The organism is Bacillus sp. SRB3LM, from assembly GCF_015712745.1.
Taxonomy (GTDB): domain Bacteria; phylum Bacillota; class Bacilli; order Bacillales; family Bacillaceae_G; genus Bacillus_A; species Bacillus_A thuringiensis_K.
The window spans coordinates 1-57,671 of the sequence record NZ_VWVQ01000076.1; the positions used below are offsets into that span (position 1 = coordinate 1).

Below are 57,671 nucleotides of genomic sequence, written 5' to 3' on the forward strand. Positions count from 1 at the left end.
TACTTGCTAATGGTACAATTATATTCATGGAGGGATATTATGGTAAGTTTTTATGTAACACTGTTTCTTATATTTGGTACTGCGATATTTTTATTTTTCTTGTCTGGTTCATCAAAAATTAAGGCTAAAAATCTATCATTGATAATGATCTGTTTAAGGATAAATCTACTCACAAGTCCAATGGCTTTATTTATAGGTGTGATGGCAACAGACTCTCCATATAGCACTACGCTTGATTTTTTTGGAGGATGTCTCTTTATTCAGGGAATAACGCTCCTCCTCCTACTTGCAGCTTTTTTGAAGTTTGCAATAGCAAAGAAAACAAAACAAGTATAGTATAAACTCTATATTTCTTTTAATAATTTAGGGTTATATCTTTTCTGCGTTAGCTGCTTTTAACCACGCTTCGTAAAATGCTGTAACTGATGCATAACGTTCTGCACGATTTTTATTTACAGCACGATACGCTACCTCATATAATTCCTTACTTGCTTCCCATTTTATAAAAGAACGATCTTTTTCACCGCCTAAAAGTGAGAAAGCCATTGCTCCCATATTAAATACATTTGTTCTTTCATCGATTGTTGCGTTTAGTTCAAATTCCTCTGGTGACATAAAACGGGAGGAACCCCATAGCCGGCCCATTCTATTTATGTAAGGTTTCTTACTGTATAAATCTATATCACAAATTTTTGTTTCGTTTGTATTAAAATTATATAAAATACTACCGTCATAAAAATCTATTGCTACATAGTTTTTCTTTTCTACATAAGTATGGAAAGAAAAAATGGAATGTAAGGAATGAATTCGTTCTATAGCAGATAAATGTCTAAATTTATAAAATGGTGAGTTTGGATTTTTATATTTTTCAGGAGGTGGGAAACTCCAATGCGAATGAAGACATTCACCATCAAACCAATCGAAAATTAATACATATCCAGATTGGACTGGAAAATGATCAATTAGTCTTATGAGCGATTCATGCTTTAAATCTTCATAGATAGTAACTGAATTTTTTAGCCTTTTAATAGCATCACCCGTTGTTCCTTCATATGCAATTGTTTGTGCTCCTGCGTATTTGATAAATTTCTTATGCCCATCTTTTTCTACACCAAAACTTATATTCCCTGAATCTTGCTGGTCAAAAACTGCAAATACGGTCCCTAATTTAATAAGCCAATCAAAATTATGATATTCTTTTAATTGGAATGTTACGTTATTTAACTGAATTTCGACTGAATTATCTTTCATAGATTACCTCACATTTAATATAATTAAGTTGTACATTCCACTATTCGACATATTTTATGGAAATCCTATGCTAACAACATAAAATTTTATAAATATAATGATAAATACTTATAGAGAGGTGAATACAATGGATCAACAAATTGTTATTAAACCATATCAAAAAGGCTGGGTCGAAGAGTATATAAAAGAAAAAGAAAAATTCTGTTCCTTGTTAGGACAAGAAATAATTGCTGTTGAACATATAGGAAGCTCAGCAGTAGAAGGATTAGGAGCTAAACCTCTTATTGATATGATGATTGGCGTAACAGACTTACAAATTACTGAAAACTGGATTGAAGTTCTATCGGAAATTGGATATGAGTATGTTCCAAAAGATGCAACGAATTGGCGTTTTTTTAGAAAGGGAAAATGGAGAGCGGGTACTCATCATTTGCATATTTATATTTATAATAGTGATGAGTGGAGAAACAATATTTTATTTCGTGACTTTCTAATAAGCCATGAATGGGCACGTAAAGAATATAGAGAATTAAAAGAGAGGCTTGCTATTACATATGCTTTTGATCGTGTTTCATATACAAAGGCAAAAGCGCCGTTTATTCGAAAAATATTAGAATTGGCTAGAACTCAATGAATTTATAGATTTCTATCTAACTAGTTTTGAAACCCCTTCCTATACTTTTTATAGGGAGGGGGATTTTTTCATGTCAAAATATATAATTTCTAATTATTGGAGGCAAACTATTTTATTTATTTTGATATTTCTAGTACATTGGAAATATTAAGGGGGAATTAAGCAATGAAAGCTATTGTACATCAATATGAAAAAGGATTAGAGGGATTAGAATATAAATTTCTACCTGAGATAAGTCCTAATGCAGGTGAAGTAAAAGTCAAGTTAAAAGCTGCAGGATTAAATCATAGGGATTTATTTATTATAAATAATAGAAAAGAAATGGATCTACCATTAGTAATAGGGTCAGATGGATCAGGAATTGTTACAGAAATAGGAGAAGGAGTTTCAAATATTACACTACATACAGAAGTTATTATTAATCCTAGTATTGGATGGGAACATGCTACTAAAGTACCAGAGTTACCGGAAGTGCTAGGTGGACCGAAAGGTGGAACGTTTGCTGAATATGTAATTGTACCGGTTGAAAATGTAGTAGAAAAGCCGGCATATCTTACTTGGGAAGAATCAGGTGTTTTATCTTTATCCGCACTAACTGCATATAGAGCACTTTTTACAAAGGGTAGATTGAAGTGCGGTGAACATGTTTTAATTCCGGGAATAGGCGGTGGTGTTGCTACATTTGCCATGTTATTCGCGAAAGCAATTGGTGCTAAAGTGAGTGTTACCTCAAGGGTAGAGAATAAAAGGGAACATGCTGAAAAATATGGTGCAGATATTTCTTTTAATAGTACCGGAAATTGGGAAGAGAGCTTACAAGGTGAAAAAGTAGATTTAATAATAGATAGTATAGGCCCGGCAACTTTCTTGAAATATTTTGATGTATTAAAACCAAATGGAAGAATCGTGAATTTTGGTGCAAGCTCAGGAGATACAATTGAATTACCATTACGCGCATTATTTTATAATCAAATTGATATTATGGGAACATCCATGGGTAGCCGTGAGGAATTTAATGAGATGATAAAGTTTATTGAAAAATATCAAATTAAACCAATTATTGATAAGGTTTACTCGTTAGAAGAAGCAATTCGAGCACTAAGCCGTATGGAACATGGGGAACAATTCGGAAATATTGTACTTCAAATGAATTAAAAAATATGATTTTACAATTAGTATATTTAAATGAATATGTTATGTATTTCAAACATGAAAAAAATACGAACTGCCTTATTATAAAGGCTTACCGGTTTTATACATAAATAGCGTATAAAATTTGTTTTATAATTGTCATATGAGTAATAGTAAAATGAGAATTAGATGAAAAAAGTTTAAGTCCATTTTCATAATGGTATTGTATACTGTGTAAATCAAGAACACTTGTATGTAAGGAGAGAGTTTAATGAATTACACAGTATTTCAGTGGTTTAATAATTTTGCTGATTCATCCAAACTATTAGATACGTTAATGGTTTCTATTACAAATAGCGCTGCATACGTAGCCGTTTTATTTATGTTTATCTTATGGTTTAATAATGGAAAGAAAGAGAAGGCAATTAGAAAACAATATACAGTTTTATATACGACGCTTTCGGTTATTATTGCATTAGTAGTAAATGTTCTTATACACGCGGTATATTACCATCCGCGCCCGTTCGTATCACATGATGTACACCAATTAGTACCACACGCAGCAGATTCATCATTCGTTAGTGATCATTCTGTACTTGTATTTTCAATCGCCTTCGTATTTATTCTTAGAGGAGAAAAACTGAAATATATCGCGCTATTATGGGCAGTACTAGTCGGTATATCACGTATGTACGTAGGTGTTCATTATCCTTTAGATATACTTGGTGCAGCATTCTTAACACTTATTACGAGCGCTTTAGTAATGCAAAGTACACGTATGTTTGAACCAATAGCGAAACTTGTATTCAAAATGTATGCATTAGTAGCGAGACGAATTCCTTTCTTAGCAAAATATAACCATATCGCATAATTTTCCTATAAAAAGTTCCCCTTTGGACATCCAGAGGGGAATTTTTTATAGGAAATACGAAAAGAGTTTAGAGTGCTCTGTAATCAAGTTGTACTAATTAATATTCTGAAATTTCACGCACCATATTTACAATATATAAAATAATGACGCAAAATAACAACAGTTAGTTTTGCATTGTTTTAAAGGAATTAAAAAGAAAACTTCGAAACATATAGTATCGCAAACAAAAACTACAAATTTTAAAACGGATCTTCGTACGAATCCATTCCAAAAGAGAGGAGATAAGTATGCAAAAACTCCAAACGAATAAAGGCGCTCGATATATGATGATTGCTTTTATTGTTTTGTTTCTTATTATGATTTTGCGTATATTCTATATTCAGGCAGTAGGAGTCGTGCATAATGTGAATGTAAAGGATCTCGCGAATGAACAACATAATAAAAAAGGTGTTTTAGAAGCGAATCGTGGCACTATCTATGATCAAACCGGAAAGGTGTTAGTACAAGATTCTACAACGTATCGAGTTGTTGTGAATTTAAAAGGAAAAGATAAAGTGAAAAATAAAGATGAAACCGCACAACAATTAGCCGATGCGCTTGAAATTGATAAAGAAGAAGTATTAAAAAACTTTCATGAAGGGCGTACGCAAGTTGAAATTGGGAAAATTGGTCGGAACTTATCTAGGGAAAAGAAGGAAAAAATTAATGATTTAAAAATACCAGGTGTATCTTTTATGTCGGAAAAAGCAAGAGTGTATCCGAATGAAGACTTTGCATCCTATATACTTGGTTTTGCTAGACCAGATGATAAAGGGAATACGGAAGGGAAGTTTGGGCTTGAAAAGAGTTTGGATAAATATTTGCGCTCGACAAACGGGAATATAGAATATGTGGGTACACGAAGGGGAATTCCGCTTACAAATGATATAGGTAAAGTAGAACCAGCTAAAAATGGGAATAACGTATATTTAACGCTTGATAAACAAATTAATAGTTTTTTAGAAGAAGCGATGAACAAAGCGCAAGAACATTATGATCCTTCTATGTTAATTGGCATTATTGCTGATCCAAAAACAGGAAAGGTTTTAGCGATGTCTAGTAAACCTAGTTACAATCCTAATGTAGGTGATATCGAATACTTTTTAAATGACCCGATTGCAAATGCATATGAACCAGGTTCAACAATGAAAGTTTTTACGTTAGCAGCTGCCATTAATGAAGGTGTATATAACGGAAAAGAATATTTTCAATCTGGAAAATATTCCGTTGGTTCCTCTGATATAAAAGACCATAATGGTGGATTTGGATGGGGATCAATTACATTTGATGAAGGTTTTGAAAGGTCATCAAACGTAGCTTTTTCTATTTTAGAAGATCAGTTACTGAAACCAAATAAATTTAAGCAATATATGAATAAATTTGGTTTCAATCAAAAAACAGGGATAGATTTACCTGGAGAAAGTAAAAATACTTTATTATTAAATACACAAATTCAACAGGTTACAACTTCTTTCGGTCAAGGTTCTACAGTAACTCCGATTCAATTAATCCAAGCGGCTACTGCTATAGCAAATGACGGGAAAATAATGCAACCATATATCGTTGATAAAGTTGTAAATCCAACAAACAAAGAAGTTATTATGGAAAATCAACCGAAAGAAATTGGGAATCCGATAAAAAAAGAAACAGCGGACAAGGTTAGAAGTTTAATGGAGCGTGTTATAACATCTTCAAAAGGAACTGGTACAATGTATAAAGTGGATGGTTATCCAATTGGAGGTAAGACAGGAACAGCACAAATCCCGAATCCTGAAAACGGCCGATATATGGAAGGGAAAGAGAATTACATTTTCTCCTTTTTAGGAATGGCTCCAATTGATGATCCGGAGTTAATCGTATACTTAGCTATTAAGCAGCCAAAGTTAAAAGGAGATGAGTATGGAGCTCAGCCTCTTGCTGAAATATTTAAACCTGTTATAAAAAACAGCCTTGAATATTTAAAGGTGAAACCGTATACCGAAAAACAAATAGCTGATGCAGCGAAACAATCTCAATTAAAAGTACAAAATTATGTAAATCAATCGATGGGTACAGCAGAGAAAAGTGTAGAAAAAGAGAAGCTACAGCCGGTAATTTTAGGAGAAGGAAAAATAATAAAACAATATCCACAGTCTGGCGAGGTAATGAGTGAAGGTGATCGTATATTTTTATTAGGGAATAACGCACAAATGCCAAATGTAAAAGGTTGGTCCATGCGTGATGTTATGTATTTCTCTAAGCTTTTGAAATTAGATTTGAAAACTTCTGGTACAGGTTATGTAACGAGCCAAAGTATTGAAAAAGGACAAGATTTACAAGAAGGAGATACACTAGAACTAGAATTAGAACCGCCGTTACAACCGTTAACAGAGGCGAATACGAATTAATTCAAACTTGTTGAAGAACCTATATCCAATAGGTTCTTTTTTTAAAATTTATGAGTAATTTCACGCACCGTATTTTTTAAGAAAATAATAAATAAGATTTTTAACAGTTACTAAAACAAAAAAACTTACATATATTGAAATTAGAACGATTGTTCAATTTTTTTATATTAAACGACAGAAGGAGTCTACATTGAGTAAAAGACGATATGATAGCGATTTAGCCAAAGAAATAATAGCAGAGAAAGCGATAGAGTTATTTTCCTTAAAAGGGTATACAAGGACCTCAATTGATAACATTGCGAAATCCTCTGGTTATAGTAAAGGACATATATATTATCATTATAAAAATAAAGAAGAATTATTTGTTTATTTAGCTAAAGACAGTATGAGAAACTGGCACGAAAAATGGAAAATAGTAGAAAAACAGCATGCAAATGCTACTGGGAAATTATATGGAATGGCTAAATTTGTACTTTATAATTACAAAACGCCGTTATTAAGGGCAGGGCAAGAGCTTGCCTCTGATCCGAGCACGAATCCTTCTACAGTAAGACAGCTTTATGGTTTAGCTGCTATCCCTTTAAAGGCATATCATAAAATTTTGGATGAAGGTATACAAAGTGGCGAATTTTATATAGAAAATGTTGAGGACTCCAGTCTTTTATTAGCTTCATGGCTTGGTGGTTTATGTCAATTCATTCATTCAATTGAAACAGAGAAATTAGAAGCTTTATTTGATAAAACCATTACAATTTTTTTACTCTCTATTACAAACAAACATGTGTAGCGTTACAAGCGAATTAGAACGATTGTTCAAATTCTTACACTCGTCCGTTTTCATTATATGTATAAACAACAGGAGGTTATTTATATGGATGAGCAAAGAGTCGCAATTATAACTGGCGGCGCTTCTGGTATTGGTAAAGCTTTAGCCATTCAATTAGCAAATAAAGATATATTTGTAATTATCGCTGATATTAATGAAGTCTGTGGCCAGAACCTTGTGAATAATATAAAAAATAAGAATCAACTAGCTAGGTTCGAATATTTAGATGTTACTAACGCTGAATCCGTAGAAAAACTTATTATAAAAATAGTTAATGAGTTTGGTAGAATTGATTATATGTTTAATAACGCAGGAATTGCTATGTATGGAGAAGTATACGATATGTCTTTGGGTGATTGGAAACATATTATTGAAATAAATTTATTAGGAGTAATTTACGGAACACAATTGGCTTACCAATTCATGAAAAAACAAGGATTTGGTCATATCATTAATACTGCTTCTGCAACTGGTTTAGGACCAGCTCCCCTTTGTACCGCGTATGCAACAACCAAACATGCTATCGTAGGTTTAACAACTTCATTACATTATGAGGCGGAAGAATACGGTGTAAATGTAAGTGTGCTTTGTCCAACTTTTGTAGATACACCCATATTTGAAAAATCAATTGCAATTAATATGAATAAGAATCAAATTATAAAACAACTAAAAACAAATAAGCCAATTTCAGCTGACAAGTTTGCTGAAATTGCACTGAAAGCTATTCATAAAAATAAATTAGTAATTTGTCCAATGCCATTAAAAAAAACGATGGACGTATTCTTTACTTTATTTCCTTATCTTCATAAAAAGCTAATGCGTTTCGTATGTCGAATTGGTCGTAAAGCAAAAATGACGAAAATATAAATATCTGATTATTTTTTATTTACAGTTAAAAATAATTGTGATAATATGGGAAAAATCAAATGCAGTGAAGAGAAGAGTAAATAAAATGAATTTTTCACAGAGAGCTCCATTTAGCTGAAAAGGAGTAAAAATTCTTTATTGAACCAAGCCTCTGAGCAGCGCATCGGAACCTATTATTAGGGGATGGTGTGACGGGAGCTCCCGTTATAGAGCTATGGTATAAGCATGAGTTAGAATGCAGTACCTGATAAGGTTAATATGGTGACATATTAACAAACTAGGGTGGCACCGCGATGATAAATCTCGTCCCTAAGATTAAAAGTCTTGGGGGTGGGATTTTTTTATTGTTGTAAAACAATTTGGAAAGCGGGGGCCAAAAAATGAAAAACTTACTTAAAGATTGGAAATATCCTTTATTACTATTGTCCGGAGTTGGTATTGCGAATTTAGGGGCATGGATTTACTTAATAGCACTGAATGTACTTGTCTATCATATGGGCGGCTCAGCCTTAGCTGTTGCTGCTTTATATGTAATAAAACCATTAGCCACTTTATTTACAAACGCTTGGTCTGGGAGTATGATTGATCGTTTAAATAAACGGAAATTAATGATTCACCTCGATATATATCGTGCGTTATTTATCGCTATTTTACCTTTACTTCCGTCACTTTGGATTGTTTATGTATTTGTATTCTTTATAAGTATGGCCAGTGCAATTTATGAGCCAACTGCTATGACGTATATGACGAAATTAATTCCGGTAGAACAAAGACAACGTTTCAACTCATTACGTAGTTTAATAGGATCTGGTGCATTTTTAATTGGTCCGGCGATAGCAGGGATTTTATTAATTGCGAGTACACTAGAGTTTGCTATATATATAAATGCTATAGCATTTCTCTTATCAGGATTCATTACATTACTTTTACCTAATCTTGATACGAAAAAAGATTCGGATACAACTAGTAATACATTATCCCTTACAGTATTAATAAAAGATTGGAACACTGTTATAAATTTTAGTAGAAAACATGTGTATGTCGTATGTGTGTATTTCTTATTTCAAAGTATGTTCGTATTAGCGACTGCTACTGATTCACTTGAACTATCGTTTGCGAAAGAGGTATTACTACTAACAGATAGTGAATACGGTTTTCTAGTTAGTATAGCTGGTGCAGGATTTATTTTAGGTGCCATAACAAATACAATTTTATCAAAGAAATTAGCACCTTCATTTCTAATTGGAATAGGATCATTATTTATTGCGATTGGTTATTTAATTTATGCTTTTTCAAATGTATTTTTAATAGCTGCTATTGGATTCTTTATTTTATCTTTTTCAATGGTATATGCAAATACAGGATTTTATACATTTTACCAAAATAATATCCCTGTTCATATGATGGGACGGATTGGGAGTATATATGGACTTGTTATTGCGATAGTAACAATCTTTATTACAATATTATCTGGTGTTGCGACTCAGTTCATTTCTATACAACTTGTAATTATTGTAGGTTCATTGATTATGTTATTTATTACTGTCGTCTTGTGTGTGTTTACTTTATTCCCATCACAATCTAAGTTGTATTCTACTGAATCAATAAAGTGAAACTTTAATCAGGGGGGGCATCCCCCACTGATTATCAGCCCTCACCAATCGGGCTTTTACGGCAGCAGGGTCCCCACTTAACTTCTTTGCTTTCGCTGAATTTTGAGATGGGGGTCTTACTGCCCACAAATAGCGGGATAAATTCGAAATGAACTTTGTGTTCTCATTAACAATTTATCGTATTTAATAAAAGGGTTCTTTCCCCTTTATATGGAAGAATCAATAAGGGGAAAGAACAATACCGAAAGATAAGGGTGGTTGTCGTGATAAAAACAAAAGATGAAATTGATAAAATTGTAAAAGAAATACAAAAGAAAATAAATTTCTCAGGGGTAGTTTTAGTGCAAAAAGAAAAAGACTTAGTCTATGAAAAAGCTTTGGGTTACGCAAACCAAAGTGAATGTATAAACAATACGATACAAACAAGATTTGGCATTGCCTCAGGATGTAAAATTTTCACTGCAATTGGCATCTGTCAACTTGTTGAAAAAGGTTTTATTTCTTTTCATACAAAATTAAAAGATTGTCTAGAGATAAAATTTTCAAACTTCGATGAAGATATTACAATACATCAACTACTAACGCATAGCGCTGGTATACCAGATTATTTTGATGAAAGTATTATGGATAACTTCGAAGATCTTTGGAAACAAACACCTATGTATCTATTAAAGAGCTTAAAAGACTTTTTACCATTATTCCAAAAAAGTAATATGATGTTTGCACCTGGAACTAAGTTTCACTACAACAATGCAGGTTTTATCATACTTGGATTAATAATAGAAGAACAGACGGGACTTAAATTTACGGAGTATATAGAAAAGAACATTTTTAATTCGATTGGCATGAATGATTCTGGCTATTTTTCGTTAGATAGATTACCAAGACATACAGCTCTAGGATATATAAAGGACGAAACCAACCAAAATTGGAGAACAAACGCCTACTCTATACCGATAAAAGGAGGAGCTGATGGAGGTGCATATGTTACTGCACCAGACATGCTGAAATTTTGGGCGGCCCTATTTAATAATGAAATTTTAGGAAAGGAATATACAAAATTACTTTTAACTCCCCACATTCAAGTAAATGATAAACAGTCGTACGGATATGGAATATGGATTGAAACACAAGAAAACAACATTTTTAAATACCATGTTATGGGTTATGACCCAGGCGTGAGTTTTCGCTCGGCTGTATATCCAGACTTAGGCATTACATTGGTTATTGTTTCAAATAAATGTTCAGGGCCTGAAAAATTATTGACAGAAATCGAAAGAGCTTTTTAATTATATGGATATAAAAGAAGAGATACGAAAACAATTTAAACGGGTTTATGACTGTTTCTGTTTTGAAAAGTATTTTAGTTAATGAGTAACCCTTTATTTAGTAAATAAAGGGTTTTTGTAATTCTGCACAATTACATATGATTATATGGATTTTTAAATTAAAAAACATTACTATATAGTTGTAAATTATAACTATTAATTTATATGAAAGGATGTGTTAGTAATTTGTATATGATCAACGGTAGTTTGTTTATTATTTTAGGGGTTATTTGTTATTTAATTGTACGTGGAATATTAATTGTTACCAAAAATAAAAAACATGTGATTTGGTGGAAAGAAATAATAAGTTTTTTATTCGTGGTCTACATTTGCATGGTTGTTGCAGTAACTTTATTCCCTTTACCAATCGGTTTTCCTTCTAATCTTGAAAATTTGAATCGCTCGGTCAATATAATACCATTTGCATCAATTATTAAAGACATCAATCAAATTGGTAGTGCTTATGATGGAGATGCCCTATTTATGATTGGTCTAATTGTAAGAAATGTAGGCGGAAATATTTTATTATTAATGCCTTTAGGATTTTTAGCACCAATCCTATGGGATAAATATAAGAAATTCAAAAATACAATTTTATTAGGATTTTCTATATCAGCTAGTATTGAATTGTTACAATTAATTCAGTCTTTTATTTAGTGGAGTGGGACGTATTACTGATATTGATGATGTGATCTGTAATGTTCTAGGTTCTATTTTTGGATATTGTATTTATAAAATACTTTTAAAACTATCTACTAAATTCAATATTCGAAAGTCAGAAAAAAATGATGGTAGTAATCTGGAATTTATTAATAAATGACATTGAAAATAAATTCATCCTGTGTTTAACGACACTGTGAACGGTAATACTAATTAACATTGAACTTTTACAACAAGGGATGATAATATGATATACATTTACACAGATTTTGGTGGAACACATACTACCTCACTAGCTGCAGCGTATCATTTAAATAAACTACCAACGGATCGCAAATTAACGAAAGAAGAAATTTTGAATGTAGATTACTTTAATAAATTGAAAACAGAAGATATGGGAAAAATTATTTTTCATGGGATCGATGAACATGGTCATCCTGTATATACGATTGGATGCGGCGCATCAAAAGTTGTTGTACCTGCGATGAAGCATTTAGGAGAAATCTTGCAAAAACATTATCAAAGTCATGAAAAAATTATTTTTTCTAATACATCACCAACCGTACCTTTACCAATGACTTTCGGTGGTCTGTTTTCTAGAAGGTTCCATATCGACTTTATTGGTGTACCGTTACTCGTATGGGGAGCAAAAATTTGCTGTGATAATATACAAAGGCTTGTTAGTTATACTAAAGAAGCTGGCCGATTAACGAATGATTATGTTGTAATTTTAGATAATGAAACCTTTAAATAGTATATGATAAGAAGAAAATCGAGCAAATTCCTTGATTTTCTTTTTTATTTGTGAAATAGACAAGAAATAGTCACAATTAATATGCATCTACTATAGCCAAAACAATAAAGTCCTGTTACTATTACAGGGATATTCTCTTTTCGTAACATAAATATATAGAAAAGTCAGAAAAGAGGAATTGAATTAAGGGAGGAACAACATGAAGCGTGTTGCTTGGATTACTGATAGTACAACTGCGAGTTTTAAAACAGAAGGAGATAACTTTGTTATCCCAATTGAAGTTATTATTGATGGTGTGTCGTACAAAGATTGTGAAGAAGGTGTGCGTGAGCGCGTTTATAACGCTTTGAACGAAGGTAAAACTGTCACTACATCACAGCCTAACATAGGGGAAATGGTAGAGTTATTTTCGAAATGCAAAGAAGAATATGAAGAGGGATTTGCAGTTGCTATTAGCGGAAAAGTAAGTGGAACCTATCAAAATATGAAGTTAGCTGCAGAAATGGCAGGTTTTCCGTTGACGGTATTAGACAGTGAAACAACAAGTTATCCAATGGATGAACTAATTAGAAAAGCGAAATCGTTATACAATGATGGTATGACTTTACAAGATATACACAAAACATTAGTAGATGAAAAAAGAAGACCTTTTCATGTATTTCCAAAGAGTTTAAAAGGTCTATATGCAAGTGGCCGTGTAAAGGGTATTCAATTTTTACTTGGAAGTTTATTAAGTGTCAACTTAATATTAGAAGTAAAAGGTGGAGAGCTTTTACTTGAAAAGAAAGTTCGTAAAATCCAAAAATGTCGAGAATATATTAAAAATGAACTTGAAAAAGAATTACCAAAAGTACTTCACATGTTCCATGCTAACGATAAAGCTGGAGCTGAAGAATGGATTGCAGATATTAGACAAGCATTCCCTGAAATGAATTTCAAATTATATCCATTACCAATTTCATTTGCGGTTCATGCAGGTGAAGGTACAATTGCAATTAGTTATTAAAGTAAAACCCGTGAATAATTCACGGGTTTTTTCATAGTGTCGGGAAAGACCTTATTATACTATAAGGTCTTTTGTACCTCTTAAAATGGCTTGAATAGCATTTATTTGAGATCATTAGGTAGTTAGAGATTGATGACTATCTTTAACGAAAAAAGTTGAAGTCATATTTTTTAATGTCAATAAATCAGAATCTTCTTTCTTTTATTTCTACAGTTACAATCTATTTACATATAATATTATTAGGATTATATTGACACTGAAAGAGAAAACAATAGATGGAAGGGGATGTTTTTTATGTTTAAAAAAGCAGCACTAGGGATTTCATCGTTAGCAATCACAGCGTTCGTCGGATTAGGAATGGCAACAGAAGCTTCAGCTGGACCAGCAGCACCACTTACTTCACTAAACGTCGTACAAGTAGAGTCTGAGCTAGGCGGGGTAGAAACAATTAATCAGAACAGCTTCAGCACATCGCGTAACCACGGGGGAAAATATTTATATATTACAACGAAAGAAATGGGCTATGGCCAAAACCCATTTGCTAAAATGAATGGTTCTAATGTAAAAAGCATTGATTCCACTATAATTGGGGGAAGACCAATCGTTGGCTGGTATTATAAATGGGATGCTTCTGGACACCAACAAGGAACCTTTGAGTACCAAAAGACATCTATAAATGCACCATTTAATACAATGCGTACGTCAATTTATATCCAATAATTTTGAAAGCGTTCGCACATATAGAATAGTAAAAAAGGTACTTTTAGGAGTACCTTTTTTTGATTTGAATCACGTTCATCTATATTTATAATCCCGATTCCACAGCAAGAATGCTTCCCATAAAACAGATTGTATTTTTTATTTTGAATAAAATTTTAGCAAATAAGTTAAATTTAGAAATTCATTCAAAAGGGTATAGTGTTGAACATAATTAAATAATATCGAAATAGCGCAGGATGATGATCCTGCGCTTATCTATCGTAATTCAGCTGTTTTTCTAATGACAATTTTATCAATTTCATCTTCTTCATCACCGATAAATAACCCGCGTTCTTTTAAATATGCCTCAAAATATAAATCTGCTTCAGCGCGTTCGTCATATGGCTTTACAGAGAGAACGAAACCTAATTTGTTTTGTTCTTCTAAATGAGAAGTGGAGATGTAAGCCGGTACATTATGGCGTAAAAACAGTTCTTTAACCGGAATAATCATATCTTTCATTAATTTCGTTAGCATACCCATTTCAAACTCGAAATTAAAGCGATCTATACTAGATAAATCAGCGAATACTACACCGATAAAACCTGTATTAAATACTTCTTGATATTCTACATCTTTGTCATGGCCGCCGTAAAAATTCTTTTCGATCAAATAATTTACAAAATAAGCAACGCCATCACTTTGTTCAAATGGTTTCGTTGAAAGAACAAAGCCAATTTTCTTTTGTTTATGTAAATACACACATGACATGTATGCTGAAATGTTATGTTCTTTAAACAAAGCGCTTGTTGCTCCAGAGAGACCATCTAATACGTGATGAACAATTTGAAGTTTTTTACGAGCGAAATAATAGGATTTCTTTTGTAACTCCAATGTATCAATAAAGACAGAGCCGATAAAGCCTGTATTTGAAATAATAGGTGCTTGCTTTTTTCTTCCTCTGCGCTTTAATGAAGCCATTGTTAAAATCATCCCTTCATGTACGTTTAAAATAAAAAAGAACGTTTGTTCGTATATTTATATTTTACTATTAAAACGCTATAAAGTAAAGGGTTTTTAATGAAAATATAACAAAAAAGACACCTTATAAAAGGTGTCTTAAACACTGTAGGGAATAGGATTTACCCTAACTATTTATATTATGATACAGAAACAATCTCTTCTGTATCTTCTACATCTAAATGACAGTCCATAGTACGAACATCTTGATCTTCATGACTTCCGAAATAAATAGTAATTTTCATATGTATCGCTCCTTTATTCTAGGAATACCTAAAATAATTACTAGTAATGTTAATATTTATTATATACCACTTTTTTCATTCCGACAACGTTATATCATTTTTAATTATTTTAAACTATAGAGCACAATTTAAAGAGGTACTTTTTATAGAAAAAGGTAAATTTCTAATATGTTATATTTAATATAGAAGAATTCGAGTATTACTTTTTATGAAAAGGAGAACTATTGATGAATTATAAACAACTACTAATAGATAACTTTGCATATAAAACTTCATATGTTGCGCAATTTGTGACCGGAACGAGTATAAAAGAAACGAAAGATTATATTGCTGTTGATTGCGGATTACCTGCCGATACATTTAATATCATCACTCTACTAAACAATAATTTAACGGTAGGGATAGAGAAATTATATAAGGAGGTAGACTACTATAATCAAAAGAAATTTCCAATGAGTGTTTGGTTATGGGATGAGGAGCAAGAGCGGGATATAAAAAGCGAGTTAATTAAAATCGGTTTAAAAGAAGCGGAGCAAAATATCGCGATGGTAGCAGATTTAAAAACAATTTCTCCAACAATAAACATGCCAGTAAGTTTTACAATTCAACAAGCATCATCACCTGGACTAATAAAAAAAATTGGAAAAACGTTAGCTAATCTATTTGGCACATCAGAGGAAGGTATACATGTACAAGCATTCTATAATCAAATTTCTACTCTTGATTTATGGAACAGTGAGAATATGAAACTATTTTTAGGATTTTATGAAGGCGAAGTCGTAACTGTTGGTTCATTGATATGTTCAAAAGATAGTATTGGTATTTATGACATAGCAACGAAAGAAGAAATGAGAGGACGAGGATTCGGATCTATTATGTTCAATTTCCTTCTGCAAGAAGCACAAAAATTTAAAAATACGTATTGTGTATTACAAGCTTCACCCGATGGAATCAATATTTATAAAAAATCGGGATTTCAAGCTATCGGCAAAATGACTGTATTCGAAAATCGACATTTAATTAAGTAAATCATTTAAGTTAAATCGTCTTTATATAGGAGCTTATAAATCGTTATGAAAAAGATATATCTCGTTACAATAATTTGTGCCTTTATAGTAATAAGTATCTTTGTTTTTCAGAAAACAAATGAATATAAGTATAATAAGGCTATTAACCAATCAAATCATATAAAAAATATCGCACATAGAGGCGCTTCTGCGTATGCACCTGAACATACAATAGCAGCATATCAATTAGGACAACAAATGAATGGAGATTATATAGAAATTGATCTCCAAATGACAAAAGATGGACATTTAGTGGCTATGCATGATGAAACATTAAACCGTACAACGAATGGTACTGGGCTGGTGAAAGAGCATACATTAGAAGAAATAAAGCAACTGAATGCTGGCTCTTTTTTCAATGGAAAATATGCGAACTTAGCAAAGAAAGAATTTGAAAATGTTAAAGTCCCAACATTAACAGAAATTCTTGAAACGTTTGGGCATAACGCGAACTATTATATCGAAACAAAATCACCTGATGAATATCCAGGAATGGAAGGAAAATTATTAGAAATTATTAATCACTACGAAATACATGATAAAGTTATTATTCAATCGTTTAGTGAAGAAAGTCTACAAAAGATTCATAGCTTAAATAGTAATATATCCATAGTACAATTATTACCTTATAAAAAAGTAGTTCAATTAACAAAATTAGAGATAGAAAAGTATAAAATGTACTGCATAGGTCTTGGTATGAATTACAAATATATTGATTCAGATTATGTAAAAAAAATAAAGAAAAGCGGATTAGAAGTTCATCCATTTACAGTAGATAATGAAAATGATATGAAAAAGTTGCTTGCATGGGGAGTCGATGGAATGTTTACTAATTATCCAGATCATTTACATTCAATATTGGATTTGAAAAATCATGAATAAGTAGTGTTATTCATAAAGGGAAAATTTACACAACCTGTATACTAGGATTATCAATGCAAGAAGGCAGGTAGCATATAAAAAGAAAATACCAAAAACCGCAACTGGAAGACTTAGGTTGTGGTTTTTTTATTGCTTCCATTTCAGTTTACAAAGTTTGAAGCTAGAAGTGAAAACCTTTTTAGATGAATTGGCTTCTTATGTATTTGTACTTCGTGTCGTTCTAGGTATATGTACAACCCATGAGATGAATTTTGCATAGGATAATAGAAAAGGAGATGTTGCATATTGAAATACCACAATAGAAATGTAAGTAATCTGAATAAATTAGCGGATAATACGAAAGCTGCAGCTTTTAAGTGGTATCAGTACTGCATTAACAATGGTATTGAAGTGTTAATTTATGAAACAATCCGTACGGTCGAGCAACAACGTGAATATGTTCGTAAAGGAGCATCACAAACGATGCGCTCATATCACTTAGTAGGACAGGCATTAGATTTTGTTCCAATTCAGTCGAATGGTACAGAAGATTGGAATGGCTATAATAAAGAACCGTGGGCATCAGCAATTCGTTATGCTAAACAAATTGGCTTTGAATGGGGCGGTGACTGGAAAGGATTCGTGGATAGCCCGCATTTGCAATATAACTACAAAGGATATGGAACGGATACTTTTGGGAAAGGTGCTCAAAACGTAGTGACTTCTCCTCCATCGAATGATAGTGTAGGGGTTGCGTATATTAACGGTAGTAATGTAAATTTACGAAAAGGACCTGGTACTGGATACGGCGTTATTCGTCAATTAGGGAAAGGAGAGTCCTACAAAGTATTTGGAAAATCAAATGGCTGGTTAAATTTAGGTGGCGATCAGTGGATTTATAACGATCCATCATATATTCGTTATACGGGAGGAAATGTACCAACATCTTCACAATCATCAAACGATGGTGTAGGTGTAGTTACTATAATCGCTGATGTATTGCGTGTTCGTACCGGCCCAGGAACAAATTACGGCATTGTGAAAAACGTGTATCAAGGTGAAAAATATCAATCGTTTGGATATAAAGATGGTTGGTATAATGTTGGTGGAAATCAATGGGTTTCTGGTGAATATGTTACGTTTATAAAGTAAATATAAGAGCCGTCCTGTTGGGCGGCATTTTATTTTAAATATTCATAGGGCGAGCACTCATAATATCATTCGTGATACATAGAGTATAATTTTTCATTCTAATAATCAGAAAGTAATCAAAATGTAATTAATTTCAACTACGCTTTTTATATTTTTTTGATACACTGGCTACGAGGGGAATACCAATTAAGGTGGGTAAAAACCAAAACCATATTGGCGGAAGTAAATTTATAATAGGAATATGGATGCCGACATTTACTAAAAGTGCGGTGACTGCACCTATATAAGAACCTAACATACCTCTGATGTGGTGATGGAGCCAATTTTTCCAACGTTTTTTTCGTGCAAGGTATCCATAAATCGCAAATGAATAAGAGAAGATTGCTACATAAAATAAATATGCGACTTTATCCCAGTTGATAATGGATAATATTATTGCCGTAAGGGTAATGACAACATAGGATGCATGATATATTTCGCCCCATTCGGTATGTTTTCCTTTCTTCTTTTGGGTAACCATCGCTACAATACCAGTGATTAAGCATATTGTTCCAAATAGGATGTGTATGGTTAAAAGAATGTTAAAAATGCTCATAATAATTCCTCCTTTTTTATTTTTATAGTATTGCAGTATAGGAGAAAAGTTGAAAAATATAGTTAGTTCGGCTTAATATATTGAAATAAAGGTACTCCTAGAACAAAATCCAATGATTGAAATGTTTTCTTAAATTTAGTGAGATGATTATTACGTTAAGTGAAGGAGAGACTTCTATGTTTACATCTATTACATCTATTACATATTTACAATCGGGCAATGACAAGCAACAAAAAATATATGATGTTTTGAATAACCTAAACATCATGGAGGATTTAGCTTTATATAATCCCGTTCTTTGTGGGACAATCCCGATAAGAATTGATACTCCTCAATCTGACTTAGATATTGTAATGGAAGTATATAACTTTGATGTTTTTGAGCAGGAAATGAGATCTTTATATGGTTCTTATGGAGGGTTCAACATTAAAAAGAAAAAAATTAAAGGTACTGAATTGATAAAGGTGAATTTTGAATTCGAAGGTTTTGAATTTGAATTATTTGCTCAACCTAAGCCAGTGCGTAATCAAAATGCATATAGACATATGATAGTGGAGCACATGTTATTAATGCAGCATCCCCATATAAGGGGAGAAGTTATTCGCTTAAAGGAACAAGGTTTAAAAACAGAACCTGCATTTGCTCAAGTATTAAATATTGACGGAGATCCTTATGAAAAACTTATTTTATTAGGGCAGGAAATGAAATTGTGGTAAATAAGATACGTAAAAAAATCCTCCAAAAACAAAAGAGGATTTTTTTATGCCGTTAACTTTCGAATTAATTCACTGAGCAATTTAACCCCGTAAGTCATTTGTTCTGGAGAAGCATATCCATATGATAAACGAATGTACTGATCTGATTCTTCTTCATAAATACGTCCCGGGTTTAAAAGAATTCCTTTTGATAGTGCCTCTGAAAATAGTTTTTTCATCGGAATGTTATGCACAACCTTTAGCCATATAAAAAATCCACCACTAGGAATATCCCACGATGCAACATCTGCACAATACTTATTTAAAGCTAGTATCATTATTTGTCTTCGTTCTTTCAGGTGAATTCTTACGTTTGCTACATGGTCTTCATAAAAACCTTTATTTATCCATTCAGCAGCTACTCTTTGAGATAAAGAGCTGGATCCATAGTCTGTTTGCATTTTTATATCTGACAATCTATCAATAACAGGTTCTGGTCCGATTATCCATCCAATTCTAAGTCCTGGGGTAAGTGTTTTAGAGAGACTACCAATATATAATACATGTCCATGTTTATCCATTGACTTTAAAGGAGCTGGTGGTGATTTATCAAGCCATAACTCTCGGTAAATATCATCCTCGATGATAGGCAATTGCTCTTTTTTACATATTTTTAATATTTCTTTTCTTCGCTCTTTGGACATCAATATCCCCGTTGGATTTTGAAAACAAGGGATTGAATATAAAATATTATTTTTTTGACTATACTTAATTCGTTTTAATAAGTCGTTAGGTAAAATACCTTGATTATCCATTGATATACCGGATAAATTTATATTTGCTGATTGAAAAACATGAAGTGAATATAAGTAAGAAGGTTGTTCAAGTAAAACAGTTGATTTTCTATGTAAAAGACCAATTGATATTAATTGTAATGCTTGGAGTGCACCAGAGACTATTAATATAGAACCCGGTGATGCATGTATTCCAAATGATTTTACGTATTTGCTTATTGCTTCACGTAACGGATAAAAACCTTTTTGTTCTTCGTATCCGAAATAATCTAATTCCTCACTGACGTTTTTTATTATAGATTGCATAGTTTCAAGCGGGAAAAGATGAGGTGCAAGTTCACCTTTACTAAGATGAATAAGCGTTTTATTTGCTTCCACTTCATTTATTTCTCGCACCATTAACTTACTTGGTTTATGAATACCGGCCTTTACATATTCACTCCAATCGGGCGGGGGATTAGTTGCTAATAATGACCATGTATTATTTGTTACAATTGTTCCTGCTCCGATTTGTCCTTGAATTAAACCATCTGCCATAAGTTCATCTAGCGCAGTTATTACAGTACTTCGATTTACATGAAATAATTTTGCTAACTGCCGCTGACTAGGGATTTTACTTCCAATTGGCCATTCTCGGTTTTCAATTTTTTCTTTTATATAGTCTATTATCTGCCAATATTTAGGCACTTTTTTATCGGTTGTCATATAAAAAACTCCCTCGTTTATTTAAAAGATTCAAAGTGGTTGGTTTTTCCGATAAATAACTGGTTGAAGACATTGTATCAACTATTAAATATGATGAAAAGAAATAATTGGTAATTTAAAAATGGTTGGTTTTTTAGGGAAGGAGAGAAAACATGCATAATAAAAAATGGGATTTACGCATTATATGTGCTCACGCTTTTACAATTCTTATATGGGAAACTGCTTTTCCAGCAATTCGTATGGGGCTTGAATCTTATACGCCTGAACACCTTACTTTACTACGTTTATTAATCGCCTCATTTATACTTTTGTTATTTTCATTTATATACAAACTACGACTACCGGATTTAAAGGATATCCCAGCATTTTTTATATTTGGTGCTTTAGGGTTTACTATTTATCACATCGCATTAAACTACGGCGAAAAAACAGTAAATGCTGGATCTGCAAGTTTAATTATTTCAGTCACTCCAATAGTGACGGCAATTCTTGCTTCTGTTTTTTTGAATGAAAAAATGAAATTAAATGGCTGGATCGGTGGTGTAATGAGTTTTGCAGGAATTGTCTTAATTTCACTTAGCCAAGGCGACGCTATTCAATTAAATAGCGGGGGATTATTTATATTATTAGCGGCGATTTCAGAAAGTCTATTTTTCGTTTTCCAAACATCTTACTTAAAAAAATATGGCTTCTTACCATTTACCATATATACAATTTTGTCTAGTACTGTATGTATGCTTATTTTCTTACCCGGAGTTTATCAAGAAATACTAGCAGCCCATCTTGAAGTTAACTTGAGCGTTATATATTTAGGTGTCTTTCCAACAGTACTCCCGTATATTACATTGGCCTATATTATATCTCGTACTGGTGCTTCTGAAGCAACAAGTTCTCTATATTTAACGCCAATAACTGCGTGTTTCATTGCTTGGATATGGTTAGGAGAAGTGCCAACTTTAGTTTCAATAATTGGCGGAGGAATTACTATACTTGGAATTGTGATTGCTCATATACCAGTATTAAGAAAAGAAAAACATAGGAATTTAGCAAATAATCAATCCGTATAATGTAATTCAATAATGATTTTATAATACTTTTTTATATAGTTTCTTTCTTATGGTGATAAATATAATATTTTGTATTTCAGTTAAATATTGTATGTTACATTTTATGTAGTAAGCATTTTAAAAGGAGATGACAACATAATGAATGGAAAAAGAAAAATTTTCACATGTATTTCTATTATAGGAATCGGACTAGCTAGTTTTTCTAATTCTAGTTTCGCAGCAAATGTAACGGACAATTCAGTACAAAATTTTATTCCCATAGTTAATCAACAAGTAGCTGCTGCAAAGGAAATGAAACCATTTCCCCAGCAAGTTAATTATGCAGGCGTTATAAAACCGAATCATATTACACAAGAAAGCTTAAATGCTTCTGTAAGAAGCTACTACGATAATTGGAAAAAGAAATATTTGAAAAATGATTTATCTTCTTTACCTGGTGGTTATTATGTAAAAGGAGAGATTACAGGTGATGCGGATGGATTTAAGCCACTTGGAACTTCAGAAGGTCAAGGGTATGGGATGATAATTACAGTATTAATGGCTGGTTATGATTCGAATGCTCAAAAAATCTATGACGGTTTATTTAAAACAGCAAGAACTTTTAAAAGTTCTCAAAATCCTAATTTAATGGGATGGGTTGTCGCAGATAGTAAAAAAGCACAAGGTCATTTTGATTCTGCTACTGATGGGGATTTAGATATTGCGTATTCTCTTCTTCTTGCTCATAAGCAGTGGGGATCTAATGGAACAGTTAATTATTTGAAAGAAGCACAAGACATGATTACAAAAGGTATTAAAGCTAGTAATGTTACAAATAATAACCGACTAAATTTAGGAGATTGGGATTCTAAAAGTTCACTTGATACGAGACCATCTGATTGGATGATGTCACACCTTAGAGCATTTTATGAATTTACAGGTGATAAAACTTGGCTTACTGTTATTAATAATTTGTACGATGTTTATACGCAATTTAGTAATAAGTACTCTCCAAATACAGGACTTATTTCAGATTTCGTTGTAAAAAACCCACCACAACCCGCACCTAAAGACTTCTTAGATGAGTCAGAATATACAAATGCATATTATTACAATGCTAGTCGGGTACCATTGAGAATTGTAATGGACTATGCTATGTACGGCGAGAAAAGAAGTAAAGTCATTTCTGATAAAGTTTCTTCGTGGATTCAAAATAAAACGAATGGAAATCCTTCTAAAATTGTGGATGGTTATCAATTAAATGGATCTAATATTGGTAGTTATTCAACTGCGGTATTTGTTTCACCGTTTATTGCTGCAAGTATAACGAGTAGCAATAATCAAAAGTGGGTAAATAGTGGATGGGATTGGATGAAGAATAAGAGAGAAAGCTATTTTAGTGATAGTTACAATCTATTAACTATGCTTTTTATTACGGGAAATTGGTGGAAGCCTGTACCCGATGATAAAAAAACACAAAATCTAATAAATGATGAAATCTATGAAGGATACGATAAATAATCAAATTTGAGAATATTTACCTAAGAAAAGGAATTAGCATACGCTAGTTCCTTTTTATATCTTGTAAAACATTATCCATTTTAAACTTTGCATATGTATACTTGCTTTTATACAATTTTGGCAGTATTGCTGCGATTCTTATAAAGTACGGAAAAGATCTAACGATTGTTGATGTAGGAAGATTTATCTCGTTAGCAATTGCTTTTAATTTATGGAATGATTTAATGCTAAATGTAAAAGCAATATATTTCATGGGTGGTGTTTTTTTAGAAGTAGGAAACGTTACGCCGTTAGCAGAGGCAAATGTGTATGGAGATCCTGTAGCAAGTAAAATTGTTTTCCATCAAGCAAAGAATTTATTAATATTCCCTTTAAATGTAACAAACAAAGCTGTGTTGACACCAAATGTATTTAGCTATATTCAAGCTAATACAAAGAATCCATTTCATATGATAATGAAACCAATGTATGATTACTATTTATCTGCATACCAAAAACTTAATCCATCTATCGAAGGACCTTTGCTACATGATGTGGTTGCAATAAGTGGATTAGTAAATCCAAGTTTTTTTGAATTTGTGCATCGTACAGTAAATGTAGATACATACGGAGATACGAAAGGACAAACATTTGCTGATTTCCGCCCTAGCTCTATATCTGAAGGGGCCCATATAGCATTAGAAATAGATGAACAAAAATTCATTCAAGATTTTATAAAAATCATGTTATAAGTTGTTGTCGAAAAAGGGAATTATTTCAATGCGTTGAATATAAAAATACATCCCTCTAGATAAAGGAGCTTACAATATTGAATGTCCAGTTAAAGGTTGTTACGAGAGAAAATTGGGAAGAAGCATTAAAGCTACAAGTTAAAGAAAATCAGTTGAAATTTGTTCCATCCGTAGCAGTTTCGCTTGCTAAAGTATATATAAAACCAGATGGTGACAATGTAGAGTACATACCATTCGCTATATACGATGGTGACCTTATGGTTGGTTTTGTAATACATGCAGTTGTAAGAGAGACATCGGATATGTATTGGATTAACGGATTTATTATTGATCAATCGCAGCAAGGTAATGGTTATGGAAAAGCAGCCTTACAAGAAAGTATTAATATAATAAAAAATACGTTTAAGGCGTGTAAAGAAATTAGATTAACCGTACATAAAGATAATATCTCTGCAAAGAAACTATATGAACGATACAGTTTCAAATCATTAGAACAGGAGTATGATGGCGAGCAAGTATATCGTTTATTCGTTTAACTATTAGGAAGTAAAGGCGTGAAATGAAATATGCAATTTACTGAAGTGAAAATTGAAGTGTTCATTCCTGAAGAATATATTGAAACATTAAGGGATGAATTAAATAAAATTGGAGCATGTAAAACGGGCGAATATGACCATTGTTTTTCCTATAGTTCAGTGAAAGGATATTGGAGACCTTTAGACGAGGCATCTCCTTTTAATGGAGAAATTGGTCGAATATGCGAAGGGCAAGAATGTAAAGTTGAAATAAAGTGTAAACGAGAACTTGTAAAAGATGCTCTTGAAGTTATTAATGATATTCATCCGTATGAAACACCTATGATTTATATTATACCAATACTAAATGACTATTTTGAGCAACTATACATTGAATAATTAGGAGGAATATCAATTGAAAAGTAAATTTCATCATATTGTACGAGCAGTCATGATAAAAGATGAAAAATTATTAGTTGCTGAATATATTAGCCATCATTATTTTTTACCTGGTGGCCATGTTGAGATTGGAGAATCAGCAGAGAATGCATTAATAAGAGAGTTAAGAGAAGAACTTGGAGTAAACTGTAGTATACAACAATTTTTAGGAGTCATAGAAAATCAATGGCAAGATAAAGAAGTGCTTCATCATGAAATTAACCACATTTTTGAAGTAGAGTCACAAGATTTACATACGGACTTACCACCGAAATCTAGCGAGTCTCATTTAGCATTTCACTGGATAGATTATAATAAAGAATCCTTAAATGATTATGAAATCATGCCAATGCCTTTAGTGAAGGAATTACTTGAAAGAAAGTTAAGTGATGAACTACTAAATTGTTGGATTAGTAATTTTTAAATCACTTTATTTATAGTAAATACGTCCATCGAATGAATATAAAGAAAATAGGCTCAAAAACAAGGTACATCACCTAGTGTAAGTTCATATTTTGTTGATGTACGTATTTAGTCTATAGCCTTGTTTCAATCTTGTTTACAAAAATATATAAACTTTAACGTTTGGGCGGAATTTAAATTTATAAATGGAGGGGTTCGTAATGAATCAATTTCAACATGAACTACAAACATTAAACCTTAATGATTATCAAACTGGTAATGTTGTGTATTGGGATCAACAACAAAGTCAATATCCATACTATTACATTCAAGACGATGCACGTCGTTGCGGAGGATGCGGAGGTTGTGGTGGACGCTGTGGCGGTTGTGGCGGTGGTAGATGTGGTGGCTGTGGTGGACGTTGCGTAGGTTGCGCTGGTTGTTTTGGTTGCTTTAATTGCTGGAACTGGTGGATTATTTAAATATATTACATCATTAATATTTTATATGAAAGAAAGGTGTAAACATTGTTTATACTTTTCTTTCATGCTGTAATTTTCGAACGTATTAAGGGGGATTTATTTGTATACATACTATAAGTTGATTTCTTGGGTAGAAAATATTAAAGAAAAAAATCATAGTTCTGCTACAGCACTTTGTATTATAAAAAATAATAAAATCGTACTAGAGCATTATAGTGGTTACCACTCAAATATCTCTACAAGTAAAAAAGTAACCGCGTCATCACAATTCAACGTTGCTTCTGCGAGAAAAAGTTATTTAGGTTTAATGGTAGCATACGCACTTTACGAGGGGAAAATAAACTCTATTGATGATGAAGCGACAAAGTATTTTAAAGACTTTGGTTCTGCATTGCTTGGTAAAACAACGATAAGACATTTAGTAACACATTCGCACGGATTAGAAGAAACGAATGACGGGACAATTTTTCGTGAATTTGAACCGGGACAATCATGGGCATATAGAGATATTAATGTAAGAATGATGACACGTCTTATTTACCAGCTATATAACAAAAGTGTTCCTGAATTGTTAAAGGAGCGTGTGTTTAAACCTGCTAATTTTCAAGAAACAGGTTGGAGAGTTCAGCGAGATGAAAATTTAGTTGACGTTGTTAATAATCCAAATGAAGACGCAATTAGTGAAATTGGTACAGTAGATGACGGTACTGAAAAAAATCTGTTTGTCTCAGCTAGAGAATTTGCTTATTGGGGTAATCTTCATTTAAATCAAGGTGTGATAAACGGTAAACAAATTGTTCCAAAAGAAGTTATAAAAATCGCTACGAGTTTGCAGAGTCCAACATTTATAAACAAAGAGCTACCACAAAATGGGGTGTTTTGGTTCGTCCAAAATGAACCTGCACAATTAAGTGAGCTTGGTGAACGTATTCCAAAAGGGTCGTATCAAATATTAGGGATTACTGGACCGACTATTTTAGTAATACCTGAATATAATGTAGTTGTTGCAAAAATGTATAACAAAAGATATAACTACGGCGGTGATAATTACTTATATTATTTACGTGAATTTAGCAATTTAGTCACTGATACATTTAGTAGCGGTAATAGGGCATAATTAATCCTATAACAAAAAGGAGTGATTGAAAGTGAAAGATAAAGTGAGCAAAAATAAAAAACAAAATATAAAAGATGTAAATACAGAGCAAAATGCAATTTACAGCGATCCTAAAGATGCAGCAAATATGCAAACTGTACCGCAGCCGAAGGATTTCGATGAAATCGAATATTAATTTTTCATCCGACTATATGATGAATGAAAAATACGTCTTAAGTCCCATCACATATAATAAATTATTTGATAACATATATACATAAGCATTTGAAAATGTCTTATCTTAACAAAGCTTTCTTTAGAAACATTCGATATAACCTGCAAAAAGGCACTTCTTTATGAAGTGTCTTTTTGTGTATATGAACTTAATTACCATTTTCCGTACAGTATCTTACAATTTATGATGGATATACTAACTGTGAAAATTCATGTCAAGATAAAAGAAGGGGACAGTTAGTATGAAACAAACTTCTATAAATCCGTTACTAATTGTTCTAGGTACAATCATTGTTCAAATTGGCCTTGGAACAATTTATACATGGAGTTTATTTAATCAACCCCTTGTAAGTAAGTTTGGATGGAATCTTAATTCAGTAGCGATAACTTTCTCCATAACAAGTTTTTCTTTATCATTCTCAACTTTATTTGCAGCAAAATTGCAGAAAAAATTAGGACTTCGGAAACTTATTGCTACTGCAGGAATTGTTTTAGGACTCGGCTTAATACTTAGTTCACAAGTTTCTTCCTTACCACTATTATATTTATTAGCTGGTGTCGTTGTTGGTTATGCGGATGGAACGGCTTATATTACATCACTATCTAATTTAATTAAATGGTTTCCAAATCGGAAAGGGCTTATTTCAGGTATATCTGTATCAGCATATGGAATGGGCAGCTTAATCTTTAGGTATATAAACGGAAATCTTATCGATAACCTTGGTGTATCACAAGCATTCTTATATTGGGGTATTATCGTGTTACTTTTAGTATTAATCGGATCGTTCTTCTTACGAGAGGCAATTGTAAGTAATGCTGTAACTGAAACATTACACAATGACTATACTCCGCGTGAAATGATGCGAACGAAACAAGTATATCTCCTATTTTTTATGTTATTCACCTCGTGTATAGGTGGTTTGTATTTAATAAGTATGGTAAAAGATATCGGCGTACAACTCGTTGGACTTAGCGCAGCAACCGCTGCAAACGCCGTTGCTATGATTGCAATCTTTAATACAGTAGGTAGAATCATTCTTGGGACGTTATCAGATAAAATCGGCCGCATGAAAATTGTCTCTGCAACGTTTATTATTATAGGTTTGTCAGTCTTTACTTTAAGTTTTATTCCGCTAAATTACGGAATCTATTTTGCTTGTGTAGCAAGTGTCGCCTTTTGCTTCGGCGGTAATATAACTATATTCCCAGCTATTGTCGGAGATTTCTTTGGATTAAAAAACCATAGTACAAATTATGGGATTGTCTACCAAGGTTTCGGATTTGGTGCGCTTGCAGGATCATTTATTGGAGCGATACTCGGGGGATTTCAACCAACTTTCATTATAATCGGTGTTTTAAGTGTTATTTCCTTTATTATTTCAATATTAATTCGTCCACCAAATGCAGAAAAGAAAAAGGAACTAAAACATTTACATCGGAAAGTAGCTTAATACTAAAAAGAGTCCTAATATAGGTCTCTTTTTTTGTGTAGAGAGAATAGAGTTATTTAATTTAAAATGAAATGATTTGAGAAGCAATAAAGTTGTTTATTTCTTAATGAACTAAGTAGCAGATACGTAGAATATTCATATTGTTTTATAAAGGAACTAACATGTTGTTAAAAAACATTTAGAAAATTACAGTTAACCAACTTTGTGATGGAACGTGCACTTCATTCATAGACCATTATTTTCTTATAAGTTTACAATGAAAGTAGTTGGCTTATATTGATTACAACCATAATTTCTTCTGTTGTGGCATTCGCTACAACAAATATTGATGACATTTTTATACTGCTTGTTTTATTTTCACAAGTAAGAACAGAAGTAATTAGGAAAGAAGGTAGAGCTGTCCGCGAAAAAGTTATGAGAAAAAAACTTTATATTGTTATTGGACAATATTTTGGGTTTAGTATGATTGTTTTTCTAAGTATCGTTGGGTCTTTAAGCTCTTTTTTCATTCCTGTTTCGTGGATTGGGTTATTAGGATTCGTGCCAATTTATATGGGGGTTAAAGGACTGTTGTCACTTCGTTCTTATAAAAGTAATGAAGTTATCGATAACGTTACTGGTTCATTATTTAAAGTAGCTTCAATTACATTAGCTAATGGAGCTGACAATATTTCGATTTATATACCAATGTTTGCTAGTCAAACTCTTGAAACAAATATCGTTACATTAGTTATCTTTTTTTTCATGATAGCGATATGGTGTTTTATTAGCTACAAATTGCTAAAAGCTCCTATACTAGCTAAAGTACTTGAGAAAAACTGTTATATTATTGTTCCAATTGTTCTAATTGGTTTAGGAATGTTCATTCTTTTTCGCAGTGATACAATTGGACTATTCTCCTAAGGTGTTGAAATAACGGAAGTTTTCATAAAAAAGAATTGAACAATTTTAATATTTTTTTGAGCAATTACATTCATTGAGATTAATTGGATTCTACACAACGTATATAAGTCTTATTACAGATGAAATGTAGTAGGGCTTTTTTATTTTAGTGAAATGAAACAATTGTATTAGTCATCTACGACTATTATTTAGACAGGACATTAGAATTATGAAGTTGAATAGCTATCGTAAAAGGAGTGTGACACTTAAAATGAAAATAGTACAGCAGTGGGTACAAGAAGATAGTGATTACATAAGAGAGAAAGTGATTGAATACAATCAAAAATATCTTGCAGATGAAGAAAAAACCCCTTCAGAGAAGGTTAGTTTCATAGTAAGAAATGAAAAAGAAGAAATCGTAGGTGGGGTAACAGCAATAATTTTTTGGCACCATGTACACGTTGACTTTCTATGGGTTTCTGAAGAATATAGGCATGAAGGCTACGGAAGCAAGTTAATAAAACTTATTGAAGAATTTGCAATTGAAAAAGGGTGTAGGTTAATTAATTTAGATACTTTTAGTTTCCAAGCTCCTGATTTTTATAAGAAACATGGATATAAAGTAATTGGAGTAAGTGAAGATCATCCGAAAGGACATAATCATTATTATTTAGAAAAACGGTTAAAAAGTATATAGAATTTGTTAACGTTAGTATTTGAAATACAAATGCAATAAGGGCGAGGTTAATATTAATTTCAGTATTAATTGAATCAATTTTTATACTAAAACTGCAAGAACGTACTTTGGATAATCTTCCTAAGGTACGTTCTTTTTTTATATCAGTAGCCTATTCTTATTAACTCCAACAATAGTGGTAAAGGCAAGACTTAACTAACTTATATATATTAAAAGGAGTTAATGGTAGAATGAATAGAAGACAGAAAATTCCTTTTATTTAAAATAGAGGAGGTACATATGAAAAAAGTTAATGTTACATACGCGATTTTGTACGATAAAACTAATGAAAAGATCTTAATGGTAAAAAACAAAGGGGAAAATGGTTCTTATTATACATTACCAGGTGGCGCAGTTAAACTAGGAGAAACATTAGAAGAAGCAGTAATTCGAGAAGTAAAAGAAGAAACAGGGTTACATATAAATGTAAACGGGATTTGTTCTATCTGCGAAGCCTTTTTTGAGGAAAGAGATCATCATGCAATTTTCTTTAATTTTCTAGGCGAAATAATCGGCGGAGAGACATATATATCAAGGCCAAAAGAAAGAAACAGTACCTTATTTTTTAAACGGAACAATCGTTCATCAATCTTCATAAAAATATTATCTTATGTAAGGCGGGGAAAACATGGAGTTTATCGTTAATCACAAACAATTCACTCAATCACTTTCAGAAGTCAACAAAGCAATATCAACAAAATCTTTAATTCCTATATTATCTGGTATAAAAATAACTGCAGATCAATCTGGAATTACTTTAATTGCAAGTAACTCGAATATTTTTATTAAAAAATTCATTCCTGTTTCAATTGAAGACGAAAAAATTGCAACTATTTTAAAGGCAGGAACTATTGTTGTACCTGCAAAGTATTTCATTGAAATAATAAAGAAAATGCCAAGTGATATAGCAATAAAAAGTAAGAATGAGCAAATTATTAAGATACAATCAGAAGAAATCACATTAAGTTTAAATGGATTTCCTGCAGATGAGTTTCCGAATGTACCGCTTATAGATAATCATGCAGAAATCAAAGTAGAGACAGAGCAATTGATTGAAGTATTTAAACAAACAGTCTTTGCAGTAGCAAAAAATGAATCTAGACCTGTTCTTACTGGGGTGCATATAGAGTTATCTAATAATAAGTTCATTTGTGCTGCAACTGACTCACATAGACTAGCTATACGCGAAACATTGCTTTCCTCAGATGTAAAAGCAAATTGTATTGTACCAAGCTCAACCATTAGTGAACTTCTAAAATTAATGAACGGCAATTCGGAATTTGTATATATCTACCTTTCAGAGAGTCATATTATATTTACGCTCGGAACAACTACATTATATTCAAGACTAATTGAAGGGAAATATCCTAATATTTCTAACCTTATTCCAAATGACTTTAAAACGATTATTAACATAGATAGAAAAAAGATATTACAAGGTGTAGATCGATCAAGTTTATTAGCAAGTGAATGGGCCAATAACAATGTTAACTTAGAAATCATAAACGAATCTACAATTAAAATTTCTTCAAACGCTTCTCAAATTGGGCAAATATCCGAAACGCAACAGATAGATGCGATTCAAGGTGAAAAACAATTAAATATATCTTTCGATGGGCGTTTTATGGTTGATGCTTTAAGAGCAATAAAAGAAGAAACGATTACTTTAAGCTTTGGCGGTTCTATGAGACCGATATTGATTGAAGCAGGAGAGCAATCTGCAGCAGTACATCTTATATCACCAGTAAGAGCTTATTAGGGATAGAGGAAGTGATTACATTATGTACAAGCAGACTTTTGTTTTATGAAATCATAAATTAATACATTATAAGAATGATGTATTAGTATAGCAAACAGTTTACTAAATCCTACATAATATAATTCAATCATAGACAAAGCAGCAATGGTAATCTGAAATACAAAGCAAAATAATAATAACCTAAATATAAAAGCCATAGATTAATCGATATGGGGTGAGTACGATGAAGAAAATAATTGTTTTACTCATTGGTATAGTTTTAATTATTTTTGCTTTTTATCAATACAACAAAAAAGACTATGCAGCTAAAAGTACTAACTTGTATGTAGAAAACTTTAAAGGGGAAAATGATTCAATAAAAATACAATCTGCTATTAATAAAGCAGAGTCTAGTAAAATTAAAACTGTATTGCTTGATGATAAAAAGTATAAAATCACGTCACCAATCATTGTTAAAAAAGGTGTGAAATTATTATTTGGTTATGGATCCCAATTTGTAGTTGAGGGAAACTTTAGAGTTTTAGAACTAGAGAAAAACGCATCCATTGAAGGAGCGTATATAGCTATTGACGATCCTAAATTTAACTCTGAAGTTATTTATTTAGACGGTAAAAATAAATATTATAACACTTGGAACAAAACACAAATAAAAGATATAAATATTATCAATTGGACGGAAACGAATAAAGGTACCGGAATTTCTTTATACTCTGCTGGAAAAGAAAATGAAATTTCGTTTGTTAACTTCGAAAATATTAAAGTTGTAGGAATGGAAACCGGACTGAAATTAGTAGCGAAAAAACCGAGCACCGGACAAGCTTGGATAAATGCCAATCGTTTTATGAACTTTTCTTTAGAAGACTGTGTAAATATGATTTATATGGATAGTCAAGTAACTACGCCAAATGAAATTAGTGGGAATCAATTTACAAACCTTCAAATACAGCCTTCAAATAAAACAAAAAGCGTTATACAGGTAAGTGGTCAACATAATGAATTTCATGGGATGGTGTGGGATTTAAATAAAATAAAACATGAAAACGAACTCATTGAACTGACTGATAAGAGTATGAATACAGTGGTTGAAATGTCCAGTGTACCAGCAAATAGAGTATTAGATAGTGGGAGATCCAATATAGTAAAATAAGTTTAAATACAGAAAAAAGAGCGAATTCTTTATAAGAGGATTCGCTCTTTTTATGTTTTAAAATTAAATTTCCTTCCACCAAGCTGATAAAGGATAGTCTGTAGATTTTAACGTAATAGATTCGCCAATTTGTGGTGTTGTAATTTTCACTCCTAAACGGTTGGCTTCTTGTGTAACATGTTCTATCGGGTCACTCCATTCGTGTAATGCTAACGTAAAAGCACCCCAATGAATCGGAAGAAGTAATTCTCCTTTAACATCAATATGGGCTTGTACCGTTTCTTCAGGCAACATATGAATAGCAGACCACCTCGGATCATATTGTCCGCATTCCATTAATGTAAGATCGAATGGACCGTATTTATCACCAATTTCCTTAAAGTGAGGGGCATAACCGCTATCACCACTAAAGAAAATTTTAGTCTTTTGACCAAGAATAAGCCATGAACACCATAATGAACAATCTCTATCTGTCATACCACGTCCAGAGAAATGCCTTGCAGGCGCACATACTAACTTAATATTATCAAACGTAATTTCGTCCCACCAATTATGCTCACTAATTTTACTAGGTGAAGCACCCCATTTAATAAGATATTGTGCAACTCCAGTTGGAACATAAAAGTGCTTTGCGCGATCTTTTAACTGCATAATACTTTTGTAATTCAAATGATCATAGTGATTATGAGAAATGATAATCGCATCAATTTCTTGAAGGTCATCACGTTCTAAAGAAAAAGCACCACTATAGCGTTTACTATTAAACAAAGGAAATGGGGAAGAGGCATCTCCAAACATATGGTCTAATAATAGTTTTTTACCTTCTATTTTCAAAAGAGAAGCAGAATGGCCAAACCATGTAACACTCTCAAACGATTCATTATCTTTATTTGATAAAACGATAGGCAAATCCTTTATAGGACGCAGCTTTGATTTCATTTTAAAGTAATCCGTCATTAAACTTATAATATCTTTCGGTTTAAAACTCATATCAGTATGAATTTGATTTGTATATTTCTTATTCATCAGTTCTCCTTTTTACGATTAACAATTTACGTATGTGGTTATTGTAGCTATTTGTAGTTTAAACTATATCATTTTACCTTTCATCATAAATTCGTCAAATTCATTATTCGTATCTATAAAGTACAAATCGCAAAGTGGCAGCTAAAACAAATATTAAGTACATGTTGTAAATTGTTTTTATTTAGTAAATTCCTTCTTATACGCAACGAAGAACATACGTTTCGTTGTGTGTTATAGAAGAAAATATGTCTCTAATAAAAGAAAGGAAGGAGAGGATGTAAGTGCACATAGAGCGAAAAAAGAAATCAAAATGTAAACTATCAAAAGCTGAAATCATTCATATGTATGCAGAAGGGGAAAGTACTTCAGAAATCGCGATGCTTGCTAATGTTTCTGCAAGGTATATTCGTATGGTTCTAACAGACAACAACGTTCCAAGGCGCGCTATAGGGAGCTGGAAGAGAAAGTATGACATAAAAGAAGATTATTTTAAAACTTGGTCAAATAATATGGCTTATATTTTAGGATTTATAGCAGCAGATGGTGTTATACAGAAAGAAAATCAATACAACTATTTTCAAATTGGATTTATAAAGACAAAGATATTTATTTGCATAGAAACATAGAAAATATGAAGTGTTTCAGAAAGAAAGTCTGAGTTTAGATCAATTACAAGATTGAAAATTAAAACAAACTCAAACTGCCGTTAAACAAAGAAAACAAAATTTCCTTGAAGAATATATGAAAAATAAATGTAATGCTACAACTTGTTCAAATTTAGAAATAAGAGAATCGGCTTTCAAACGTTGGCTAAAAAATGATAATTAATTTAAAAGAGATTATGAAAAGATTAAGTTAATTAAAGATAACTTATTAATTGAAATTGAAGCAATTGCTGTAGCAAACTAATTTTAAGAACTTATTCGTAATCATATCAATGCAATTCGTTTAATGCGTTCAGTTAAAACGAATTGCATTTTTTATTGTCTTAAATATAATTTATATCTGGAGACATTATCATCAACAACTCATAAAACAACAACAAATAAGCACACAATCGATTACACAGAATGAATCCGATGAAAAGGGAAGCGTAACAATCTAAACTAACGTATAATAAGTTTATTACTTTTATCCAGTTAACATAATATATATTATAGGAAGTTATAGAAACAAATCGATTACAGGTATCAAAAACCAAGTAAACTATACTTAATGAGACGTAACAGAGATTTTTAGTGAGATTCACATGAAATCTTATCTAAACAAATTTCTTCAGTTTTTATCGTTTTTATTTGTTATAAATTCATCACAGCAAATCTTAATCAATAATCGCTTGAGATTTAACGAATTCAAATCATTTTTGATCGGCAAGAAATTTTTATACAGAAAAATTATTTCTATACAAAATATAAATTAGTGATTTTATTTTATGTTTTACTTAATGAATTGATTGCTATTTGCACACATTTTACAACTTTACATTATTTGTTGTTATTTCTGTTATTTAGGCTTGACTTTCATTACACTCATTGTTTTTTATTCTAGTTAACATAACGTTTATTTTTAATATAAAAAAATCTTCCCTTACCTTCAGGAAGATTTTTTGTTTGCTATTATTTTATTTATATCTTCTAGTAACAATCCCAATTGTAAATGACATTGGAAAAATCTAGATTTAACAGCTCTTCCTTACGTATAAAGAAATTAGCAACACCAGAATCTCCCCACATAATATTTAATGAATCGTCTGTATCGATTTGCAGCAATAATATGTCATGCTGTTGGTATTTTTCTTCCCATTCTCTCGGATCTGTCTGTGTGAAAAATGGATATCCGCCAATTTTATGTCCTTGATCTTTACATAAATCATCATACAGTTCGCCTAATTCTATATTATTTTCTTCATCAACAATTTCTTCCCAATCAATGTTATCACTAAAAATCATTTCAAATCGATAATCTCTTGGTGTTACTGGTTGATATGCCAACTCAAACTTTAGTTTTGCTGCTTCGGGTACGATAAAATTCTCTAAATCTAAAGTGTTTAAATAACTAAAATCAGTAATCACCTTAGTTAAATCCGCTGTGATTGTAGAATGATAAACAATTCGAAAGTCTTTTTGGCTTGTGGGATGATCAAAATCTGCTCCAAAAAGATCTTCTTCAGCACTTATGAAAAACTGTAACATTCCATGTTGAGGCATATGTTCAATGTTTGGTATTTCTTCAAGGTTTAACTGCGCAAGTAGCATCATAGGTTGTCCGTTTGAGTCTTTAGGATGCTCTTGATCTATAGGTAAATACGGATAACCACCAAACTTACTTTCAAAAAGGGTTGTCTCTGCTAATGTTCCAGACACTTTAACATACGGTTTCACACTTTCTTCTAAAATACTACGATACTGTTCTAGTTCTTTCGGAATTTGAAGTTGATACGTATTCTTCACTACATTTGCCTCCCTTTAGTAATAAATTGAAAATGCCTAACTTAATTATATAGCAAGCGATAGCTTAATTGAAAATCGTTAAAAATCCATTTTCACCCTCATTTTTTGCGCGCTTGGTGGACAAAGTAAATTATGCTCTAAAACCTTTTTATTGATAGTTCGAATTAATTCCGCTGCTTCTGCCGTATTTGTATTTTCTTTTAGCTTTTCTTTTAAATCATCAATTTCCTTTGAAAGCTCAATCCACCTAGGTAATACATGATTATTTTTCAAAGTTCTATACAGTTGCTTTTCAGGATTGTACGAAAGATCTTTATCTAGATTTAGAGGTTTCTCCTTATCAGGTAAATTATCAAAAGACCCTTTCTTTTTTGCTTCTTTTACGATAGAACTAATATGGTCCTCATACGTAAATGTCCAAACTTTCTCATCTTTTACTAAAATCTCTTGCTTTTTTAGTTTTTTATCTAGTTCTTCTTGATTCATAGAATCTCTCCTCTTTACATTTTATAGTAGCGTTTTTGTACGTTTCAATGCTTTCAATCCATCAAATAACTTTTCTCGCCACCAAATACCGTCATATCCGCCTTGAAACTCTTCATAAGTAATCTGGATACTCTTTTTCTTTTAAAGCTTTATACAGGCGTCTATTAGCCGTTAAAAGAGGTTTGTTTTCGAGTTCTCCTGCTGCAATATAAAAATGAGGTTGAGTCGCATTTAAATCTATAGATGAAATTTGATTTTCATAACCATCCTTTTTCCAATGCACGGATCCAGACATTGACAACACGTTTCCGAAAACATGTGGATTTTAAAGCGCTGCATAAAAAGCTGCTAGGTCACCAAGACTGAAACCAGCAATTGTTGTATGATTCCTTTCTTGATAAACGTGATACTTAGATTGAATCCACGGAAGTAATTCCTTTGTTAAAAATGTATTCATTTTATCGTTATAAGTTAGCTCTTCTAATCGATCAACAGGATCTATAGCAACAGCAATGCAAGATGGGATTTCTTTTTCGTAAATTAAATAATTAAGTGTTTTTTCAATTGAAAGGCTCTGAATGAATGAATTCCCATCAAATACAATGAGAAGTTCTTGAAGATGTGAAGTGTGAGAATAATCATGAGGCGTATAAATATGAATTTTGCGTGTGTTATTTAAAAATGTATTTCGATTAAATTGGTCTATTTCGTACTGTTCACTACGCTTTATCCAATCATTTTCGAAAACATCGTTTACTGAAAAATAGTACGTTGAAATAAAACTCTTATCCGTCCTAAACGTTACATACCAAATATCTGTCTGTAACAATCGTTGTAATTGATTTACAGACAAATCCCAACCAGGAAAACTACCGAATACATAAACGTTTTCAGTGTTTTGATCCCCTAACCATATATACGTTATAAGCTTATACTGATTATCTGCAGGGCATTGTTCTATTAGTGGCGTGTGATTTGACTTTATTTCATGCAAAAAAGTATAAAGAGCTTTTTCGTTTCCATTCTTTAATTGATTTTTAAGCTTCTCTAACTTAGGACTGATTATTGTAGTCACCTCTCTTCCTCCTTTGTAGTATTCTATATGTAGTTTTTTTCATTAGAATCCCTATATAAAAGTAGTCGTAAGTTATTTGTTTAGCGAAGTTATTTATTAGAAAAATAATCAATTGCCTGAATAGAAAGTTCCAACGATTTTATTCTTCTTTCTAAAAGCGTTCTTTGAGGACTACCAAGCTTTGACTTAACGTAAATCTTTTCAATTGATGGAAGCAAACCAATCAGAACATTACGAGCTTCTGCTAAATCTTCCTGAGTATAATTATGAGTTTCTTGCTTCCAAACACTTTCTAACATAGCTAAGCCGATACTAGCTGCTTTGAGTCTTTTTTTCACTAAAGTAGTATTTGATCCTTTTTGAGTCATCTGTGATAAGGCATTTTCAAGTTTACTAATTGTTGACTGTAAAGATTTTATTGATTCTACTTTATCTATATTTGATACGTTTTTCATGTTAATGTTATCCCTTCTACGTTGCTAACTTGTTTTGTTTAATGTTCAATGAAATCCTTAAAAGCTTGATTTCACTCGAAATATTTTAACATAAATAACTAACTGTATTCGAGTTGGACAATAACTTAAAGCAAAACAGCTATTCCTCTCTCCTCCCCTGCATCATTCTATTATGTGTACTTCTTTCTTCTCGTTAGAATTCCTATATAAACTAGTTGTTAATATTGAATGTTTTATGAACAAAAAAACGTACAAGTAATGTAACCTGTACGTTTTCGCTTTTATTCAGTAAGGTAATAAAGTAATAGCTTCCTGGTCTTCTCATAACTTATGAAATCTCTATATAAAATGGGATAATTCACAATTTCTGTTTCTAGAAAACGATATTGCGGAAACCACTCAAAAAACGATTTTCTTAACCACTTTATTTGTTGAAACGTAATGTTCTGTTCGTTTCCATTTAGTATAGAATTTAAAGTAGCTGCTGTATGCATCCAATAATGATTAAAATCAGCGTTTATACAATCATCTTCGGTAAATTTACTTTTTAGGTCTCGTTGCAATTTTGCTGTAGCACGATAAGAAAACGGTTTATTCAGTGGACTATGCATTTTCTGCAATTCTTTAAAAATAATTCGTTTTCCTAACTTCAACTTTCTCCTCCTTTATTTCTCTATCCAATTTAATAAGTTTTCATAATGGTATTTAGCATCTGTATAGCCAAGATTATATAAATTAATGAGTTTTTCTTTATTTCTTTCTATTCCGCTTATTGGAAGTTGTACGCTAGGCTGAATGATATAAAAGTTATCTTTTTGTCCTATTTGATTCATATAAGATATTGTCTCATTATAAAAACGATAATGGTCTACTAAATTCTCTGCGATTTTTGGATATTTTCTATATAGAATTTTAACTAGTCCAGAAAATTTATTTCGCTGCTTCTCATATCCTTCTGGCTTTGTCATAATTACAACGTTCTTTTCATAACCATCAGTTTGAGCTTTTAAAACCGGTATAGGATCTATAATTCCTCCATCTAGCAATTTTCGATTATCATACTCTACAGCAGGCGCTATAAACGGCACTGAGCTGGATGCACGGATGATTTTTAAAATTTCATTTCCATGTTCTTTTTTATTATAATAAACAGCTTGTCCTGATTCGCAATCAGTCGTCCCTATAACAAATTGTTCATTACAGTTTAAGAAAGTTTGAAAATCAAATGGAACAATTTTATTAGGTACTTCATCAAATAAAAAGTCCATCCCAAATAATTCACGTTTTCGAATTAAGTTTCGGTAAGATATATACCTGTAATCTGATACTAGCTCTGTATTTACTTTCTTATTTCTCCCTTTTTGACGCGCCAAATAGGTTGCTCCCATACAGGCGCCAGCTGATACGCCGACTACATACGGAAAGAATAAGTTCTTTTCCATGAAATATTCGAGTACACCTGCAGTATATAAACCTTTCATTCCTCCGCCCTCTAATACTAAACCGGTATTCTTCATGCTATATCCCTCTGCTTCTTTTTTCTTAATTCCATATTAGCATAAGATTTTAAGATGAGGTTATATAAACTAATTACAACAATAACCAGAAACTACTAAAGTAAAGTCATAATATCTTTGAGAGTAACATGTTACAATATAAGTAATTCATTCCACATATATTAAAGGAGGAATTTAATATGGGGTTATTTAGCGGTATTTTAGGAAATGCATCAAATACGAGTTCTGAAAGTGTAGAACGTGATTTAGAGAAGATTATGCTAGACGATGAAAAAGTAGAGCATGCTTATAAATTAATTCGTGATCTAATCGTATTTACAAATCGTCGTCTTATTTTAGTAGATAAACAAGGAGTAACTGGCAAAAAAACAGAATACCATTCTATTCCTTATAAAAGTATTACACAATATAGCATCGAAACGGCTGGGCATTTTGATTTAGATGCAGAACTTAAAATTTGGGTATCTAGTATGGAGGATCCAATTACGAAAGAATTTAAAGGTGACGATAGTATTTTAAGCATTCAAAAAGCGTTAGTAACCTTTACGACAAAGTAGTGGTTTTTGTATTTTTATTCATTTCAAAAATTACTAACCCGAGTATTTTGGAAGAATATACATTATTTTTGTATATTTAATCTTAAATAATGTAGAAAGGTAAAGCGTATTTTGTATGCTTTACCTTTCTTTTTTGTAATAAACAAGTGTAGTTTTATCATTTAATTCCTTTTTAGCTTCTGTTCTTTTATACTCCATCTTTTCATACAAAAAAACAATTTTTCTCTTCTTCTAAAATAGTAGCAAGTTCCCAGCTCGTTGCTTCAGGAAACATTTCCTCAATTAATGTAAGTACCTTTTGGGCAATTCCTTTTCCTTGATAACTCGGGTGAATAAACATTGGACTGATCCAAAATTTAGAGGGTGTTTCTTTTTGTGAAATGCATATCGCTCCAACAAGATTCATAGCCACTATTATTTTATAGAAGCCACCGTCTACATGATTTATTCTACAAATAGTTTTTTCGATAGTTTCATTTGCTGGATTTGTTTCATAGTCTTTATATTTATGTAATAAAGAGCTAAATGAGTCTATTTGCATTTGAAATATAACTTCTGCATCAGTTTCTGTCGCCTTCTCTAATATAATCTCCATGTTACCAATTTAGACGCTTTCTTAAAGAAGTAATATGAGCGGTATGGTGACGACCATGCCATGCGTATAGTCCTATTGCAACAGCAAGTTTTGTTTCACCAGTTTCAGGATGGTTAAATGTCTTTTCTAAATCTTCAATTTTTAGAGAATATAACAGGTTAACCCATCTTTTATGTAATGAATCTAGCATTACTAGTGAAACATCTACCGGTAATTTTGAATCGGGTAACTCTGCCCACTTCTCTTCTTTATACGGCTTAATAGTTGGATTCTTTTCTGTCAGTGCTAATTTAAAGCGTATGTAGCTATTCATATGGCTATCAACGACGTGATGAACTACTTGACGTACAGTCCAACCTCCAACGCGATATGGTGTATCTAACTGCTTCTGATCTAAATCTTTAATTGCCTTTGTTAGTTCATTAGGTAAATCTTCAATTTCTTGAATCCATGTATCAATCATTTCTGCAGTTATAGGACGTTTGTATGTAAATTGGCCAATTGGATAACGTAAATCATTCATGAATAAGTCCTCCTTATTATAAGCGCGAAGTATTTCTCCAAATATAGTGTACAAACTTCACATGTTCTCCATGTAATTCTACAGATGTTACATCTGATTCGTTTTGATAAGAAGAAAATCCGCTTTTTTCTAGTACAATTTGTGATGCGAGATTATTAGTCGTTGTTTTAGCATGAACTTCAGTAATTTCATTATTTTTCGCTACATCTAAAATTAATTTTACGGCTGCTGTTGCAACTCCTTTTTTAGTAAATTTTTCTCCGACCCGATACCCTAGCGAACTAATTCGAGTTTCTGTATCTATATCTACTAAATTGATTCGTCCTACAATTTCTTTTTCTTCATTACGAATTAAATAAAAATAAGAATTTCCATCCACCTGTTCTATTAATAAATCGTCTAGTAGTTTTTGGAAATATTCAAATTCAAAATATTTTGAGCCACGATTTGGTACCATTGTTTCAAAAAAAGATTTATTTGTAAGTTCAAACGTATATAAATCCTTAGCATCTTGTTTCTTTAGTTGCTCTATGTATATTTCCATCCCGTATTCTCCTTCTTGATTTACTAAATGTTATACATTCTTTTTTAATCAATTATATTCCTGCTATTTCTTTCGATTAAGTAATACAGTTAGTAGCACTTTCGGATGAAAAAGATGAAATGGACTACGAATTAAATTCATCACTCGTACTAACCGAATATAAACATCAGAATTACTTGCAGATAGTCGATATATTTGTTTCGTATACCATAGCTGAAATTTTTGTTTTGTAGTTAATTCTCTCTTTAGTTGCGGGTGACGTGAAATTTCTGTTGTTGTCATATCCCAAGGGGTTTCTATTATAGTAGCTGCCTTTTTATAAAATTGTTGTGTAAATGTTTTATCAAGTTGTTTTCTATCTTGCAAAAGTAATTGCAATTGGTGAGCCTCCATAGCAGCAACTGAAATACCTTGGCCGAAAACGGGATCAAAACGACATTGCGCATCTCCAACAACTAATAATCCTTCTGGTACATTATTCACTAAATCAAATCGCCGGCGTACTTGATAAGGAATTTTGTATGTCTTTATATCAGTAATTCCCTCAGCCTTATTTAGGAAATCTGTAACATTAGAAATTGATAGGTTTTCAGCAAAATCATAAAACTCATCATCTGTTTGTGGTGCTTTCTCATTTGCGTATCCACTAAAAGTAACAAAATAACGATTATCTTCTATCGTTTGAATAAGAACACCATAAGGGTTATCAGGGAAACTCGGAGACATTAGCATGTTACAACAGTCTAACTCCTCATTTTCTTTAAGTTTGAACATTTTCGTTGCGTAAAATAAATCAATACGAACTTTCTCTTCTTTTACTTCAATTTCGTATTCTCGTAGCCACTCTATACTTTTCGAGCCAAATCCACTCGCATCAACTACAAGATCCGCATGAACTTCTTCTTGTGTGTCTGTCTCTAAATATTTAACTTTTACTCCACACACTTTGTTAAGCTTTGCATCTACCAATAACCCTTTAACCAATGTTCCATATTTAATAGTAATATTTGAAATTTGATGTATTCGTTTTTGAATATGCCATTCTAGCAAAGGACGACTTTGTTGAATCATATGTATTTCCCCTATGAACGGTTGTTTCCATAGACCGAATTGATTCCATTTCAAATCACGCGTAAAGTTGTTTATAATACTACCCGCTTCTATTAATTCATTCGTAATATTAGGAAACAATTCCTCAATTGCGATTTCTCCACCTTTTAATAACACATGAGGATGATTACTTTGTGGAACTCTTTTTATCGAAGACTTTCCATCCCATCTTTCACCAGCTTCTATAATGATTACTTCTTTAAAAGAAGTTGATAATGCTTTTGCTGCAAACTTTCCTGCCATGCTTCCACCAATAACGATAGCCTTATTAAACATATTTTCCCCCTTAATAAAAAGAGATCCTGCCTTGTATGAATGAAACAGGATCTTAAACTAATTAACTTCTTTATCATTATACTTAAAATACATCAGTAAATTGCAACATTAAAATTAAAATACCTAATCCCCATACGTAATACGCGAATACTTTTAAGGAGTGACGTTTTAAATATTGAATCATCCATGAAACAGCTATATATCCAAAAAACGCTGCTGATAACGTTCCGACAATTAAAGATGTACTAGAAATAGATTCTGCTTTCCCTTGAAAAACGTCTACAAATTGCAAAATGATAGCTCCGACAATCGCTGGCGTTGATAATAAGAAAGAAAAGTAAGCAGCAGTTTCGCGGTCCAACTTCCTCCATAATGCAGCGACGATTGTCATTCCAGAACGAGAAATTGCCGGAAAAATAGCAGCCGCTTGAAATGAACCGATAATAAATGCATCTTTATATGTAATGTCGTCCATTTTTTTACGACCATTCTTTTGTTTATCCGCCAAGTAGAGAAAGAATCCTGTCACTAAAAACTCCCAACCAATTGTAATACCTGTTTTTGAAATATCCTCAAAAAAATCTTTAAACAACAATCCGATTACAACTGCGGGTATCGTTCCGACAATAAGTAGCAGCATTAATTTTGAAAATGGATTTTTAATTAAATATATAAATTCTTTTTTGTAATAAATAAACACCGCAAGTAAAGTCCCAATATGCAGCATCGTATCTAAAAATAAGCCAGCCTCATCTAATCGGAACAAATGCCTTCCTAAATAAAGATGTCCGGTACTACTGATTGGTAAAAATTCTGTTAAACCTTGAATTATACCTAGTATGAAAGCTTCTAACCAATTCATGATGGTCTCCTTTCTCTTTTGCTTGTACCAATATATGAGGGTTAAATTTTCGATATGAAAAAAACTATATTTCTCTATGAATTTACTTTTCATTTATGGATATATATGTAAAGAGGATTGAGGAGGGTTATTATGTGGAAGCACAAAAAATTCGGTAATGTATTACTTTGGGTGGGCCCTATCCTTGTATTTTTAGGATTATGTATGACAAATGTTATTTCAGATATTCCTTTCTTTGAGGGAAAACATAAAACGGTTGGTATTGTACTTATATTTATAGGTGTAATCTGTTTTGTTGCTGCTAATCATTTGAAAAAAGGAGAAAGATATGAAGAATAAATCTAAATAAAAAACAATCCTGGCATATTAACTAGGATTGCTTTTTATTAATGTTGATTATTTGTAGAATACTTTATCAACGTTATATTTCGCTTTGTATTCATTAATGATATATGTTTCGTAAATTTCTCTTTCTGTTGGATCTTCTACGATACATGCATCAATGCGGTATACTTCATCACGGTGGTTTTTAATTGGTGAAACATTATCTTCAAAATGCTTCTTAATACGTTGTCTAATTTTACGAGCTTTACCTACGAAAAGAAGTTCGTCATTAATATTGTAAAACATAAAAATGCCGCCTTTATCTCTAGGGAACAAGTGGAAATCGATAAATCCATTAATTGGAGTAATGATTGGCTCGTCTCCTTTAATAACTTGTTTACGTTCAGTAATTGAAACATCAGCTTCAGGAATATTAATTTTAATCAAGTTCATTCACGTCCTCTTTTATTATAAAGATAAATAATAGCATACATAAGTAAGAAAAGCTATGCTCAAAGGCATATTTCATTTTATAATTCAAATATTATAGGTGTATCATGTAAACTTTTCTTCCAAATCATATGATCACTGGATTCTCCCCAGTAATCTTTCAATACATAGCTAGGTTTTCCAAACTTTTTTATCCATATACTTTGCGCATTTTTATATCCACTATCTAAACAATATTCTGTTATCCCTCTGCTAAGTAATGTAAGAAACATTGTATGTAGTAATAAACTCCCTATTCCCTTTCTTTGATACTCCGGAAGTATGAATACAGTTCCTATTTCATACAAATTTTTAAGTACACCACCTGTACAACTATTAATCAATGTACTTGCTGGACCGATTTCGATTGTTCCAATGATTTTATCGTTACTTGTATCAATTGCTAATAAAAAGTAACGACTTTCTCCGTTACTATCAAAATCACTTTTCAAATACTGCTTTTTTGAGTTAATTTCATTTTCTATGTCATCCAATAATTGTGACAATCCTTCATTTTTGTATGTATTCGTAATAACTATACGGAAAAATAAATATAGTTCATCTACATCATTCAAATTCGGTCTTCTAACTGCAACGTTAGTCATAAATTCAATCTCCAATCCTCATTATGCCATTATCAATACAACACTTTATATAATCTATTCATCATTATTCTGCAAAAACCTGCATAAATCCAACAGTATAGAAAGCTCATTATAAATATTGATAAAATAATTTTTATATCCATAGTTGTATGAACAGCAGGACCAAGTACCGGAAAGTGGAAAACATCGAGAACAATCATAATACCTATAAGTAGACAAGTTGCTGAAAAGGATACAATCCAAATTCTCCTCTTTAATATTAAAAAAGATACTCCTAAGGCTAGACCTAATAAGCCTGTAGTAAAAGGAAAGACAATTAGTTCACTGGGCTCAATAATAAATAATAGAAAAATAGTAAGAACATAAGAAAGTATTCCCTCACGAATAGAATAGAAAATAGCAAAAAAAATCGGTAATGTCGAAAATGGACTAATGAGCAAACCTATACCAGGAACTAAGTTCCCAGCTGCTTGAAACATGGTGGCCAATGCACTCATCAAAGCTGTAAGTACTAACTTATTCGCAAGGGACAATTTTCTTTTATGAACAAAGCTCGTATCATGTTCTATCATCAGTTGATACCAATAACGTACAAACCAATTCATTAAAATACCCCCTAAAGATACCACATTCATTACTTTCTATATTATTCATACACTTATGGTTTATGAGTTGCTTTCTACTAGTTATAAATCACTATATAATAGATACTTATAGATTGAAGATTTTTAGGGGGACAAGTCAAGTTGTGCGTTTTGGAAGCAGAATAAACTCTTTATGTTTTTAAACTGAGAATTTATATCGTATCAAGGAATAATTTCAAAAATGGTACCTTTGTTAAAATCAGTTACTTTCATAGAACTGTAAACTCCTAAATATAATTTAGTTTGATCCGAATTTGTTCCTAAACTCATATAATAAGCTGGTTGCGTACCAAAATCATAATTGGTTTCAATAGCATGAAAGTCAGCATGTTTACCGTCTGTACCTGCTCTAGTATAGGCTAAAACACCCTTAATTGGAGACTGAGATTCTCCTTTCTTGGCAAGGTCAGTAAAAACAACGCTACCTGTTAAATTTGGAATTGCATTTCCCATATATGGCTGAACTCCTGTAAGTGAAGTTCCTCCAAACTTATCTGTTCTAGAATCTTTATGAAAATAACTAAGTAGAGGCAGAATACGCTTCACTGAAGTTTGTATTGTTTCATCATAATAAACCATTGTTCTCTCATCCAAAGCCTGATTTTCGGAACAATGTCGTATAAAAGAAGTAGGTAAATCCCCTTCCCATCCTCGCCACCCAAAATTGATAAAACCATCTTGATTGGGAGTTAACCTCATAAAATGCATTTGAACAAGTTCTGTAACTGGTATAGGTTTATATTGAACAAATGAAAAAACAGACTCTACAATATCCTGTCCGACATTTCCGGCGTATTTGATATATTGATTATAAAACCTTTGAAATGAAATGCCGGTTATATTACGTACTCCTTTTGCAACTACTGTAAGTGTTTCTTGTATAGATAAAGGAAGTTCATTAAAACGTGTAACTACAGGAGGGTTATTTATAAATGTATTTTTATTTACATCGATTTCAATTATTTTTCCTGCTATTTCCAAATCATCTTGACTTAAATTAAATGGATCATAACCTGATCCGCCATCTCCATTTGTAAAAACAAGTTTTCCAGTCTCAGGTGAAAAGTTTAAGCTATTGACTCCGTTATGATTAAAAAACGGGCGTTTTATATTAAGTAATGTTCTACGTTTTTGAGGTTGACCGTTTGATTGAAAAATCCATTCTTCAATTGTATCAATATGATCATATTGAGTATCTCTATTTACCCACTTTAAATTTAAAGTTTTAGGGTCACAAGGATTCGGTTTAAATTGTTTAGAAAGTGCACCTGGACCTTGAGTTCCAGCTACTGAATAATGAAGATAAAATAACCCATTTTGAAAAAAGTGTGGATGGAACGCAAGTCCAAGCAATCCGCGTTCATCATAACCGCTACTAGAAACACCTTCTTCAAATGTACCTAATTTAATAATTAGGTGACGAATATCTAAAAATGTCTTTATAACTCCGTCCCCTATGTAAAAAATCTCTCCTAATTGAGTTGCGATAAATAGTCTTTCGGTCGATTCACCTGGAAGTATCGTTGTTTTCAATACAGTTGGTAAATTTACGTTATGAACAATGGGTCGTAAACTAACTTTAACTTTTGTCAATTAACTGTACACCCCTTTTTACTCTTTTTTATAGAAGAATATGATTAGAGTAGTTCTGTTAGTATCAAATAAGTCGCATTCCTTTTTATTACAATTTTGTATATAATATAATTATCGATATATTAGGGGGATTAATTATGACACTCTTATTACAAATCATCGTACCACTTATATGTGCATTATACTTATTTACCCTCTATCATAACGGGAAGTATGGATCAGCTTCATTCATTTTAGCAGTCATGATAGGAATTTTCGGCTTAGAGAATTTCTTTCAATATGCTAGTCTAACAGATCATGCTATTTATCCATATTGGGGCAGTTTGAAGGCCGTTGTTATCGTTTTATCAGTCGTATTTCTATTTAAAAAAGGTGGTTTAACAGGAAAATATTGATTTTTAATGCGGTACCTATTTTCTTGTTAAATTGCTTTTATTTTATAAAAGAAGAAATATTTATGTAAAAACAAGAAGGGATGTGTTACATATGTCTATAAATATTATTTCAATAGTCTCTATCATAATATGGATTGTGTTAATTACAGAACTTATAAAACCTTCAAAAGAACAGAATGGACGAAAGATAGTAACTTTAGTAACTGCTGGTTCCGCATCAACACTTATTTTGACGGTTTCATTTATTCAAAATGTCCCATTTTGGAATTGATAGTGATATAACTAACAAAAATATGTATAAATAAAAAGATTAGGATTCATTCCTAATCTTTTTATATTTTGAGGTAGCACCATATCCCTAGCAAGCTAAGGTCTTGAAGTATCCCCTAAACAAAATTTAAAGTTTTTCTAAAGTTATTTATGTGAATTCAAATCGTTTTCAGGAACATATGTGGTTCTTTTATAATTTGAATTTCTTTTTAAACTTCTTATATTTTCTGTACGAACGTCTAACAATGTTTAACATAAAATACGGTATTTTAACAGTGAAAGGCAATTTATAAATGAAAGGAAAATAAAAAGTGAAATATGCCTTTTCTAGATCCCTCCACTTACTATCTTCTTTTGTTTTTAAGAAATCAGATACATCTACTACATATCCCCTTCCTTTTTCCATCATCACATTTTTCCCGTGAACATCACAAGGAGTTAATCCTTGTTCCCTCGCATACTCTAAAGCCTCATTGATATCAAGTATTACCTGCTTAGGAATTTTAATCCCCTTATGAATAGCATCGTATAAGGTAATTTCTTTTAAACGTTTCAATACTATGAAATTTTCTCCTTTATATATAAGCTTTGAATAAGAAGGATGATCTCCAATTCTTCGGTATACTTCTGACTCTTTTTCAATTCCTTCTCCTTCTCGCACGTAAACTTTCACTACCCAATCTTTGTATTCTCTGTGCATGAATACTGCGGCATAATTACCTGTTCCTAAACACTTCCAAAGTCTAGGAATATCTTTAACTACTACAGGCTCGAATTCATCCACACTTCTTATTCTTACCTCTTTTAATAATTCGTCCTTTATCAATCCCACAAAACTATTTATACTCATCATTCCCACTCCGGTTTTGCTAAAATGGGCCCACCCACATTTTAACGAAAATATTACACTAAGCGAATTTTAGCATAAAACGAGTCATCTTTCTTCTTAAAATAAAAAGCTGAATCGTTCTATTTGAACTGTTGAATACTTAATATTTATTCTGTTATTCATAGCCAAAAACCGTACGACATAAAAATGTTTTTAACTATTTTCATTTTTTCAAAGTCAACTGTATAGGTTTTTTCTTAGTGCAAGTTCTCTTAGTTCATTAACCATGCCAAATCTATATTACTCTATTTTATAATCTAAAACATTGTTTAGAAGTGTAGCAAGGTTTTTTTAATTGTTCAATTCTTGTTCCACTAATATCTTTGTTAGCAAAAACTTTTATTGTTTTAATAGTCTTTTGTTTAATTCCCACAATGCTGTTTTGTTGCTATCCCATTTCAAAAGCGTTACTGCTTCCTCGAAGCATAACCATTTATAATTGAAGTGTTCTTTAGATAATGATATGTTTTTTGTAGGGACTTTAACTGCAAAAGAAAATTCTTTTATTACATAAACCTCTTCGCCCCAAAGGAATCCTCCAACTACATCCTCTACTGGTAGTGAAGACACAGAATCTAATTGTATATATGGACATTCTCTTGTAATACCAGCCTCTTCAAACGCTTCCCGTTTTGCTGATTCAATAGGAATCTCACCGTCTTCTCCGCCACCAGCTATTCCTTGCCAATAACCATAATCACTTCGTTTGAAAATAGCATATTGAATGGAATCGGCAGTTTTTATATAAGGAAATATCAATACTTGATATGGTGCTCTCATTGCTTAAGCTCCTCTCGAAAATAAGTTTTAAATAAATATAAATAAAGAGCCGACATCACAATTCTACATTATTAATGCAGGTTTATAATGTCAGCCCTCTATTTTTAAAGAATTTTATTTTTCATAAACAGGCTTACTCTTAACAGAGGAAAAACTGCTTATTCCCTGTCGAATATGTTTGGCATGGTTTTTTCTAAATGTTAGCAGTACCCTATATTATTCAATTGCGCCAGCAACATCATAATCATTTAAATCTAATTCAATCGTTTGTCCGAGCGCTAGTTTAGCAAGTTCCGCTCCTAGGTATGGACCAGCTGTTAAACCCGAAGCGCCTAATCCATTCGCAACGAGAATTCCTTCAAAGTTAGGTAGTGGTCCGATAACAGGTAAGAATCCTGGTGTGAATGGTCTGAATCCAACTCTCGTTTCAAGCATTGTAGCATTTTCTAAGCCAGGTGCAACTGCTAATGCCTTATGGAATACTTCATGTAAACCACCTGCTGTTACACGATGATCGAAACCAGTATCATTCTCATGTGTTGCACCAATTACGACATGCCCATTGTCAAACGTTAAAATATATTGATCGTTCGGTGGCATAACAACTGGCATATTTTCTGTTGCTGTATTTTCGATTTGCAGATGAACAATTTGTCCTTTTTGGAATGTAACTAAGAAATTAATTCCTAATGGGTTCAAGATTTCGTTCGCCCATGCGCCTGCAGTTACAATAACCTTTTCTGCTAAAAGTGTTTCATCGTTTACTGTAACTCCAGTAATATGATTTCCTTCACGGACTAATACTGCATCGCCTTTTATAAAAGTTGCACCATGTTTTTTCGCAGCACTTATTAATGCATTGCGTAATAATCTTCCATTTACTCGTGCAGCACCACTAATATGAACAGAACTATATTCTTCTGATAATGCCGGGAATAATTTTTTTGTTTCTTCAGCTGATAAGCGAGTGATTTCACCAATCTCTGGGGCATCTTCACGTCGTTTATAAGCTCGCTCTTCCATTTGATCTAACTTTTTCTCGTCAGTATGTAAACTAATTGCACCTACACGATTATATCCTGTGTCAGTTTCACCGTCTTCTTCTAATTGCTGAATTAACGAAGAATAGTAACGTGCACCGCCTTTAACAATTTTATACCATGCTTTATTACGACGCTGTGATAGCCATGGACATACAATACCTGCTCCTGCATCAGTTGCTTGCCCTAATTGTTGGCGATCCACGATAGTAACATTCGCACCTGCCTTAGCAAGATGATAAGCAGTAGACGCTCCTAAAATTCCAGATCCAACTACAATATACGATTTCATTTCAAACACCTTTTCTCTTTTTGCTAATTATATAAATATAAGAACATTCCTTAGTATAATGGAAGGAATACTTTTTTCAATGTACTCATCACAATTAATTGTTGCAGCATTGTGACTTTCTTAGTCATTATTTTTTCTTTTTACGGAATAATTCAATTGTTTTATAGCCTTGTGAAAGGATTTCTATCATTTTCTCTAGACGTTTTTCACGTGTTTTTTCTTGTTTCACAGAAAAAAGATTACGTGCCCAATCTTTTTGGTATCCAGGCGTTAAACTTTGATAAAACTTAAGTTCATTCGGATGATTAGCTAATAATGCTTCAACATCTTTAATTCGATCTGCATAATCGGCAACACATTGACTCATAGCAGATGTTTTCGTTGTTTTTTTCTTCTCGCGTTTTAAACCTACAACAGTAAAGACTTCATCCATACTTACCATTCGTGCAAATTTAATATCGCTTTCTCCCACATAACCATCTTCTCCAACGTTTAATGCCGGAAACATCTCATCACGGTGAATAAACGTACTATAACGAGCATTACCTTTTTTCGGATATGCGAAGAACACGTAACCTTTTTCAATTAGTAATTCTTCATTACTAATAATAAAATTCGTTTGTTTCACCATTTCATCAAGCGTTTCTACAAATATAAAGATAGCATCGTGTTTTTTTGAGAATGCAGTTTCTTTACCTGTAAAAATGTCATAATTACTTGGTTCGTTAATAACGACCATATTTGTATACTTATTAAGTTTCAATTTATCAATAACTGACATATTAATCTTCCTTTACATTCAAAATTCATTGTACATACTTTTTCGTACTGTTCTAGTGTATTATATGTATTAAGAAAATCAAACTTTAAATCATATTATCCTGCTGCAAAAAAGCCAGTTTTTCATACATATGAAGAAGCTACGGAAATATTAAAAACATTAACTATACCGCAGTTTCCGAAACATATTAGACGAAAACCATTTACACCAAAAATAATAAAGATAGCCACTTCTGAATAAGTACCGGCTATCTTTATTATTCATAACTTAATAGCAAATAAAGTATATAAAAACTCTCTATATTGATCTTCTGTAATTTCACGCTTAGTTTTTTCCCCATGAATCATTTCAGTTAAACTTGTATTCGTTAATGAAATATGGCCGGAGTTCGTCAACTTAACTGCAATTGGTCCTTTATTAAAAATAGACTTCTCATCTTCTATCACTCTTCTTTGAACATCGTTTACTACTATCTCATCAATAATATGTTTATAAAAAGCATGACAAACTTTCCATTCTCCATCAGTATCTATTCTTTCTAAAACATAATTTCCTTTACTCGTATCTTTCCGTCTCACCCGGTACGAACCATTTTTTGAAGAAACAGACTCGCCAGTAAAAGGTACAGGAACTAGAGGTACTAACGAAGCTATACCTACATCAATTAAATACTGTACATTTTCATAAGTTAAAATAATTGTTATATGGCCATCCTCAAGTGCCCATGCACTTATATCATTTTTATAAACCGTACCCAATGCCAGTTGTACATCATAGCCACAGTCTTTTAAGAAATAGTAAAAAAGAGTATTTAATTCGTAGCAAAGTCCACCACGGGAACTAGTTAAAATTTTCTCCCGTAAGTTTTCCAGAGAGATTTGATTCGTATTTCGTGCTATAACATCTAAATTCTCAAATGGTATAGTGTGCGCAAACGAAAAGAGTATAGTAGGTAATTCTTCAAACTTTACTTCATTACGTTTTTTTAGATTTAATCTTGTGAAAAGCTGATCTTGTAAACTTGTCATAATTAGCACCCCTTAAAAATTTATAAGTTTAAATAATATATGCTGATTGTAAATTTTAAGGGGCACTGTAACAATGTACATTTCATTTAACTGTACCGGTACAAAAATTACGATTCACGAGTTAAATTAATAGAAGGCGTCATTACAAATATCTTTTCTGTAATTACTTCTTTTCGGGGCAAACCAAAAGCTACGAATATAAATTTAATAGTTTATCTATAGGCAAATTATTACTATCACTTAAATCAACAAAATATTGACGTTGCCACGTTTGGCTCTTTTTAGCTTGATTGCTAACGGTGGTATCCCAAACAGGATAAATTCTCATTGCCATTTTCCCTGTTTGATTTTGTGTTCTCAATATTTTTTCTTTAAGAAGAATCTCTTTAGGAAAAATAAATTGTCCTAGTTTATTATCAGCAATACAAGTGATTACTAATAAATCAGGAGCAGCTTCATAAGAGAAAGCTCTATTTCGCATATTTTCATCTTTCTCCCAAAAAGAAACAAATTGCCCAATTTTATTAGGAGTCAATTTTGATTTTCTAAAACGAATGGTTTTGTTATTTAAGTGGAATAAACATCCTGCATATTCTGCGTTTTGCTTTTCTTCTTTTAGATTCGTAATCATTAAATTGTTAGGTTTGTAAACTATATTGTTTAAATTTCGGATCGTATCATTAAAATTGTTCAAAAAAACTCCCCCTTTATTCATCTCTTAGTTTACCACAAACATCAGTTCTTCTATATCGTATATAATCATTAACTAAGTGAAATGGGGGAATTTAGCAGGATATAATTATTACTTTAATGTACTTAGTTTTTCAATTGCTTGTTGTTCAGTTGCTAAGTAAAAAATGTCATTCCCTTTATTACATTCATAAATAAAATCCTTTAAGCTTTTACTAGTATATATAGAGAAATCTCCAACAATAGCAATCTTTACCTTGTAGTTTATAAACTGTTGAAGGATATCGCCCGCAAGCCGTGTTTTTAGATCAAAGAAATCTTCACTTATTAAAGATTTATGGATAATAATATGTTTCGCATCTACCTCATATTGAACTGTTGCCATAGTATCTAATGCAGACTGAACATTCGATATTAATACCAATAACCGCAATATTGATTCCATCGATTACTACTTTCTTTATTTCCATAGTCTCACCCCTTTATAATTTACACAGTATGAGTAAAATTGTTTTACAAAACTTCGTATTAATCATAGATTAAATTAGCCTCAGCTATTAAAATGGCCTCTATTTTTTGTTGTAAATATATATTTTTTTATTACTAATACGGTCAATGAAATTAATGATAGTTCCTTTTTTTTATATTTTTGAATATATATATGGAATTACTTTTACTTGTTATAAAAATATTGTGGAGTAACATAACTTAACAAACTATCCAAAGTGTTAATCTCGGCATATGGTTGTATTTTGGTAGTATTCTTGATTTTCTGAGGGTTAAACCACACACCTTTTATATTTGCATTTTGAGGACCAGCAATATCCTTTTCTAAGTCATCTCCAACAAATAAAGTATTTTCCGGTTGTAAATTTAGCTTATTTAATGCTAGTTCGAATATACGTTTATCAGGTTTACTAAATCCCACTTCTTCAGAAATAATGATTGTTTCAAAATACCTATTTAAATTCGTGTTAAATATTTTAGCTTTTTGCCTCTGAGTTGAGCCATTTGTTATAATTCCAACTTTAAAGTGCTTCTTTATTTGATTTAAGAAATGAACAGTATTTTGGTCTATTGAAAAACATCTAGGGAAATTATTATTCCAAAAATCTTGGATGTAATTGCGTGGCAATCTATACTTCGGCGGGAATTCATCAAACAATGATTCTAAAACTATTGTTTTATCACACATGCCGTATTCCCTTTTATCGTATTCTTTGAAATTCTGTAACATGTTGCTTTTAGCCGCACCATCTACATTTTCATAACACTTTTCTAAAACAATTAAAAATAATGCCTCTACTGCTTTATCCCTATCAAGTAATGTATCATCTAAATCAAACAGCATCGCTTTATAATCCATCAAATAATTTCACAACCTTTCTCGCATGATTTAAATAATCCTTAGTTCACACCTTAAGCGTTTACTAAATTAGCAAAAAAACTCTAAAGTTTGTGACGTACACTCTATAATTTCGCTAACTTTTTTTATATTGAAATTCATTTCCGTTTCCCCTTCTAGTAAGTAGCGAAAGTATATGTTCACACAGTTTAAGAAATCACATACAGTTCCCAATATTATACATTAGTTTTTTAGAAATATAAATCGTTCAGCTTTTCATACGATAAGTTTTTTCAAGCATACAATTATTTTTTCATAAAAAGGAATATGGCTAATAATATTTTTTTGGAGAATACACATTCTTGAAAATGAAGCTAATACGTTAAACGTCCTATGAAGTTCCTATTGTATCTCCACATAAACTCCAGATAGTGCGGCTATAATGACTACCAGAGGTGATATTATGAAAAACTATCATATTCTCGTGGTAGAGGACGATCAAGAAATTCAGGAATTAATTAAACAATTTTTAATGACACAGCATTATACAGTGGTAGTCGCTTCAGATGGACTAGAGGGTATGACACAATTTAATAAGCAATCGTTTGATTTAATTCTTCTAGATGTCATGATGCCCAATCTTAATGGGTTTGAAGTTTCTAAAATGATTCGAAGTCAGTCAAACGTACCAATTATTATGCTAACTGCGTTGGAAGAAGAGGAAGATCAAATGAAAGGATTCGACCTTGGGATCGATGATTATATAACAAAGCCCTTTTCATTTCATGTTTTGATTAGACGAGTCGAAGCGGTACTTAGAAGAAGTTATGATAAAAATGTAAATAATCATTTGATATTTAAAGAAGTGCGTATTGATGTGGATGCATATAGAGTATATGTAAATGACGTTGAAATTATATTAACGACAAAAGAGTTTGAAATTCTACAACTACTATTTCAAAATGAGAGAAAAGTACTCACAAGAGAAAATATCGTTGAAAAGGTTTGGGGTTACGATTATTTTGGAGAAACACGAATAATTGATACACATATTAAAAACCTACGCAAAAAATTAGCTATCCCTTATATTAAAACAATAAAGGGTATTGGATATAAAATTGATGAATAGTATTGTGAAACTCATGAAAATGAAGCAAATTACTTATAAACTCTTTATGACTACATCTCTCATTTTATTATCCTTTGCAGTATTGATTTATTTAACTTTATACTTCTTTCTCCCTACATTTTATGAGCAATATAAAACAGATCAACTTCAAACAGGGATAAACGAAATCATTGATAAGTCTAAAAATCTTACGTTTCAAGATGCGATACCACTTTTTGATGAATACGCCAAAAAAAATAATGCGATGCTTTATCTTCAAAA

60 protein-coding genes, 9 pseudogenes and 1 other annotated feature (1 of these 70 running past the window's edge) are annotated in these 57,671 nt (G+C 31.9%); of the genes and pseudogenes, 41 read left to right on the forward strand and 28 right to left on the reverse strand.

The window, feature by feature from the left end; genetic code table 11:
* Positions 1-39 precede the first annotated feature (39 nt).
* Positions 40-336, forward strand: coding sequence for a hypothetical protein (locus F3I02_RS21145; protein WP_163051878.1), 297 nt, complete (start codon positions 40-42; stop codon positions 334-336).
* A 33-nt stretch (positions 337-369) separates the two neighbouring features.
* On the opposite strand, the gene F3I02_RS21150 is transcribed toward F3I02_RS21145, so the two are convergent.
* Positions 370-1,251, reverse strand: coding sequence for a serine/threonine protein kinase (locus tag F3I02_RS21150; RefSeq protein WP_196478392.1), 882 nt, complete (start codon positions 1,249-1,251; stop codon positions 370-372).
* Positions 1,252-1,378: 127 nt separating this feature from the next.
* On the opposite strand from F3I02_RS21150, the gene F3I02_RS21155 reads away from it, so the two are divergent.
* From F3I02_RS21155 to F3I02_RS35015, 14 genes and pseudogenes are all read left to right on the forward strand, one after another.
* Entirely contained in the window at positions 1,379-1,885 is a 507-nt protein-coding gene (locus tag F3I02_RS21155) for a GrpB family protein (protein ID WP_196478393.1), read from the forward strand.
* 165 nt (positions 1,886-2,050) lie between these two features.
* Entirely contained in the window at positions 2,051-3,040 is a 990-nt protein-coding gene (locus tag F3I02_RS21160) for a zinc-binding dehydrogenase (protein WP_046945054.1), read from the forward strand.
* 247 nt (positions 3,041-3,287) lie between these two features.
* Complete coding sequence (locus tag F3I02_RS21165) at positions 3,288-3,887, forward strand: undecaprenyl-diphosphatase (RefSeq protein WP_001110134.1); 600 nt, start codon at positions 3,288-3,290, stop codon at positions 3,885-3,887.
* Between the two features lie 287 nt (positions 3,888-4,174).
* Positions 4,175-6,313, forward strand: a complete 2,139-nt coding sequence (locus F3I02_RS21170; RefSeq protein ID WP_089148795.1) for a penicillin-binding protein — start codon at positions 4,175-4,177, stop codon at positions 6,311-6,313.
* Positions 6,314-6,503: 190 nt separating this feature from the next.
* Positions 6,504-7,100 carry a TetR family transcriptional regulator C-terminal domain-containing protein gene (locus tag F3I02_RS21175; protein ID WP_196478394.1) on the forward strand — a complete coding sequence of 199 codons (597 nt, stop codon included), beginning with the start codon at positions 6,504-6,506 and terminating at the stop codon, positions 7,098-7,100.
* 84 nt (positions 7,101-7,184) lie between these two features.
* Positions 7,185-8,006 carry an SDR family NAD(P)-dependent oxidoreductase gene (locus F3I02_RS21180; RefSeq protein WP_196478395.1) on the forward strand — a complete coding sequence of 274 codons (822 nt, stop codon included), beginning with the start codon at positions 7,185-7,187 and terminating at the stop codon, positions 8,004-8,006.
* A gap of 55 nt (positions 8,007-8,061) precedes the next feature.
* Positions 8,062-8,320, forward strand: a binding site (T-box leader).
* Between the two features lie 66 nt (positions 8,321-8,386).
* Complete coding sequence (locus F3I02_RS21185) at positions 8,387-9,619, forward strand: MFS transporter (RefSeq protein WP_196478396.1); 1,233 nt, start codon at positions 8,387-8,389, stop codon at positions 9,617-9,619.
* A 263-nt stretch (positions 9,620-9,882) separates the two neighbouring features.
* Positions 9,883-10,908, forward strand: a complete 1,026-nt coding sequence (locus F3I02_RS21190; RefSeq protein ID WP_000598053.1) for a serine hydrolase domain-containing protein — start codon at positions 9,883-9,885, stop codon at positions 10,906-10,908.
* A 13-nt stretch (positions 10,909-10,921) separates the two neighbouring features.
* Positions 10,922-10,990 (forward strand): annotated as a pseudogene (locus F3I02_RS35010) (GNAT family N-acetyltransferase); the annotation flags it as partial.
* Positions 10,991-11,133: 143 nt separating this feature from the next.
* Positions 11,134-11,767: pseudogene (locus F3I02_RS21195) on the forward strand (VanZ family protein).
* Between the two features lie 87 nt (positions 11,768-11,854).
* Positions 11,855-12,361: a DUF3189 family protein gene (locus F3I02_RS21200; protein WP_000639421.1), complete on the forward strand. Its 507-nt coding sequence runs from the start codon at positions 11,855-11,857 to the stop codon at positions 12,359-12,361.
* Between the two features lie 199 nt (positions 12,362-12,560).
* Positions 12,561-13,367: a DegV family protein gene (locus tag F3I02_RS21205; protein ID WP_000831931.1), complete on the forward strand. Its 807-nt coding sequence runs from the start codon at positions 12,561-12,563 to the stop codon at positions 13,365-13,367.
* 294 nt (positions 13,368-13,661) lie between these two features.
* Positions 13,662-14,087 (forward strand): DUF4879 domain-containing protein, encoded by a 426-nt coding sequence (locus F3I02_RS21210; RefSeq protein WP_000472916.1) that lies wholly within the window; start codon positions 13,662-13,664, stop codon positions 14,085-14,087.
* Between the two features lie 104 nt (positions 14,088-14,191).
* Positions 14,192-14,302, forward strand: a pseudogene (locus F3I02_RS35015) (MFS transporter); the annotation flags it as partial.
* A gap of 40 nt (positions 14,303-14,342) precedes the next feature.
* Here F3I02_RS35015 and F3I02_RS21215 read toward each other — a convergent pair.
* Complete coding sequence (locus F3I02_RS21215; RefSeq protein WP_000157646.1) at positions 14,343-15,047, reverse strand: hypothetical protein; 705 nt, start codon at positions 15,045-15,047, stop codon at positions 14,343-14,345.
* Between the two features lie 511 nt (positions 15,048-15,558).
* Between F3I02_RS21215 and F3I02_RS21220 the strand changes: the two genes are divergently transcribed.
* From F3I02_RS21220 to F3I02_RS21230, 3 genes are all read left to right on the forward strand, one after another.
* Entirely contained in the window at positions 15,559-16,359 is an 801-nt protein-coding gene (locus F3I02_RS21220) for a GNAT family N-acetyltransferase (protein WP_196478397.1), read from the forward strand.
* 45 nt (positions 16,360-16,404) lie between these two features.
* Positions 16,405-17,280 carry a glycerophosphodiester phosphodiesterase gene (locus F3I02_RS21225; RefSeq protein WP_196478398.1) on the forward strand — a complete coding sequence of 292 codons (876 nt, stop codon included), beginning with the start codon at positions 16,405-16,407 and terminating at the stop codon, positions 17,278-17,280.
* A 285-nt stretch (positions 17,281-17,565) separates the two neighbouring features.
* Complete coding sequence (locus F3I02_RS21230) at positions 17,566-18,411, forward strand: SH3 domain-containing protein (RefSeq protein WP_000873745.1); 846 nt, start codon at positions 17,566-17,568, stop codon at positions 18,409-18,411.
* Between the two features lie 133 nt (positions 18,412-18,544).
* Here the strand turns inward: F3I02_RS21230 and F3I02_RS21235 are convergent, their stop codons facing one another.
* Positions 18,545-19,006 (reverse strand): DUF2306 domain-containing protein, encoded by a 462-nt coding sequence (locus F3I02_RS21235; protein ID WP_046945048.1) that lies wholly within the window; start codon positions 19,004-19,006, stop codon positions 18,545-18,547.
* 143 nt (positions 19,007-19,149) lie between these two features.
* On the opposite strand from F3I02_RS21235, the gene F3I02_RS21240 reads away from it, so the two are divergent.
* Complete coding sequence (locus F3I02_RS21240) at positions 19,150-19,722, forward strand: DUF4269 domain-containing protein (RefSeq protein WP_196478399.1); 573 nt, start codon at positions 19,150-19,152, stop codon at positions 19,720-19,722.
* 44 nt (positions 19,723-19,766) lie between these two features.
* Here F3I02_RS21240 and norG read toward each other — a convergent pair whose 3' ends face one another.
* Entirely contained in the window at positions 19,767-21,200 is a 1,434-nt protein-coding gene (gene norG, locus F3I02_RS21245) for an efflux pump transcription regulator NorG (protein WP_196478400.1), read from the reverse strand.
* Between the two features lie 152 nt (positions 21,201-21,352).
* Here norG and F3I02_RS21250 point away from each other — a divergent pair, with 152 nt between their 5' ends.
* From F3I02_RS21250 to F3I02_RS21320, 15 genes and pseudogenes are all read left to right on the forward strand, one after another.
* On the forward strand, positions 21,353-22,267 hold the full coding sequence (locus F3I02_RS21250) for a DMT family transporter (protein ID WP_196478401.1): 915 nt from the start codon (positions 21,353-21,355) through the stop codon (positions 22,265-22,267).
* Positions 22,268-22,405: 138 nt separating this feature from the next.
* Positions 22,406-23,767 carry a family 8 glycosyl hydrolase gene (locus tag F3I02_RS21255; protein WP_001013584.1) on the forward strand — a complete coding sequence of 454 codons (1,362 nt, stop codon included), beginning with the start codon at positions 22,406-22,408 and terminating at the stop codon, positions 23,765-23,767.
* Positions 23,768-23,874: 107 nt separating this feature from the next.
* A pseudogene (locus F3I02_RS21260) lies at positions 23,875-24,498 on the forward strand (nucleoside hydrolase); the annotation flags it as partial.
* 77 nt (positions 24,499-24,575) lie between these two features.
* On the forward strand, positions 24,576-25,034 hold the full coding sequence (locus tag F3I02_RS21265; RefSeq protein WP_089148784.1) for a GNAT family N-acetyltransferase: 459 nt from the start codon (positions 24,576-24,578) through the stop codon (positions 25,032-25,034).
* A 30-nt stretch (positions 25,035-25,064) separates the two neighbouring features.
* Positions 25,065-25,412 (forward strand): divalent cation tolerance protein CutA, encoded by a 348-nt coding sequence (gene cutA, locus F3I02_RS21270; protein WP_001160786.1) that lies wholly within the window; start codon positions 25,065-25,067, stop codon positions 25,410-25,412.
* A gap of 16 nt (positions 25,413-25,428) precedes the next feature.
* Entirely contained in the window at positions 25,429-25,875 is a 447-nt protein-coding gene (locus F3I02_RS21275; protein ID WP_196478402.1) for an NUDIX domain-containing protein, read from the forward strand.
* Between the two features lie 199 nt (positions 25,876-26,074).
* A complete protein-coding gene (locus F3I02_RS21280; protein WP_001071342.1) occupies positions 26,075-26,335 on the forward strand; it encodes a heterocycloanthracin/sonorensin family bacteriocin in 261 nt (86 codons plus the stop codon).
* A 100-nt stretch (positions 26,336-26,435) separates the two neighbouring features.
* Positions 26,436-27,452, forward strand: coding sequence for a serine hydrolase domain-containing protein (locus tag F3I02_RS21285; RefSeq protein WP_196478403.1), 1,017 nt, complete (start codon positions 26,436-26,438; stop codon positions 27,450-27,452).
* Between the two features lie 31 nt (positions 27,453-27,483).
* Positions 27,484-27,627, forward strand: a complete 144-nt coding sequence (locus tag F3I02_RS21290) for a hypothetical protein (protein WP_000653685.1) — start codon at positions 27,484-27,486, stop codon at positions 27,625-27,627.
* A gap of 280 nt (positions 27,628-27,907) precedes the next feature.
* On the forward strand, positions 27,908-29,116 hold the full coding sequence (locus tag F3I02_RS21295; RefSeq protein ID WP_196478404.1) for an L-lactate MFS transporter: 1,209 nt from the start codon (positions 27,908-27,910) through the stop codon (positions 29,114-29,116).
* A 276-nt stretch (positions 29,117-29,392) separates the two neighbouring features.
* Positions 29,393-30,019 carry a cadmium resistance transporter gene (locus F3I02_RS21300; protein ID WP_000633412.1) on the forward strand — a complete coding sequence of 209 codons (627 nt, stop codon included), beginning with the start codon at positions 29,393-29,395 and terminating at the stop codon, positions 30,017-30,019.
* Positions 30,020-30,269: 250 nt separating this feature from the next.
* On the forward strand, positions 30,270-30,695 hold the full coding sequence (locus F3I02_RS21305; protein ID WP_000706900.1) for a GNAT family N-acetyltransferase: 426 nt from the start codon (positions 30,270-30,272) through the stop codon (positions 30,693-30,695).
* A 279-nt stretch (positions 30,696-30,974) separates the two neighbouring features.
* A pseudogene (locus F3I02_RS21310) lies at positions 30,975-31,332 on the forward strand (NUDIX hydrolase).
* Positions 31,333-31,362: 30 nt separating this feature from the next.
* Entirely contained in the window at positions 31,363-32,493 is a 1,131-nt protein-coding gene (dnaN, locus tag F3I02_RS21315) for a DNA polymerase III subunit beta (protein WP_000394492.1), read from the forward strand.
* Between the two features lie 223 nt (positions 32,494-32,716).
* Positions 32,717-33,640, forward strand: coding sequence for a hypothetical protein (locus tag F3I02_RS21320; protein WP_000721072.1), 924 nt, complete (start codon positions 32,717-32,719; stop codon positions 33,638-33,640).
* Between the two features lie 63 nt (positions 33,641-33,703).
* Here F3I02_RS21320 and F3I02_RS21325 read toward each other — a convergent pair whose 3' ends face one another.
* Complete coding sequence (locus F3I02_RS21325; protein ID WP_196478405.1) at positions 33,704-34,666, reverse strand: MBL fold metallo-hydrolase; 963 nt, start codon at positions 34,664-34,666, stop codon at positions 33,704-33,706.
* 281 nt (positions 34,667-34,947) lie between these two features.
* Here F3I02_RS21325 and F3I02_RS34110 point away from each other — a divergent pair.
* Positions 34,948-35,494 (forward strand): annotated as a pseudogene (locus F3I02_RS34110) (hypothetical protein).
* 806 nt (positions 35,495-36,300) lie between these two features.
* Here the strand turns inward: F3I02_RS34110 and F3I02_RS21335 are convergent.
* The 6 genes and pseudogenes from F3I02_RS21335 to F3I02_RS21360 all read right to left on the reverse strand — a co-directional run bounded on the left by F3I02_RS21335 (position 36,301) and on the right by F3I02_RS21360 (position 40,649).
* Positions 36,301-37,116 (reverse strand): YwqG family protein, encoded by an 816-nt coding sequence (locus F3I02_RS21335; RefSeq protein WP_000799805.1) that lies wholly within the window; start codon positions 37,114-37,116, stop codon positions 36,301-36,303.
* A 78-nt stretch (positions 37,117-37,194) separates the two neighbouring features.
* Positions 37,195-37,602, reverse strand: coding sequence for a DnaJ family domain-containing protein (locus F3I02_RS21340; RefSeq protein ID WP_230876880.1), 408 nt, complete (start codon positions 37,600-37,602; stop codon positions 37,195-37,197).
* Positions 37,603-37,623: 21 nt separating this feature from the next.
* Positions 37,624-38,677: pseudogene (locus tag F3I02_RS21345) on the reverse strand (alpha/beta hydrolase-fold protein).
* 89 nt (positions 38,678-38,766) lie between these two features.
* A complete protein-coding gene (locus tag F3I02_RS21350; protein WP_000800306.1) occupies positions 38,767-39,132 on the reverse strand; it encodes a hypothetical protein in 366 nt (121 codons plus the stop codon).
* A gap of 281 nt (positions 39,133-39,413) precedes the next feature.
* Positions 39,414-39,785 carry a YxiJ-like family protein gene (locus F3I02_RS21355; protein WP_000765938.1) on the reverse strand — a complete coding sequence of 124 codons (372 nt, stop codon included), beginning with the start codon at positions 39,783-39,785 and terminating at the stop codon, positions 39,414-39,416.
* Between the two features lie 12 nt (positions 39,786-39,797).
* On the reverse strand, positions 39,798-40,649 hold the full coding sequence (locus F3I02_RS21360) for a patatin-like phospholipase family protein (protein WP_000799070.1): 852 nt from the start codon (positions 40,647-40,649) through the stop codon (positions 39,798-39,800).
* A gap of 179 nt (positions 40,650-40,828) precedes the next feature.
* Between F3I02_RS21360 and F3I02_RS21365 the strand changes: the two genes are divergently transcribed.
* Entirely contained in the window at positions 40,829-41,206 is a 378-nt protein-coding gene (locus tag F3I02_RS21365; RefSeq protein ID WP_000522472.1) for a PH domain-containing protein, read from the forward strand.
* A 120-nt stretch (positions 41,207-41,326) separates the two neighbouring features.
* Here F3I02_RS21365 and F3I02_RS21370 read toward each other — a convergent pair.
* From F3I02_RS21370 to F3I02_RS21390, 5 genes and pseudogenes are all read right to left on the reverse strand, one after another.
* Positions 41,327-41,801, reverse strand: a pseudogene (locus F3I02_RS21370) (GNAT family N-acetyltransferase).
* A 1-nt stretch (position 41,802) separates the two neighbouring features.
* The gene (locus tag F3I02_RS21375; RefSeq protein ID WP_000999057.1) at positions 41,803-42,324 is read right to left on the reverse strand and encodes a YfiT family bacillithiol transferase; all 522 of its coding nucleotides are present in this window, start codon (positions 42,322-42,324) and stop codon (positions 41,803-41,805) included.
* A 16-nt stretch (positions 42,325-42,340) separates the two neighbouring features.
* The gene (locus tag F3I02_RS21380) at positions 42,341-42,868 is read right to left on the reverse strand and encodes a GNAT family N-acetyltransferase (RefSeq protein ID WP_000409248.1); all 528 of its coding nucleotides are present in this window, start codon (positions 42,866-42,868) and stop codon (positions 42,341-42,343) included.
* 63 nt (positions 42,869-42,931) lie between these two features.
* A complete protein-coding gene (locus tag F3I02_RS21385) occupies positions 42,932-44,254 on the reverse strand; it encodes an FAD-dependent oxidoreductase (RefSeq protein ID WP_196478407.1) in 1,323 nt (440 codons plus the stop codon).
* Between the two features lie 82 nt (positions 44,255-44,336).
* Positions 44,337-45,116, reverse strand: a complete 780-nt coding sequence (locus F3I02_RS21390) for an undecaprenyl-diphosphate phosphatase (protein ID WP_001104297.1) — start codon at positions 45,114-45,116, stop codon at positions 44,337-44,339.
* Positions 45,117-45,248: 132 nt separating this feature from the next.
* Between F3I02_RS21390 and F3I02_RS21395 the strand changes: the two genes are divergently transcribed.
* Complete coding sequence (locus tag F3I02_RS21395) at positions 45,249-45,455, forward strand: hypothetical protein (protein WP_000265461.1); 207 nt, start codon at positions 45,249-45,251, stop codon at positions 45,453-45,455.
* 57 nt (positions 45,456-45,512) lie between these two features.
* Here F3I02_RS21395 and F3I02_RS21400 read toward each other — a convergent pair whose 3' ends face one another.
* From F3I02_RS21400 to F3I02_RS21415, 4 genes are all read right to left on the reverse strand, one after another.
* A complete protein-coding gene (locus F3I02_RS21400) occupies positions 45,513-45,893 on the reverse strand; it encodes a nucleotide excision repair endonuclease (RefSeq protein WP_001048941.1) in 381 nt (126 codons plus the stop codon).
* A 77-nt stretch (positions 45,894-45,970) separates the two neighbouring features.
* Complete coding sequence (locus F3I02_RS21405) at positions 45,971-46,534, reverse strand: GNAT family N-acetyltransferase (protein ID WP_000185960.1); 564 nt, start codon at positions 46,532-46,534, stop codon at positions 45,971-45,973.
* 32 nt (positions 46,535-46,566) lie between these two features.
* Positions 46,567-47,139, reverse strand: a complete 573-nt coding sequence (locus tag F3I02_RS21410; protein ID WP_196478408.1) for a YybS family protein — start codon at positions 47,137-47,139, stop codon at positions 46,567-46,569.
* Positions 47,140-47,340: 201 nt separating this feature from the next.
* Complete coding sequence (locus tag F3I02_RS21415) at positions 47,341-48,771, reverse strand: PQQ-dependent sugar dehydrogenase (RefSeq protein ID WP_089148779.1); 1,431 nt, start codon at positions 48,769-48,771, stop codon at positions 47,341-47,343.
* A gap of 137 nt (positions 48,772-48,908) precedes the next feature.
* On the opposite strand from F3I02_RS21415, the gene F3I02_RS21420 reads away from it, so the two are divergent.
* Both F3I02_RS21420 and F3I02_RS21425 read left to right on the forward strand, forming a co-directional pair.
* Positions 48,909-49,166 (forward strand): hypothetical protein, encoded by a 258-nt coding sequence (locus F3I02_RS21420; RefSeq protein WP_000173572.1) that lies wholly within the window; start codon positions 48,909-48,911, stop codon positions 49,164-49,166.
* Positions 49,167-49,257: 91 nt separating this feature from the next.
* Positions 49,258-49,437 carry a hypothetical protein gene (locus F3I02_RS21425; RefSeq protein ID WP_000026326.1) on the forward strand — a complete coding sequence of 60 codons (180 nt, stop codon included), beginning with the start codon at positions 49,258-49,260 and terminating at the stop codon, positions 49,435-49,437.
* A 189-nt stretch (positions 49,438-49,626) separates the two neighbouring features.
* Here F3I02_RS21425 and F3I02_RS21430 read toward each other — a convergent pair whose 3' ends face one another.
* From F3I02_RS21430 to F3I02_RS21465, 8 genes and pseudogenes are all read right to left on the reverse strand, one after another.
* Positions 49,627-50,286 (reverse strand): protein kinase family protein, encoded by a 660-nt coding sequence (locus F3I02_RS21430; protein ID WP_000026516.1) that lies wholly within the window; start codon positions 50,284-50,286, stop codon positions 49,627-49,629.
* A gap of 378 nt (positions 50,287-50,664) precedes the next feature.
* Positions 50,665-51,105 carry an NUDIX hydrolase gene (locus F3I02_RS21435; protein WP_001202585.1) on the reverse strand — a complete coding sequence of 147 codons (441 nt, stop codon included), beginning with the start codon at positions 51,103-51,105 and terminating at the stop codon, positions 50,665-50,667.
* A gap of 216 nt (positions 51,106-51,321) precedes the next feature.
* Positions 51,322-52,437, reverse strand: a complete 1,116-nt coding sequence (locus tag F3I02_RS21440; RefSeq protein ID WP_000844392.1) for an NAD(P)/FAD-dependent oxidoreductase — start codon at positions 52,435-52,437, stop codon at positions 51,322-51,324.
* Positions 52,438-52,564: 127 nt separating this feature from the next.
* Positions 52,565-53,218 (reverse strand): YdeI/OmpD-associated family protein, encoded by a 654-nt coding sequence (locus F3I02_RS21445; protein WP_000110857.1) that lies wholly within the window; start codon positions 53,216-53,218, stop codon positions 52,565-52,567.
* A gap of 260 nt (positions 53,219-53,478) precedes the next feature.
* Complete coding sequence (locus tag F3I02_RS21450) at positions 53,479-54,246, reverse strand: arylamine N-acetyltransferase family protein (RefSeq protein ID WP_000202753.1); 768 nt, start codon at positions 54,244-54,246, stop codon at positions 53,479-53,481.
* A 190-nt stretch (positions 54,247-54,436) separates the two neighbouring features.
* Positions 54,437-54,940: a MepB family protein gene (locus F3I02_RS21455; RefSeq protein WP_001058782.1), complete on the reverse strand. Its 504-nt coding sequence runs from the start codon at positions 54,938-54,940 to the stop codon at positions 54,437-54,439.
* 108 nt (positions 54,941-55,048) lie between these two features.
* Positions 55,049-55,406: pseudogene (locus F3I02_RS21460) on the reverse strand (DUF4180 domain-containing protein).
* A 203-nt stretch (positions 55,407-55,609) separates the two neighbouring features.
* Positions 55,610-56,302, reverse strand: coding sequence for an HAD family hydrolase (locus F3I02_RS21465; protein ID WP_196478487.1), 693 nt, complete (start codon positions 56,300-56,302; stop codon positions 55,610-55,612).
* Between the two features lie 442 nt (positions 56,303-56,744).
* Between F3I02_RS21465 and F3I02_RS21470 the strand changes: the two genes are divergently transcribed.
* Positions 56,745-57,410, forward strand: a complete 666-nt coding sequence (locus F3I02_RS21470) for a response regulator transcription factor (RefSeq protein ID WP_000800727.1) — start codon at positions 56,745-56,747, stop codon at positions 57,408-57,410.
* Positions 57,403-57,671: the beginning of a sensor histidine kinase gene (locus F3I02_RS21475; RefSeq protein ID WP_001084902.1), read on the forward strand. It continues 1,204 nt past the right edge of the window; only the first 269 of its 1,473 coding nucleotides appear in the window; it begins with the start codon at positions 57,403-57,405; its stop codon lies beyond the right edge, outside the window. Before F3I02_RS21470 ends, F3I02_RS21475 begins: the two co-directional genes overlap by 8 nt.

What these genes read in the sequence shown, in the direction of transcription:
- F3I02_RS21145 (WP_163051878.1), top strand. Translation starts at nt 40, where the DNA reads ATGGTAAGTTTTTATGTAACACTGTTTCTTATATTTGGTACTGCGATA.
- F3I02_RS21150 (WP_196478392.1), bottom strand. Translation starts at nt 1,251, where the DNA reads ATGAAAGATAATTCAGTCGAAATTCAGTTAAATAACGTAACATTCCAA.
- F3I02_RS21155 (WP_196478393.1), top strand. Translation starts at nt 1,379, where the DNA reads ATGGATCAACAAATTGTTATTAAACCATATCAAAAAGGCTGGGTCGAA.
- F3I02_RS21160 (WP_046945054.1), top strand. Translation starts at nt 2,051, where the DNA reads ATGAAAGCTATTGTACATCAATATGAAAAAGGATTAGAGGGATTAGAA.
- F3I02_RS21165 (WP_001110134.1), top strand. Translation starts at nt 3,288, where the DNA reads ATGAATTACACAGTATTTCAGTGGTTTAATAATTTTGCTGATTCATCC.
- F3I02_RS21170 (WP_089148795.1), top strand. Translation starts at nt 4,175, where the DNA reads ATGCAAAAACTCCAAACGAATAAAGGCGCTCGATATATGATGATTGCT.
- F3I02_RS21180 (WP_196478395.1), top strand. Translation starts at nt 7,185, where the DNA reads ATGGATGAGCAAAGAGTCGCAATTATAACTGGCGGCGCTTCTGGTATT.
- F3I02_RS21185 (WP_196478396.1), top strand. Translation starts at nt 8,387, where the DNA reads ATGAAAAACTTACTTAAAGATTGGAAATATCCTTTATTACTATTGTCC.
- F3I02_RS21200 (WP_000639421.1), top strand. Translation starts at nt 11,855, where the DNA reads ATGATATACATTTACACAGATTTTGGTGGAACACATACTACCTCACTA.
- F3I02_RS21205 (WP_000831931.1), top strand. Translation starts at nt 12,561, where the DNA reads ATGAAGCGTGTTGCTTGGATTACTGATAGTACAACTGCGAGTTTTAAA.
- F3I02_RS21210 (WP_000472916.1), top strand. Translation starts at nt 13,662, where the DNA reads ATGTTTAAAAAAGCAGCACTAGGGATTTCATCGTTAGCAATCACAGCG.
- F3I02_RS21215 (WP_000157646.1), bottom strand. Translation starts at nt 15,047, where the DNA reads ATGGCTTCATTAAAGCGCAGAGGAAGAAAAAAGCAAGCACCTATTATT.
- F3I02_RS21220 (WP_196478397.1), top strand. Translation starts at nt 15,559, where the DNA reads ATGAATTATAAACAACTACTAATAGATAACTTTGCATATAAAACTTCA.
- F3I02_RS21225 (WP_196478398.1), top strand. Translation starts at nt 16,405, where the DNA reads ATGAAAAAGATATATCTCGTTACAATAATTTGTGCCTTTATAGTAATA.
- F3I02_RS21235 (WP_046945048.1), bottom strand. Translation starts at nt 19,006, where the DNA reads ATGAGCATTTTTAACATTCTTTTAACCATACACATCCTATTTGGAACA.
- F3I02_RS21240 (WP_196478399.1), top strand. Translation starts at nt 19,150, where the DNA reads ATGATTATTACGTTAAGTGAAGGAGAGACTTCTATGTTTACATCTATT.
- norG (WP_196478400.1), bottom strand. Translation starts at nt 21,200, where the DNA reads ATGACAACCGATAAAAAAGTGCCTAAATATTGGCAGATAATAGACTAT.
- F3I02_RS21250 (WP_196478401.1), top strand. Translation starts at nt 21,353, where the DNA reads ATGCATAATAAAAAATGGGATTTACGCATTATATGTGCTCACGCTTTT.
- F3I02_RS21255 (WP_001013584.1), top strand. Translation starts at nt 22,406, where the DNA reads ATGAATGGAAAAAGAAAAATTTTCACATGTATTTCTATTATAGGAATC.
- cutA (WP_001160786.1), top strand. Translation starts at nt 25,065, where the DNA reads ATGCAATTTACTGAAGTGAAAATTGAAGTGTTCATTCCTGAAGAATAT.
- F3I02_RS21280 (WP_001071342.1), top strand. Translation starts at nt 26,075, where the DNA reads ATGAATCAATTTCAACATGAACTACAAACATTAAACCTTAATGATTAT.
- F3I02_RS21295 (WP_196478404.1), top strand. Translation starts at nt 27,908, where the DNA reads ATGAAACAAACTTCTATAAATCCGTTACTAATTGTTCTAGGTACAATC.
- F3I02_RS21305 (WP_000706900.1), top strand. Translation starts at nt 30,270, where the DNA reads ATGAAAATAGTACAGCAGTGGGTACAAGAAGATAGTGATTACATAAGA.
- dnaN (WP_000394492.1), top strand. Translation starts at nt 31,363, where the DNA reads ATGGAGTTTATCGTTAATCACAAACAATTCACTCAATCACTTTCAGAA.
- F3I02_RS21320 (WP_000721072.1), top strand. Translation starts at nt 32,717, where the DNA reads ATGAAGAAAATAATTGTTTTACTCATTGGTATAGTTTTAATTATTTTT.
- F3I02_RS21325 (WP_196478405.1), bottom strand. Translation starts at nt 34,666, where the DNA reads ATGAATAAGAAATATACAAATCAAATTCATACTGATATGAGTTTTAAA.
- F3I02_RS21340 (WP_230876880.1), bottom strand. Translation starts at nt 37,602, where the DNA reads ATGAATCAAGAAGAACTAGATAAAAAACTAAAAAAGCAAGAGATTTTA.
- F3I02_RS21350 (WP_000800306.1), bottom strand. Translation starts at nt 39,132, where the DNA reads ATGAAAAACGTATCAAATATAGATAAAGTAGAATCAATAAAATCTTTA.
- F3I02_RS21360 (WP_000799070.1), bottom strand. Translation starts at nt 40,649, where the DNA reads ATGAAGAATACCGGTTTAGTATTAGAGGGCGGAGGAATGAAAGGTTTA.
- F3I02_RS21365 (WP_000522472.1), top strand. Translation starts at nt 40,829, where the DNA reads ATGGGGTTATTTAGCGGTATTTTAGGAAATGCATCAAATACGAGTTCT.
- F3I02_RS21375 (WP_000999057.1), bottom strand. Translation starts at nt 42,324, where the DNA reads ATGAATGATTTACGTTATCCAATTGGCCAATTTACATACAAACGTCCT.
- F3I02_RS21380 (WP_000409248.1), bottom strand. Translation starts at nt 42,868, where the DNA reads ATGGAAATATACATAGAGCAACTAAAGAAACAAGATGCTAAGGATTTA.
- F3I02_RS21385 (WP_196478407.1), bottom strand. Translation starts at nt 44,254, where the DNA reads ATGTTTAATAAGGCTATCGTTATTGGTGGAAGCATGGCAGGAAAGTTT.
- F3I02_RS21390 (WP_001104297.1), bottom strand. Translation starts at nt 45,116, where the DNA reads ATGAATTGGTTAGAAGCTTTCATACTAGGTATAATTCAAGGTTTAACA.
- F3I02_RS21395 (WP_000265461.1), top strand. Translation starts at nt 45,249, where the DNA reads ATGTGGAAGCACAAAAAATTCGGTAATGTATTACTTTGGGTGGGCCCT.
- F3I02_RS21400 (WP_001048941.1), bottom strand. Translation starts at nt 45,893, where the DNA reads ATGAACTTGATTAAAATTAATATTCCTGAAGCTGATGTTTCAATTACT.
- F3I02_RS21405 (WP_000185960.1), bottom strand. Translation starts at nt 46,534, where the DNA reads ATGACTAACGTTGCAGTTAGAAGACCGAATTTGAATGATGTAGATGAA.
- F3I02_RS21410 (WP_196478408.1), bottom strand. Translation starts at nt 47,139, where the DNA reads ATGAATTGGTTTGTACGTTATTGGTATCAACTGATGATAGAACATGAT.
- F3I02_RS21420 (WP_000173572.1), top strand. Translation starts at nt 48,909, where the DNA reads ATGACACTCTTATTACAAATCATCGTACCACTTATATGTGCATTATAC.
- F3I02_RS21425 (WP_000026326.1), top strand. Translation starts at nt 49,258, where the DNA reads ATGTCTATAAATATTATTTCAATAGTCTCTATCATAATATGGATTGTG.
- F3I02_RS21430 (WP_000026516.1), bottom strand. Translation starts at nt 50,286, where the DNA reads ATGAGTATAAATAGTTTTGTGGGATTGATAAAGGACGAATTATTAAAA.
- F3I02_RS21435 (WP_001202585.1), bottom strand. Translation starts at nt 51,105, where the DNA reads ATGAGAGCACCATATCAAGTATTGATATTTCCTTATATAAAAACTGCC.
- F3I02_RS21440 (WP_000844392.1), bottom strand. Translation starts at nt 52,437, where the DNA reads ATGAAATCGTATATTGTAGTTGGATCTGGAATTTTAGGAGCGTCTACT.
- F3I02_RS21445 (WP_000110857.1), bottom strand. Translation starts at nt 53,218, where the DNA reads ATGTCAGTTATTGATAAATTGAAACTTAATAAGTATACAAATATGGTC.
- F3I02_RS21450 (WP_000202753.1), bottom strand. Translation starts at nt 54,246, where the DNA reads ATGACAAGTTTACAAGATCAGCTTTTCACAAGATTAAATCTAAAAAAA.
- F3I02_RS21465 (WP_196478487.1), bottom strand. Translation starts at nt 56,302, where the DNA reads ATGGATTATAAAGCGATGCTGTTTGATTTAGATGATACATTACTTGAT.
- F3I02_RS21470 (WP_000800727.1), top strand. Translation starts at nt 56,745, where the DNA reads ATGAAAAACTATCATATTCTCGTGGTAGAGGACGATCAAGAAATTCAG.